This window comes from Accumulibacter sp. (genome assembly GCF_023806565.1).
Lineage (GTDB): Bacteria > Pseudomonadota > Gammaproteobacteria > Burkholderiales > Rhodocyclaceae > Accumulibacter.
This window is the reverse complement of record NZ_JAMTDV010000117.1, coordinates 1-56878: the sequence shown is the minus strand read 5'-3', so window position 1 is coordinate 56878 and position 56878 is coordinate 1. Positions and strand designations below refer to the sequence as shown.

Here is a 56878-nt window from a genome sequence, read left to right as displayed (position 1 = left end):
GCTTTCCGATGGTGCCGGGGATCGATTTTGCCGGCAGCGTGATCGCCAGCAGTAACCCGGCGTGGCCGATCGGCGAGCGCGTCGTGCTCAATGGCTGGGGCGTTGGCGAGACGCGCTGCGGCGGTCTGGCCGAGCTGGCACGCGTCCGGGGCGAGTGGCTGGTGCCGCTTCCCCACGCCTTCACGGCGCGCCAGGCGATGGCCCTCGGCACCGCCGGCTACACCGCGATGCTCTGCGTGCTGGCGCTCGAGAAACACGGCATCCGGCCAGAGGACGGTGAAATCCTCGTCACCGGCGCGAACGGTGGCGTCGGCAGCGTGGCCATCGCGCTGCTCGCAAAACTCGGTTACCGGATCGTCGCGGCGACCGGCCGCACCGCCGAAGCGGCGCACCTGCAGGCGCTCGGTGCGGCAGCGGTGATCGATCGCAGCGAACTTGCCGCTCCCGGCAAACCGATCGGCAAGGAACGCTGGGCCGGGGTGATCGATACGGTCGGCAGCCATACCCTGGCCAATGCCTGCGCCACGACCCGCTATCGCGGCGCCGTCGCCGCCTGCGGCCTGGCCGGCGGCATGGACTTTCCGGCGACGGTGGCCCCGTTCATCCTGCGCGGAGTCACGCTCTACGGCATCGACAGCGTGATGGCGCCGCTGGCGGTCCGTCAGGAAGCCTGGCAACGCCTCGGCCAGGATCTCGAAATCGCCAGGCTCGATGCAATCACGAGCGAAATCGGCCTTGCCGAGGCGATCGAAGTGGCGCATGAACTGCTCGCCGGCAAGGTGCGCGGGCGCGTCGTCGTCGATGTCAGACGCTGAAATCCGCTGACGGCTGCGAGAGAACGATGGCGACCGCTGCCAAACCGCGATTCTGCTGGGAAGACCCGCTGCTGCTGACGGCGCAGTTGAGCGAGGACGAACGTCTGCTGCGCGACGCCGCGCGAGACTTTTGCCAGCGTCGGCTGCTGCCGCGCGTGCGCGACGCGTTCCGCCACGAGCGCAGCGACCCGGCGATCTTCCGGGAAATGGGTGAAATGGGTCTGCTCGGACCGACGATTCCGCCCGAATACGGCGGTGGCGGGCTCAACTACGTGAGTTACGGTCTCGTGGCACGCGAAGTGGAGCGCGTCGATTCCGGCTATCGCTCGATGATGAGCGTGCAGTCTTCGCTGGTGATGCTGCCGATTTACCAGTTCGGCAGCGAAGCGCAGCGCCGCCGCTATCTGCCGAAACTGGCAAGCGGCGAGTGGATCGGCTGCTTCGGGCTGACCGAACCGAATCACGGTTCCGACCCTGGCAGCATGGAGTGCCGGGCACGCGCGGTCGATGGCGGATTTCTCGTTTCCGGCAACAAGACGTGGATCACCAACTCGCCGATCGCCGACGTATTCATCGTCTGGGCCAAGGACGACGCCGGTGCCATCCGCGGCTTCGTGCTCGAAAAGGGAATGGCCGGCCTTTCGGCGCCGGTGATCCACGGCAAGGTCGGCCTGCGCTGTTCGATCACCGGCGAGATCGTGATGGACGAGGTCTTCGTTCCGCTGGAGAATGCCTTCGCCGAGGTCCGGGGTCTCAAGGGACCGTTCACCTGCCTCGATTCGGCGCGCTACGGCATCGCCTGGGGAGCGCTCGGCGCCGCCGAATTCTGCTGGCACACGGCGCGTCAATACACTCTGGATCGCCGCCAGTTCGGCCGCCCGCTGGCCGCCAACCAGTTGATCCAGAAGAAGCTCGCCGACATGCAGAGCGAAATCACCCTCGGCCTGCAGGGCTGTCTGCGCCTCGGGCGGATGAAGGACGAGGGCAGCGCGACTGTGGAGATCACCTCGCTGATGAAGCGCAACTCCTGCGGCAAGGCGCTCGAAATCGCCCGCACCGCGCGCGACATGCTCGGCGGCAACGGCATTTCGGACGAATTCGGCGTCATCCGCCACCTGGTGAACCTGGAGGTGGTCAACACCTACGAAGGAACACACGACGTGCATGCGCTGATTCTCGGTCGCGCGCAAACCGGGATCGCAGCGTTCTAGATTGGCGTGCGTGCGTTGCGTGGCCAGTCGGTTCTTCGATCTGCTCAACCGGAAGCCGCGCCGCCGCGGTTGCTTCCCGCCACCATGCGGAATTCGTACAGGCGGCATTCGAGCGGGCCGTTGAATAGCGGGGTCTTTCTGCTCGGGGTCAGGCGGACCATTTTCGGCAGTCTGCTGTCAGCGCTGATCAGGTAGCAGTTCCAGCCGGCGAACTTGCGCTTGAGGGCACTGCCCAGCAAGGGATAAAACGCTGCCAGTTGGTCCCGATCGGAAACCCGTTCGCCGTATGGCGGGTTGCTGACGAGAATGCCACGCTCGGCAGGCGCTTCGATTTCGAGCAGGTCGCCGGTTTTGAGGGTGACCGCGGGTAACAGACCGGCACGATCGAGGTTGGCGAGCGCGGCGCGGACGGCGACTGGCGACAGGTCGCTGCCGAAGATTCCCGCGTCGGTGACCGTCGCTTCGCCGGCGCGGGCCGCGTCGAGCAGGGGCTGCCACGCGACCGGATCGAAGTTACGCAGCCGCTGGAAAGCGAACTCGCGGCCGACACCAGGGGCGATGCGCAGCGCGACCTGCGCCGCCTCGAGCAGGAAGGTGCCGCTGCCGCACATCGGGTCGAGCAGCGCCACGCCGGGCTGCCAGCCGCTCAAGCGCAAAATGCCGGCAGCAAGATTTTCCTTGAGCGGCGCGTCCACCGTCTTCTGACGAAAGCCTCGCTGGTAGAGCGGTGCTCCCGAGGTGTCGAGATAAAGCGTGCACTCGTCCTCACCGACGAAACCTTGCACCCGCACATCCGGCTGCCGCGTATCGACGCTCGGCCTAATTCCCGCGTCACGGCGAAAGCGGTCGCAAACGGCGTCCTTGATGCGCAGCGTGACGAAGTCGAGACTCTTCAGCGGGCTCTTGACGGCATTGACGTCGACGCGAATCGTCTGCTCGGCGACGAACCACCTGGGCCACGGGGTGTCGAGTGCCAGGCGGTAAATGTCCTCCTCGCTGCGATAGCGCGTGTGGGCCACGCGCCACAGGATGCGTGTGGCGATGCGCGAGTGGAGATTGGCGCGATAGCAGACAGGCCAGTCGCCGGCAAAGTGCACGCCGCCCGAGATCTGCCTGAGATTGCAGGCGCCCGCTGCAGCGAGGTCTTCGCGCAGCAAATGCTCGAGGCCGCGCGGGCAGCTGGCAAAATACGTTTCCACGACGCTTTGTCTCCCGACAGATGGACTAGAACGGCTTGACGACGGCCAGATAGATCACCGCCAGCAGCGCCAGCACCGGCATTTCGTTGAACCAGCGGTACCAGACATGGCTGTGGACGTTGCGGCCGTTCCGGAAATCGCGCAGCAGCCGCCCGCAATACGCGTGATAGAGCAGCAGCAGCAAGACCAGGGCGGTCTTGAGGTGCAGCCAGCCGCCCGCGAAACCGAAACCGAACCACAGCCAGAAGCCGAAGGCAACGGCGAGAATGCCGATCGGGGTGACGAAGCGGTACAGCTTGCCGGCCATCAGCAGCAGACGCTCGCGCTCGGCGACGCTGGCCGGGTCGATCATCGCCAGGTTCACGAAGATGCGCGGCAGATAGAAGAGACCGGCGAACCAGCTCACGACCATCCAGAGATGCAGGACCTTGACGATCAGCACGGTTTCATCCTTTCCCTGCCGCGGCGGCAACGCCGTCGGCTACGTGCGGATAGCGTAGCCGCGCCCGCAACTCCTTTTTCGCTCGCCCGTTCCGCAGGCGACGCGACTCCGTCATGAAAGACAACTGCAGCGGCGACAGGCGCTGCTCGGCCTCGTGGCGCGAGAGGCGGGGCGACCTGGGCAGGCCGAAATGGTCGGCAACGAGATCGAAATACTCGCCCATCTTGATTTCCGAATCGTCCGCGGCATTGTAGGCGCGGTTGCAGCGACCACGGCGAAGGGCGGCACAGGTGAGCATTGCCAGGTCTTCGGCGTGAATGTGGTTGGTGTATACGTCGTCCGCATCACAAAGCGCCGGAGTCCCCTTCTGCAGACGTTCGATCGGCAGCCGATCGGCCGCATAAATCCCTGGGACACGCAGGATGCTGACGACAACGCCGCGGCGGCCGAAGGCACGCAGTTGGCGCTCGGCGTCGACGCGACGACGGGCGCGGGCGGTCGCCGGCCGCAGGCGTCGCGTCTCGTCTATGCGTTCGCCCTTGCAGTCGCCGTATACGCCACTGGTACTTATATACACGATTCGCTGTGGTAGACTCCTGCCGCGAGCAAGTGCTGCGAGCAGGCCACGGGTGCGGGCGTCACCTCGATCGCCGGCGACAGTGGGGGGCGGCGCCAGGTGCACAACGATTTCGGCCAGGCCGGCGATGCGCCGCAGGCTGCGCGGCTGATCGAGATCGGCGACGACTGGCCGCGCGCCCTTGTCGCGCCAGAAGGCACACTGGCCGGCATCACGCAGCAGTGCAAAGACATGGTAGTGGCCAAGCAGATGGGGCAGCAGGCGGCGGGCGATGTCACCGCAACCGACGATCAATAGTTTCTTCACCGCGCGATTTTACCGGATCAGGACAGCAGCGGAGAGTCGATGGGTTTTCAGATAAGCGTTCAGCCGAGCCAGTGCGCGTTTCAGGCCGAGCCTGACGAAACGATCCTCGAAGCTGCGCTCCGCCAGGGACTGAGCCTCCCCTATGGTTGCCGTGATGGAGCCTGCGGATCCTGCCGGGGAAGGGTGCTGAGCGGAGAAGTGGCACACGGCAAGGCATCGTTCGAGGTACTCGGCGAGGCCGATCGGCGGGCCGGCTACGCGCTCTTCTGTTGTGCGCTGGCAAAGAGCGATCTTTGCATCGAAAGCCGGGAAGCGCGCGCGCTCGGCGACATTCCGGTCCGTACCCTGCCGGCGCGCGTGCACCGGCTGACCCGTGCCGCGCCCGACGTGATGATCGTCGAACTCAAGCTGCCGGCCAACGAGCGCTTGCAGTTTCTCGCCGGGCAATACGTCGACATTCTGCTGAAGGAGGGCCGGCGGCGCTCGTTTTCGCTGGCCAACGCGCCGCACGCGGACGAGGTTCTTGAGTTGCACGTCCGGCAGGTGCCCGGCGGACAATTCACCGGTCATGTTTTCGCGAGCATGAAGGAGCGCGACATTCTCCGCCTGCGCGGGCCCCTGGGCAGCTTTTTCCTGCGCGAGGAGTCGACCAGGCCGATGCTGCTGGTGGCGGGAGGAACCGGCTTCGCACCAATCAAGGCGATCGTCGAGCACGCCATCGCCGAAGGCAACACGCGGCCGATGCACATCTACTGGGGAGGCCGACGTCTTGCCGATCTCTACCTCTTGCCCCTTGCCGAACGGTGGTCGGCGCAACATGCCCACATCACGTTTACGGCAGCCCTCTCCGACTCGCCAAGCGAGGAAGGCTGGGATGGCCGCATCGGCCTGGTGCACGAAGTCGCGATGAGCGATCACCCCGACCTTTCTGGCTACCAGGCATACGTTTGTGGCTCGCCGGCGATGGTGAGCGCAGCCCGACGGGACTTTCTGGCCCGTTGTCAGTTGCCGCAGGACGAGTTCTTCGCGGATTCGTTCGACTACGCTGCGGACTCGCTGCAGGCAATCGCCGCGAAGGGTTCCACCGACGTCGGGGATGAAATGGCATGACCAAAGTCTTCATGTCCCGCCAGCCGCTGGTCAATCGGCAAAGTCGGGTCATCGCCACTCGCCTGACGCTGCATCTCGGACAGCAGGGCGGCATGCAGGATGCGGTGGACGCGCTCAATGGACTGGAAAGTGTCTGGCCGCCCGGCGCAAGGCCAGTCTTCATCGATTGCGGTGATGGTTGCGATGCCACACTGCTCGACTGGTCGGCTCCGCAGAATGCAACCATCGAGTTGCCGGCAACCGCGCTTCTGGGTCCGCAGGGAGCAGAGCTGATCGCCGCGCTGCAGATCTGGCAACCGACCGTCTGCCTGCATTTCGATCCGCATGCGGCAACGGCACTGAACTGCGGCGTGCCTTGCCGCTTCATCGGCTTCGACGCGCAGCGCTTCACGCTGGCGCAACTCAAGCTGCTCTCGGCGCGCACCCGTGCACAGGGAATGGGGATCGCATTCAACGTGGAAACGCCCGAGGATTTTCGCGCTTGTCTGGATGCGGGCATGACCGCTGCTGCCGGCTGGTTCTTTGTCGCGCCAAGTGGCGTGCCGGCAAAAAAGCTGACCGCGGGTCAGGCGAACATCGTGCGCGTGCTCAACCTGGTCCGTACGAACGCCGAGATACACGAAATCGAAGACGCACTCAAACTTGACGTCGCGATTTCCTACAAACTGTTGCGTTACATCAATTCCGCCGGCTTCGGCCTGTTCTGCGAGATTCATTCCTTCCGACACGCCGTCAGCATGCTCGGCTACGACAAGCTGAATCGCTGGTTGTCGCTGCTGCTGGCGACGGCCAGCAGGGACCCGATGGCACCGGCATTGATGTACACGGCGCTGCTTCGGGCACGCCTGATGGAATTGCTCGCCAACGGTCTGGTAGACAAGTCCGAGTACGACAATCTATTCATCACCGGGGCATTCTCGCTGCTCGACGCGCTGCTCGGCGTCGGCATGGAACAGGTACTGGAGGCAATGCGCCTGCCCGAGACAATCTGCGATGCCCTGCTCGGCAATGGCGGTCGCTATCAACCCCTCCTTGACCTGGCCCGGGGCAGCGAAAGAGGCGACCCGACCGTGATCGCCGAGCAGGCCGGCATGCTCGGCCTGACGGCGACGCAGTTCAACCGGGCGCAGATGCAGGCGATGGCATTCGCCGACGGGATGGAGTTGTAAGCCCCGGCAAGCCCTATTCGCCGAGATAGGCGGCGCGCACCTTGGGGTCGGCAAGCAGATGCGTCGACTCGTTGGTCACCGTGATCTCGCCGCTTTCCATGACATAGCCACGTTGGCTGACTTCCAGCGCGAGTTTGGCATTCTGCTCGACGAGCAGGATGGTCATGCCGTCGCTGGCGACCGTGCGAATGACCTCGAAGATTTTTTGCACCATGATCGGCGCCAGTCCCATCGATGGCTCATCGAGCAGCATCAGGCGGGGCCTGCTCATCAACGCTCGTCCGATTGCCAGCATTTGCTGTTCGCCCCCCGAGAGCGTCCCGGCCAGTTGCTGTCCCCTTTCCTTGAGGCGCGGAAAATGGCCGAGAACCTGTTCGAGGTCCTGTTCGATCGCCGCCTTGTCGCTACGCGCGTAGGCTCCCATGCGCAGGTTCTCGAGGCTGGTCATGCGAGGAAAGACTCCTCTGCCTTCAGGCACCAGCGCAATCCCTTCCGCGACCAATGCGTGCGGCGGCAGGGGCAGGAGTTCCTTGCCGCGATAGCGGACACTGCCCCCGGCGGGATCGAGCAGGCGTGCCAGCGCCCGCAAGGTGCTGCTCTTTCCGGCGCCGTTGGCGCCGATCAGCGCGACCATCTCGCCTTCGTTGACGTGGAAGCTGATGCCGCGAACGGCCTGAATGCCGCCGTAGGATACGCGCAGTCCGTTAACTTCGAGCATGGTTCATCGTTCCCTTACCGGCTTCAGGCCACCGACCCACCGAGGTAGGCCTCGATCACACGCGGGTCCTTCTGCACGACGGCGGGAACGTCTTCGCAGATCTTTTCGCCGTAGTCGAAAACTGCCACGCGGCGACACAGGCCCATCACCAGTTTGACGTCGTGTTCGATCAGCAGGACGGTCACGCCGTCCCGGCAGATGCCTTCGACGAGCACGCGCAGGGCCTCGGTCTCCGTACCGTTCATTCCCGCCGCTGGCTCGTCGAGCGCCAGCAGCTTCGGTTCGGTGGCCAACGCACGGGCGATTTCGAGGCGTCGCTGGTCCCCGTACGAAAGGTGCTTGGCGTAGTCGTGCGCCCGTTCGTGAATGCCCACGTAATGCAGGAGTTCCTCGGCGCGACGAGTGATCGCCGCCTCCTCGGCCCGGGTCGCCGCGTTGCGGGTAATCGCCCCGAGCACGCCGGCGCGTGTGCGCAGGTGGCGGCCGACCATGACGTTCTCGATCGCCGTCATGTTGCCGAACAGGCGAATGTTCTGAAAGGTGCGGGCAATCCCTACGGCAGCGGCCTTGTGCGGTGCGTCGGCCTCGAGCCTGACCCCGTCAAAGACGAAATGGCCGCTTTCGTTCTTGTAGAGACCAGTCAGGCAGTTGAAAAACGTCGTCTTGCCGGCACCATTCGGTCCGATCAGGCCGTAAATCTCGCCGCGGCGAATGGTCAGCGAAACATCCTGCAAGGCCTTGACGCCGCCGAAATGCTTGGCGACTTCATGCGCTTCGAGAAGCAGTGGCTGTTCGCTCATGCTCAATCCGCCGTCTCGGCAAGTTCACGGAGGCGCTGCGACGAAGGCCACAGCCCGGCCGGTCGAAAACGCATGACGAGCACCAGTGCGAGACCGAAAACGAGCATCCGCAAGCTCTCCGGATCGACGATCATGCGGCCGAATACGGCCCGCTGCAAAGGTTCGATGCCGTAGCGGAGCACCTCGGGCAGACCGGTCAACAGGACGGCACCGAGAATTACGCCGGGGATGTGGCCCATGCCGCCAAGAACGACCATCGACAGAATGGTGATCGACTCCATCAACGAGAAGCTTTCCGGGCTGACGAAGCCCTGCATCGCGGCGAAGACGCCGCCGGCGATTCCCCCGAAGGAAGCTCCCATGGCAAAGGCCAGCAGCTTGATGTTGCGGGTATTGATGCCGCAGGCCTTGGCCGCGACTTCATCCTCGCGGATCGCCTGCCAGGAGCGCCCGATGCGCGAATTCTGCAGGCGGACGTTGACGACGATCACCAGCAGCGCCAGAACGACCAGCAGGAAATAGTATTTCTGCGGCCCTGAAAGCGTGATGCCGAAGATCGTCCCGCTTTGCGAAAATGAAAAGTCGCCGATCCGGATCGGATCGATCAGCGTGATTCCCTGCGCGCCGTTCGTGATATTGACCGGTGCATTCAGATTGTTCATGAAGATGCGAACGATTTCCCCGAAACCCAGCGTGACGATCGCCAGATAATCACCGCGCAGCTTCAGTGTTGGCGCCCCGAGCAGCACGCCGAACATGCACGCGAGACCAGCACCTAGTGGCAGAATCACCCAGAAGGGCAAATGGATTCCGAAATGCGGCGAGGCGAGGAGCGCATAGGTATAGGCTCCAACCGCGTAGAAGGCAACGTAACCGAGGTCGAGCAGGCCGGCGTAGCCGACGACGATATTCAGGCCCAGCGCCAGGAAAACGTACAGGATCGCGAAGTTCGCAATCCGCACCCAGGCCTGACCACCGAGACCGGCAACGAAGGGCACCAACAAGAGGACGGCGGTGAGCAGCAGCACGCCCAGCCAAGGCCGTTGTCCTGCAACCGATCTCCTGAATTGGCCTTTCATGCGCGATCTCCAGTACGTTCGCCAAACAGCCCCGAAGGACGGAACATCAGAACGATGATCAGCACGATGAAGGCAAAGATGTCCTGGTAGTGGCTGCCAAGGAAATCACCGGTCAGGTCGCCGATGTAGCCAGCGCCCAGCGCCTCGATTACACCCAGCAGCAGGCCGCCGGCCATGGCGCCGGCGAGATTGCCGATTCCGCCGAGAACGGCAGCGGTAAACGCCTTCAGGCCGAGCATGAAACCCATCTGATAATGCGCGATCTCGTAGTAGGAGCCGACCATGCAGCCGGCCACGGCGCCGAGTGCAGAACCGATGATGAACGCCATGGCAATGACGCGATCGATATCAACCCCCATCAATGCGGCGACGTGCTGATTCTGCGCGGTCGCCCGCATGGCCATGCCGATGCGCGTGCGGTGTACCAAGTAGATCAGCCCCAGCATCATCAAGGCTGCCAGCGTAACGATGGCAATCTGCACGTTGGTGAAGCTGGCACCGCCAAATTCGTAGATGTGCTTGCCGATCATCGGTGGGAAGGTGATGTAGTTCCTGCCCCAGATGATCATCGCCACGTTCTGCAACACGATGGACATGCCGATCGCCGTGATCAACGGTGTCAATCTCGGCGCATGGCGCAGCGGGCGATAGGCGACCCGTTCGAGCGCCCAGCCCAGCACCATGCAAACGACCACCGATACCGCGACGCCGATACCGAGAATCATCAGGGGTGCCATGGCCGAGCCGGCGAGCGAGACAATGACCGTGAAAGCAACCATCGTGCCGATCATCACGACCTCGCCGTGGGCGAAATTGATCAGGCCGATGATGCCATAGACCATCGTGTAGCCGAGAGCGACGAGAGCGTACACAGCACCGAGAGTGATGCCGTTGATCAGTTGCTGGAGGAGAGTGTCCATGGGCAGGCTTTCCGCAACGTGGTACTTGTGGCGAACCCTGGGTTCCCACTCATGCCGACGTAGCCGCACCCGAACCCCCTCCCCGGTCGACGCCGGGCGGCTGCGGCTGCGGGATGGACGGGGACATGGCCAACGCCATGTCCCCGGTAGCGGACTCTTTCTTTATTTGGCCGAGGCAGTGCCGCCTTCGGTCTTCAGAGTCGCCAGCTTGCCATCCTTGATTTCGAAAACGGTAATCGCGCCGTTCTTGATGTCGCCCTTTTCGTCGAACTCGATCTTGCCGGTGACACCGTCGTAGGAGGTCTTGCCGACTTCCGGCAGATACTTGACCGGGTCGGTGGAGTTGGCGCGCTTCATCGAGTCGACCAGGACCATCACGGCATCGTAGCTGTACGGCGAGTAGATCTGAATCTGGCCGTACTTCTTGGTGAAGTCTTCGACGAATTTCTGGCCATTCGGCAGCTTGTCGACCGGCAGGCCTGCTTGCGTGCAGATCACACCCTCGGACGCCGCACCAGCCAGCTTGACCAGCTCGGGCGTGCAACCGCCGTCACCCGTGGTGAACTTGGCCTTGATACCCAGTTCGCGCATCTGCTTGAGCATCGGACCACCCACCGCGTCCATTCCACCGAGGAAGATCACGTCGGGATTCTTGGCCTTGATCTTGGTCAGAATGGCCTTGAAGTCGGTGGCCTTGTCGTTGGTGAACTCGCGCGCGACAACCGTTGCACCGGCCGCCTTGGCAGCCTTTTCGACCTCATCGGCCAAGCCTTGACCATAGGCGGTGCGATCGTCGATGATCGCGACCTTCTTCGCCCCCATGTCCTTGACCGCATAGGTGCCGACCACCGAGCCCTGCTGAATGTCGTTGGCCATCACCCGGAACGTCGTGTTGAAACCCTGCTGGGTGTATTTTGGATTGGTCGCCGAAGGCGAAATCTGCGGCACACCGGCCTGATTGTAGATGGCCGAAGCCGGGATGGTCGTACCGGAGTTCAGGTGTCCAACCACACCGGCCACCTTCGCATCAACCAGTTTCTGTGCGACGACGGTGCCGGTCTTCGGGTCAGCCTGGTCATCTTCGCCGAGCAGTTCGAACTTGATGACCTTGCCGTCGATTTCGACCTTCTTCGCGTTGGCATCATCGACCGCCAGCCGGGCGCCATTTTCGTTGTCCTTGCCGAGATGCGCGATCGGGCCGGTCAATGGCGCGACATGGCCGATCTTCACCACGACTTCCGGCTTCGCGGCCGGGGCAGCGGCAGCCGGTGCCGGAGCAGGTGCGGCGGCCTTGGGCTCTTCCTTCTTGCCACAGCCGACGATTGCCAGGGAAGCGGCGAGAACGACGACTACACCAGGCATACGTACATGGTTCATAGTTTTGATCTCCAAAAATTGTGTTTGTAATGGGTCAGCGAACGGGCGATTGTCCAAGCACATCAGGACCTTGTCAACATGCATGTCATTTCGCGACCTGCCCGCCAGCCATCTCAACATGGAAAAACCGGCACTTGGCCGGTTTTTTTCTGTGCAATTCAGCGATTACTTCAGGCTGAGGATCCATTTCACGAGTTTATTCGCCTCCTCAGGCGTGACCGAGGGATTCGGCGGCATCGGCACCTCGCCCCAGGAGCCCTTGCCGCCCTTGATGACCTTCGCCGCCAACATCGGCTCGTCCTTCGCCGTGTATTTCTTCGCGACATCCTTGTAAGCGGGACCAACGACCTTCTTGTCGATGGAATGGCACGCGAAACAGTTCTTCGACTTGGCCAGTGCTTCCGCATCCTGCGCCTGGACGGCACCGGCGGACATCACGCCGGCAGCAGCCAGCAGACTCACGTAGATCGCTTTCATGCTCTTACACTCCGTTCAGATGAGGGGTTACAACATTCCGATAGTATTTCAGTTTGGCCGGCTTGCAAAGCCTCTTCGCCCGCTTGGCCGGAATCCTGAAACGCACCAGCATAACGCATCGCCCGCATCGATCGTTGACCCCGCCCCGGTCACCTGCGGGCGCACGGGGCATGCTGCGCGCGGCAACGATCGATCCTGGCCGACGGTGATCACTTCCTCCGCACCTGCCTGAGGTCACGCACCGCACCGGTCGCCGCCGACGTAGCCATCAGCGCATACGCCTGGAGTGCCTGGGAAACGACCCGCCGACGCCGTGTCGCCGGTTGCCAGGCACCAGCGGCGGCGTCCATGGCCGTCCGGCGTCGGGCCAGTTCGGCATCGGGAACGGCCAGGTGGATACGACGTGCGGGAATGTCGATTTCGATCCGATCTCCCTCCTGCACCAGACCGATCGCGCCGCCTTCGGCGGCTTCGGGTGAAACGTGCCCGATCGACAGCCCGGAAGTGCCGCCGGAAAAACGTCCATCGGTGAGCAGTGCACAGAGCTTGCCCAGACCCTTGGACTTCAGGTAGGACGTGGGATAGAGCATTTCCTGCATGCCCGGCCCACCTTTCGGGCCTTCGTAACGAATGACGACCACTTCGCCCGCTGCCACCTGATCACCGAGAATTGCCTGCACCGCGTCGTCCTGGCTTTCGAAAACCCGCGCCTTGCCGGCAAACACCCAGATGCTCTCGTCGACTCCGGCGGTCTTCACGATGCAGCCGTCGCTGGCGATATTGCCGTAGAGAACGGCAAGACCGCCGTCCTGCGAGTAGGCATTCGCCCGCTCGCGAACGCAGCCGCCCACACGATCCAGGTCGAGATCCGGATAGCGCCGGCTCTGCGAAAAAGCTGTCTGCGTCGGAACGCCGCCTGGCGCCGCGCGGTAGAAGTCCAACACCTGCGGGTCCGAAGTACGGATCACGTCCCAACGATCGATCGCCTCGCCGAGCGTTCTCGCATGCACGGTGGGCACCTCACGATGCAGCAGGGCGGCGCGATCGAGTTCGCCGAGAATGGCAAAAATACCGCCGGCCCGATGCACGTCCTCCATGTGGTAATCCGGTGTCGCCGGTGCCACCTTGGCCAGACAGGGAACCCTGCGCGAAATGCGGTCGATGTCGTCCATCGTGAAATCCACGCCGCCCTCCTGCGCTGCCGCCAGGATGTGCAGAACGGTATTGGTCGAGCCGCCCATCGCCACATCGAGCGTCATCGCGTTCTCGAAGGCGGCGCGGCTGCCGATCGCGCGCGGCAGCACCGAGTTGTCATCCTGTTCGTAATAACGACGACAGAGATCGACGATGCGTCGGCCAGCCTCGAGAAACAGGTCACGCCGATCGGCATGGGTGGCGAGCAGGCTGCCATTTCCCGGCAGGGAAAAACCCAGCGCCTCGGTCAGGCAGTTCATCGAGTTGGCAGTAAACATCCCGGAACACGAACCGCAGGTCGGGCATGCCGATCGCTCGAAGCGGTCGACCTCCTCGTCGGAACAACTGCTGTCACCACCCTTGACCATTGCATCGACGAGATCCACGGCGATCACCTTGCCGCTCCACGTCACCTTGCCGGCTTCCATCGGACCACCGGAGACGAAGATCGTCGGGATGTTCACGCGCATCGCCGCCATCAGCATGCCGGGCGTGATCTTGTCGCAATTGGATATGCAGACCATTGCGTCGGCGCAGTGCGCGTTGACCATGTACTCGACCGAGTCGGCAATCAGGTCGCGCGAAGGCAGCGAATAGAGCATGCCATCATGCCCCATGGCGATCCCGTCGTCGATGGCGATGGTGTTGAATTCCTTGGCGACCCCGCCCGCCGCCTCGATCTCGCGCGCCACCAGTTGCCCCAGATCCTGAAGATGCACATGCCCGGGAACGAACTGGGTGAAGGAATTGACGACGGCAACGATCGGCTTGCCGAAGTCGCCATCCTGCATGCCCGTAGCACGCCAGAGGGCGCGCGCGCCGGCCATGTTGCGACCGTGGGTCGAGGTGCGGGAACGATAGCTGGGCATTGCCGATCTCCAATTGGGAACACGCCGGAGGGTGGCGAGATATAATGCCAATTCTATCCGAAAGCCCCCGGAGTGTTGGTTCCGTGTTGATCCATCCGCAGTTCGACCCTGTCGCGCTCAGGCTCGGCCCGCTCAGCGTGCACTGGTATGGACTGATGTACTTGGTCGCCTTTCTGCAGTTCTGGTGGCTGGGCCGGCGGCGCATCGCGACGCAGCCGCAGCTTGCGCGCGCAGGCTGGACGCTGCGACAACTCGACGACCTGCTTTTCTACGGAGTGATCGGGGTGGTCGTCGGTGGCCGCCTCGGGCAGGTGCTGTTCTATGAGCCGGACTATTACCTCGATCACCCGCTGCAGGTTCTCGCCGTCTGGCGGGGAGGCATGTCGTTTCACGGTGGCCTCCTCGGCGTGCTGCTCGCGATGTGGCTGTACGCCAGGAAAGCCGGCCGGACCTGGATCGAAATCACCGATTTCATCGCACCGCTGGTACCCCTGGGCCTGGCCGCGGGACGCGTCGGCAACTTCATCAACGGCGAGTTGTGGGGGCGCGTCGCCGATCCCGCACTGCCCTGGGCAATGGTCTTCCCTTGGGTGGATGGTTTGCCGCGCCACCCCTCGCAGCTCTATCAGGCGGCGCTCGAGGGTCTGACGCTGTTCGTCGTGCTGTGGCTGTATTCGGACAGCGAGCGACCCCGTGGTGCCGTTTCCGGAGCCTTCCTCATCGGCTACGGAGCGCTGCGCTGGTTCGCGGAGTATTTTCGCTCGCCGGACACAGGCATTTTCGGCTTTTCATATAGTGTGAGCATGGGGCAGTGGTTGTCGCTGCCGATGGCTCTCTTCGGAATCGTTTTGCTCGTCTCCGCCTATCGCCGACACAGTTGATTCAACGCGTCGCCGGTCGCGGAACGGAGGAGGAACCAATGGCTGAAGGCATCGTCGTGCGGGGATTGCGCCGGGTGCGCACGCTGCTCGCCGAGGGCAGAGGACAGCGCAACTTTGATCCACGGCTGGCGGTACGCGTCCGCGGGCTGCTCCGGGAGTGTGCCAGCGGCGCCGGTGGCGAAGTGTCGGCAAGGTTGCGCGCCGGCCGTCTGGCAGAGACGTATCTGCGTCTGAACGATGAAGGGCGCGCCGGCTTTCTGCGCCTGATCGCCACCGAGTTCGGCCCGGACCCGGAGGTCGTGGCCAAGGCACATGCCGATTATCAGGACGCCATCGGCAGCGACGGGCAGTGGGCGGCCGAATCGGCGCTGCGCCGCGCCCTGCGCTCGGATCGCCTGCGCATTCTGACGCAATTCAACACCTTGCCGCAGGGGGTCAAGTTTCTGGTGGACCTGCGTGCCGACCTGCTACGCCATGTCGAACGAGATGCCGCGCTGCTTTCGCTCGACCGCGAACTCGAATCTCGCCTGGGAGCATGGTTCGACGTCGGTTTCCTGGAGTTGCGAACGATCAACTGGAGTTCGCCGGCAGCGCTGCTCGAAAAGCTGATCAAGTATGAAGCGGTGCATGAGATCCGTTCGTGGAGTGATCTGAAGAACCGTCTCGACTCGGACCGCCGTTGCTACGCCTTCTTCCATCCGCGCATGCCGATGGAGCCGTTGATCTTTGTCGAAGTCGCGCTGATCGATCATCTCGCCGACAATGTGCAGTCGCTGCTCGACGAACACGCGCCGGTGTTTGATGCACAGCGGGCGAGCACCGCGATTTTCTACTCGATTTCCAATACACAGGTCGGTTTGCGGGGAGTGTCTTTCGGCAACTTCCTGCTCAAGCGTGTGGTCGACGACCTGAAGCGCGACCACCCTCGGCTGGTCAACTTTGCCACGCTTTCTCCGCTGCCCACCTTCCGCCGCTGGGCCGAAAAGAATCCCGCGGCCTGGCAGCAGGCCTTCGGCGATGCCGACCTCGAACGCATCAGACGTCATCTGCCAGCGGAAGCGCCGCTGCTCACGGACGCAGGCGAACTCCCGAAGCTGCTCGCGGACGGCAACTGGAGCACCGACGCACGGCTGGCGCGCGCGCTGCAGCACGGCCTGACACGACTGGCAGCCCGTTACCTGCTGACCACCGGCAAGGGCGGACGACCCTACGACCCGGTCGCGCGCTTTCATCTGGGCAACGGGGCACGCATCGAGCGCCTGAACTATCTGGCAGACACGTCGGCACGTGGCCAACAGCAGTCCTACGCGCTGATGGTGAATTATCTCTACGACCCTGATACTATCGAAGCCAACGTCGAAGCATTTTCGCGCAGCGGCGAGATTGCTGCCGCTGCTGCCATACGTCGTTCTGTGCGCGACTGAGATTGCGCAACCAGAACAGCCCTTCCCGATCCTGCTATGAGAAAGAACCAGCCATGACCACGCGTCCCTTCAAAGTCCTTGGTATCCAGCAAATCGCCATCGGCGGCCCCGACAAGCTCAAGCTGCGCCAACTCTGGGTCGACATGCTCGGTCTCGAAATTACCGGCAATTTCGTCAGCGAACGCGAAAACGTCGACGAAGACATCGTCGCCATGGGCAAGGGCCCGTTCAAGGTGGAAGTCGACCTGATGCAGCCGGTCGATCCCGACAAGAAGCCGGCGGTGCACGCCACGCCACTCAATCATGTCGGCCTATGGATCGATGACCTCCCGAAAGCGGTCGAGTGGCTAGGGGCGAACGGCGTTCGCTTCGCCCCCGGCGGCATCCGCAAGGGCGCTGCCGGTTTCGACATCACCTTCCTCCACCCGAAGGCCAGCGCTGAATTCCCGATTGCCGGCGAAGGTGTGCTGATCGAATTGGTACAAGCGCCACCGGAAGTGGTCGAAGCCTTCGCCAAACTTGGCTGAGGACTGTTGAGGAGTTCGGCGCAAGCCGGCCTCCCGCTTCGAGCGCGCCGAGGAAGCAGGCGGTGCTTGCTTCCGGTCTTGGCGCCAACGACCCCAATCGAAACGCTGGGCAAGGGCGAAAGCAGGGTTTCGCGGTCTCCTGCACACCGCCGAAACTGGCCGGCGGAGGAAGGCCAGCCCTGGGGAAGCGAGTGAGCCACGGATTCGTTCACAAGCTCCCTGCGCGAACTGCCCGCGCGCATTCATTCGGCATTGGTTTCTGGCCGCCTTATCGTGGTCTGGCTTTCGCTTTCCCTGGACGATTCGTCACGGGGCCCGGCCCATTTGCACGTTTCGTGCACCATTTAATTCATTTCTGCAGAAAAAAGGACGATAATTGCCGGCCCGGGGAAGCAATGCGCAATGAGGAGGAGAACCATGCCAAGGATTCGAGCTCTCGTGGATCAGTCCGCCGCACGGGGCGGCTCCGACTCCCTGCCTTCCGCAGCGCGTGCGATGCGGTCCGAAATCCCGCGCGGAGACGCTTGCAGCCCCTACCAGTGTTCAGCCACGCAAAGGAGGCACCAATGAGTGATGAAAAACCCGTACAAGAGGCAGTCGTGTCGGCAGACGATCCAGCCAAGAACGTGACCGAAGAAGGTACCGCGCCGCCCGCCACCGGCAAGACCGCCGCCAGTACGTCGACCAAGGCCAGCGGCAAGGGGGATACGAAGGCCGAAAAGTCCAGGGAGCAGAAACCGGCAAAGGGCAAACCCGCCGTGGCGAAGGCCGAAAAGCCAGCCGATGCGGCCCCAGCCAAAGTCAACGTCAATGAGACCGCACACCCCATTCGCAAACCGAAGCTCAAGACCCAGGACTACGAGAAGATCCTGGCAAAGCTGCAGATCGAACTCGTCAAGCTGCAGGAGTGGATCAAGTTCAAGAAACTGAAAGTGGTCGTCCTCTTCGAAGGGCGCGACGCGGCGGGCAAGGGCGGCACGATCAAACGCATCACCGAGAGCCTCAGTCCGCGCGTCACGCGCGTGGCCGCTCTGCCGGCACCGACCGACCGCGAGAAAACGGAGTGGTATTTCCAGCGCTACGTGCAGCACCTTCCCGCCGGCGGCGAAATGGTCCTGTTCGACCGCAGCTGGTACAACCGCGCTGGTGTCGAGCGGGTGATGGGCTTCTGTACCGAAGACGAATACCGCGAATTTCTGCGCTCCTGCCCGGAGTTCGAGCGAATGCTGGTGCGCAGCGGCATCATCCTGATCAAGTACTGGTTTTCGGTCAGCAACGAAGAACAGGAGCGCCGCTTCCAGGAGCGCATCTTCACTCCGTCCAAGCACTGGAAACTCAGCCCGATGGATCTCGAATCACGGGCGCGCTGGGTCGAGTATTCCAAGGCCAAGGATGCCATGTTCGCCCACACCGACATCAAGCAGGCGCCCTGGTATGTGGTCGATGGGGATGACAAGAAGCGCGCCAGGTTGAACGTGATCACCCACTTGCTGAACATGATCGACTACGAGGACCTGACACCACAGCCGATGGTGCTGCCGCCGCGTCAGGAAGAGGGTGGCTACGTGCGTCCGCCGCTTTCCGACCAGACCTTCATTCCGGAAGTGTACTGAGTCGCTGGCGTACTGTGTCGAGGCAGGAAGACCCCGCGACAGCGGGGTTTTTTTCGGCGTCCTCGGGCAACGCGCGGCAACCTTTCCGACAAGTTTCCCGGTCCGGCTGTACCACTCACTCACCAGACGTGCTCCAGTCACGAAGACGACGTGCCGGCAAGATAGTGGCTGTTGCGGAACAGGAAGCGCTTTTCGACCAGGTGCCACATCGCGACCGCGCCAAGAACCGTCAGCAGAATCACCGTTGTCAGAAAGAGTCCCGGACTTTCCCGGCAGTATCCGGCCTGCACGAGAAGCTGTATCACCGGGAAATGAATGATGTAGACACCGTACGAGAAGTCGCCGTACTTCGCAAAGTTGCCAACATAGAAGAAGAGGGCGAAAAGCACCACCACCGCGGCCAAAGCCATGGGTTCGAGAAACGGCAAGGGGTAAATCGTGTCGACGACAAGAATCAATGCCGCGGCCATGACAAAGCTCGCAGTCCGCCGCTCGAACAAGGGCAGGAAATAATAGAAGAAGGCGCCAGCCATGAAATACGAAAGCTGCCCGGGCAATTGGCGAGCGAGTTCCAGATAGAGCGCGGAACCGGTGCGCCGGGCGACAGCGGTCAGCAGCACAGCGTACGCCACCGACAGGCAATAGACCACCAGCAATACCGGCAAGCGCGAAAATCGCCGGAAGAGCAGCACGAACAGCGGCACCGCCAGGTAGAACATCACCTCGATCTTGAGCGTCCATAGCGCGCCGTTCACCGCAGACAAGGCGTTGGTCTCGAAGACGCCGGGCAGAGATGGCTGCAGAAAATTCAGGAAGACCAGATTGGCAACAAGGTACCTGCCGAACGCCATCGAAAAGTAGTCAGCGAGGCTCTTCGTGCTCACGGCAGCAAGTCCGAAGGCACAGAGCACAACCACCGTGAAATACGCCGGGTAGATTCGCCGCACCCGCTTGGCCGCGTAGGCTGCAAGCGAAGACGATCTTTCGAAGCTCATGAAGATGAGAAAACCGCTGACCACGAAAAACGCCTTCACCGCCACCGCCGGTGACAACAGGCGTGCCAGCCATGCGAGCTGCTGAATACCGGAAAGATCGTACGAGTGCACCAGACAGACCGTTCCCGCCAGCAACAGGCGCAACAGGTCGAAATTGTTCCGGCGCAAGCGAAGACTGTCGTATTGAGCAGGCACCATCAAAGCTGCTGCCACCCGGTGCCCACTATCCCGGCCAGACCAGAGTGCCGACCAGCATTGCTGCAAAGAACCCGGCCAGCACGTCGAGCGTCCAGTGTGCGCGCAGGACGATCACCAGAAGCATCTGCAGTGCCGCGAGCAACACCGCGAACACCGTCAGCACCGGCATGCCGAGCGTGGCGAGCTGAATCCCGCCATAGACGGCCAGGGCAGTGTGACCAGAAAAAAAGAAATCATTGCCAACGGCATAGGTGACAAAGAGCGACGGAAAACCTGGATCACGCCAGATGATCCCCGGGGGTGGTGGCAGGGCGACCAGCGCCTGGCAGAGCTGACGCAGGACGAACAGGCTGCAGAGTCCCCAGAACGGCCGGAAGCTCTGCCCGAATATTGCGTAAACAAGGACGAACAGGGTCACCGCATCGACTGCCAACGAGCTCAGGATCAGTGCCGCCCTGGCGGCCCGCGGATGTTCGTGCAACCAGCCGTTGGCGCCGGCAGAGAGCCGGTGCAGGTGATCATAGATGCCGCTGCCGTCAAGCTGGCGTGCGCCAATCAGGCGCTGGCTGCCAAACCAGGCCAGCAACGCGGCGGCGATGACCAGCAGCCGCCAGGCGATGGTTGTCAGGGAAGGCAGATCGATCATCGTTCGGTCGCAGTGCTCGACTTGCCGGCGTCGTCGCGATCGAGTTCCACCCGCCGGGCAGGGATTCCGGCCCAGGTTTCGCCAGAGGGAATTCGGGTGTTGGGCAGGACGAAGGAGCCCGCCAGCACCTTGGCCCCGGCTCCCACCTCGACGCCGCCCATGACGATCGCCCGCAAACCGATGGTCGCGCCGGCACCCAGGCGGACCGGCGCAATGACCAGGTACCCGCCCTGCGCATAATGCGCCATGACGCTGGCCGTGCCGCCGATGGTCACACCATCGGCCAGCTCGATCAGCGACGGGTCGGCAATGGCGGTCGAATTGATGGTCACGTTGCGCCCGATCTTCATTCCCATCAGCCGGTAGTAGAGCTGGGCAAACGGAGACGGTGTCACGAACTCGAGAAAGGAATAGCGAACCAGCAGAGTCAAGGTGCAATGGACGTACCAGCGCAGCGCGGTGAGGGAAACGGCCGACCCGCGATACGGCTGCAGCCGCCCGCCGAGCAGACCGTTCAACAGCGGTGCGACCAACAGCAGAGTCAGGCCGTAGGCGAAGTAGCTTCCTGCCAGCGCCAGTCCGGTCAGCGGATAGCGCCAGGCGGGCGAGAGCGCGGCGAGTGGCGGCGAGAACACCTCGCAGTACAACCAGACAGCGGCGCCGAGGGAAATGCCGGCGGCGACGATGGCCAGGACTAGGAACGGCAGCGGACCGAAAAGGGCGAGAAGTCTTTGCATCACAGCCAGTCAAGGAATTGCCGTGAAGATCGCCTGGGCAACTTTCACGGCAGTCTACGGAAAGCGTTCGGCGCCGCTTTCCGGGCAGGGGAACGCGTCACTCCCTCTGCAGATTGGCTTCGGCCTCGGCCTCCGTTTCGAAACTGCGCGGAGCGATCTTCCGCTTCTCCAGCGCCTCTCCCAGCTTGGCACGCAGGAAGGTATTGGAGGTGAAGCGCGTGACGTTTCGATAGCGGGACTCCATCAGCGCCTTGACCATTTCGATGTAGTCGTCGACCAGTTCCGGCAGGATCGAAAAACGGTCGTAATTGACGATCGCGTCGACCCGGTGCCCGATCGGATCGAGTTTGGTGACGACCGCCTGGCGAACCCGCTCGATGTCGCCCTGGCTTCGGATGCTGAGCCCTTCGAAGTTGAGGAAGAGGATTTTTTTTGCCGGGTCGTACCACAAGCGATCGGCCAGCGGAATTTCCAGCATCTCGGCGCGCAGCTTCATCGGCTCCTCCCGGAAGATGCGGCTGTCCATCAGCACCGGTGGGGAATGCATGACCGGGACGAAATCCATCTTGTCGAGAATGTCCTTCTGCAGATCGACACCCGGAGCGATCTCGATCAACTCGAGCCCTTCGGCACACAAGCGGAAGACACAGCGTTCGGTGATGTAGAGCACGGTCTTGCCCCGCCTCTGCGCTTCCGGGCCGCTGAACGTCCGATGCTCGACCTCGTCGACGAATTTTCTCGCATGGCCATCCTCGACGATGCGCAGTTTGCCGTCGTTCAGGGCAATGACCAGATTGCCAGCCGTAAACGTGCCGACAAAGACCACCTTCTTGGCATTCTGTGAAATGTTGATGAAACCGCCGGCGCCGGCCAGGCGAGGACCAAACTTCGAGACATTCAGGTTGCCCTGCCTGTCGGCCTGCGCCAAGCCGAGGAAGGCGAGGTCGAGGCCACCGCCATCGTAAAAGTCGAACTGGCTTGGCTGATCGATGATCGCCTGCGCATTTATTGCCGCGCCGAAGCTCAGACCACCGGCGGGGATGCCGCCGATTACGCCGGGTTCGGCAGTCATCGTCATCAGGTCGGAAATTTTTTCTTCGGCAGTGATGCTGGCCACACCTTCCGGCATGCCGATGCCGAGATTGACCACTGCGTTCGCCCTCAGCTCGAGCGCCGCGCGGCGTACGATGATCTTTCGTTCGCTCATCGGCATCGACGGTATCGCCGACATCGGCGCCCTGATCTCGCCGGCGTACGCCGCACTGTACTGCTCGCCAAAGGTCTGCATGTGGTATTCCGGCTTTTCTGCCACCACCACACAATCGACGAGAACCCCGGGCACCTTCACCTGGCGTGGATTGAGCGTCCCACGTTCGGCGAGCCGCTCGACCTGAACGATGACTATGCCACCGGAGTTCCTCGCCGCCATCGCGATGGCCTGCGCTTCCAGCGTCAGCGCCTCCCTCTCCATCGTCACATTGCCATCCGCATCGGCCGTGCTGCCGCGGATGATGCCTACATTGATCGGGAAAGCCTTGTAGAACAGGTACTCTTCTCCGTCGATTGCCATCACGCGCACCATATCCTCGGTGGTCATGGCGTTGAGCTTGCCGCCGCCGAAGCGGGGATCGACAAAGGTGCCCAATCCGACCCGGGTAATCGTACCGGGTTTGGCCGCGGCAATATCGCGAAACAGGTGGGCGATGACTCCTTGCGGCAGGTTGTAGGCCTGGATTCGGTTGGCCACTGCCAATTGCTGCAGCGTCGGAACCAACCCCCAGTGGCCGCCGATGACCCGGCGGACCAGACCGTCGTGGCCAAGGTGGTTGAGTCCGCGACTCTTGCCATCGCCCTGTCCTGCCGCATAGACGAGCGTCAGGTCGCGCGGGTGACCGAGTCCCTGTGGATCCTCACGCTCCCTTTCGAGAAAAAGCTCCTCCAAAGCGATCGCGATGTTCTCCGCGAAACCGATCCCGACGAAGCCGCCGGTCGCCACGGTATCGCCGTCCTGAATCAGTCGCACGGCCTCGCGCGCGGAAACCACTTTTCCGGTATCCGAAGCGCGCAGCAAAGGGGTAATCGGATGACTGGCAAATGACATGACTCGTCTCCTCCGTGCTTGCTTTTTCCTGTCGCCTCAGACGATGCCAGTGGCGTAGTAGACGGCGATCACCACGAACACTGCGGCAGTCTTGATGCAGGTGATCGCAAAAATGTCCTTGTACGATTGCTTGTGCGTCAACCCGGTCACCGCCAGCAAGGTGATCACCGCGCCGTTGTGCGGCAAGGTGTCCATACCGCCGGATGCCATCGACGCAACCCGGTGGAAGACCTCGAGCGGAATGCCGGCGGCTTGCGCGTTGGCGATGAAGGTTTCCGCCATCGCGGCCAGAGCAATGCTCATGCCGCCCGAAGCCGAACCGGTGATGCCGGCCAGCGAAGTCACGGTGATCGCTTCGTTGATCAGCGGATTCGGAATCGCACCCAGGGCATTGGCAATGAACAGGAAACCCGGCAGCGCAGCGATCACGGCGCCGAAGCCATATTCGGACGCGGTGTTGATCGATGCCAGCAAGGCTCCGGCGACGGCCGCCTTCGATCCTTCGGCAAACTTGCTGATCACCGTCTTGCCGGCGAAGACGAAGACGGTCAGGATTCCGACGAGCAAGGCCCCTTCCACGGCCCAGATGGCGGCGATACTCGAGACACTCTGCACCACCGGCTTGACTGTGCCGATCACCGCCGGAATGAAGGACACCTCCTTGCCGTAGAGATCCGGAATGAGCTGTGTGAACACCTTGTTCATCACTCCGACCATCACCAGCGGCAGAATCGCGATCCACGGATTCGCCAGTTTCTCGTGCTCGAAGGCGGCCGGCTCATTGACCAGATTGGTGCCGTAGCCTTCGTTCGCCGCCAGCGCCTTGCGCCGCATCCATTCGAGATAGCCCATGCCGCAAATCAGGATGAACACGCCGCCGATCACGCCGAGCCAGGGTGCCGCCCAGGTCGTCGTCTTGAAGAAGGTTGTCGGGATGATGTTCTGGATTTGCGGGGTCCCGGGCAGCGAGTCCATGGTGAAAGTGAAGGCGCCGAGCGCGATGGTTCCCGGAATCAGGCGCTTGGGAATGCCGCTGGCGCGGAACATTTCGGCCGCAAAGGGATAGACGGCGAAAACCACGACGAACAGCGAAACGCCACCATAGGTGAGGATGCTGCAGACCACGACGATCGCCAGCATCGCCCGCTTGGCGCCGAGCAGATTGATCACCGAAGCGACGATCGACTTGGAGAATCCGGAGAGTTCGATGACCTTGCCGAATACCGCACCGAGCAGGAAGACCGGAAAGTAGTTCTTTACGAATCCGACCATCTTGTCCATGAACAGACCGGTAAACATCGGCGCCACCATGCCCGGGTCGGTAAACAACACTGCCCCGAGCGCCGCGACCGGCGCAAACAGAATCACACTGTAGCCGCGATAAGCGACGAACATCAGGAAGCACAAGGCTGCCAGAACGATCACAAAATCCATGCTAATGTCCCCTCATTGCTCAGAGATGTCTGGCAGCACGATGTCAGAACAACCGCTTGCCGACGTTTTTATTGATTGCCACGGATCCCGTCCACGCAGCGCACGGGCCATGCAGTCTGCACCGACCTGCCCTTATTGCGCAACCTTGATAGGAGAATGGTCTTTTTGCCGTCGCCGGGCGTGCCGCTCGCACGGCGATATACGCCCGGCAATCAAGTCTCGCGGGGAAGCCGGCGAAGCGCGAGACGGATTTCGTCCGCGCTCGTCGGCCGAACGAGACGCTCCAGCTCCTGTCCAGCCGAGAAGAAAATCAGCGTGGGCCAAAGTTTGACGCGGAAGGAACGCCCGAGGCGACGTCCGGGTCCGTCCTCGATCCTGATGTGCCGCACTTCGGGAAAATCGGCGAGGACAGACTCCAGCAAGGGCTGAGCCGCCAGGCAGTAGCCGCACCATGGCGCGCCGAATTCGATCAGCGTCGCCGCCGACAGGGAGTCGATTTCCGCCCGTGACGGCTCGGCAGCTTCGAAGACCGGATTCATCCTTGCACTGCTCCTCATGCGCTGCGGAAAAGGGATTCAAACACTGCCGGCGTCGCGCAGGGCGCTGATCTCGGCCGCCGAGTAGCCGAGTCGCTGCAGCGTCTCGTCGGTGTGCTCCCCAAGTTTCGGTCCCAGCCATTCGGTACTGCCCGGCGTCTCGGACAATTTGGGAACGATGCCCGGAATCCGGAACTGCCGGCCGTCGGGCAAGGTTGCGGATTCGAGCATCTGTCTGGCCAGATACTGCGGGTCGGCGAACATGTCGGCGACCGAGTAGATGCGCGATGCCGGAACCTCGGCGGCGGTGAGAACAGCGAGCACTTCGGCTTCGTCGTGCACCCTCGTCCAGGCCTCGATGGCCGCGTACAGTTCGCTCCGGCGCGCATCGCGACCGGCGTTATCGGCCAGTTGGGGGTCGTCGGCCAAATCTTCGCGGCCCAGCGCCAGCATCAGGCGCCGGAAGATCGCGTCGCCATTGGCACCGATCGCCACGTGCTTGCCGTCCCTGGTAGTGTGCGTGTTCGACGGCGTGATTCCCGGCATGATGTTGCCGGTACGCTCGCGCACGAAACCGAAAACGTCGAACTCGGGAACCAACGATTCCATCATCGCGAATACCGCCTCGTACAGGGCGACATCGACCACCTGCCCGGTGCCGCCGTTGCGTTCCCGGTGACGCAGCGCCATCAGTGCGCCGATCACCCCCCACAGCGCGGCAATCGAATCGCCGATCGAAATTCCCGTCTTGACCGGCGGGCGATCCGGAAAGCCGGTCACGTAGCGCAAGCCGCCCATCGACTCGCCGATCGCGCCGAAACCGGGTTGCTGCGCCATCGGGCCGCTCTGGCCGAAACCCGAGAGACGCAACATCACCAAACCAGGATTGATCGCCGACAGCGCTTCCCAGCCAAGCCCAAGCTTTTCGAGCACGCCGGGACGAAAATTCTCGACCAGGATGTCGGCCTCGGCGACGAGTTTATGGACGATCTCGCGCCCGGCCGGGTGCTTGAGATTCACCGTCACCGACTTCTTGTTGCGCGATTGCACGTACCACCACAGCGACGTGCCTTCATAGACCTTGCGCCATTTGCGCAGGGGGTCGCCACCGTCGGGCGACTCGATCTTGATCACCTCGGCACCGAACTCGGCAAGGATGCGCGCCGCGAACGGGCCGGCGATCAGGCTGCCGAATTCGATGACCGTCAGTCCGCTCAGCGGTTTGGACGACTTGCTCATGCCGATGACGATCCTTCCTGACGCGCCGCCCGGTACGCCAATGGCGCAAGCGCCGGTGCACGCGCAATGATTGCCGATTCCGTGACGACCCGCACAAGCCCGTACCCACTGTCCGTGTGGGCCGGCGACCGTCCTGCTTCGCTGAACGACGAGGCCCCCTTGCGGGGGCCTCGTCGTCAACGCAGATGCAGCAGCCTACATGCGCGCGATCATCGCGTCGCCGAATGCGGAGCAGGAAACCTCGGTCGCCCCTTCCATCAGGCGAGCGAAGTCATAGGTGACGACCTTGTCGCCGATCGCCGCTTCCATCGAGGCGATGATCAGGTCGGCGGCTTCGATCCAGCCGAGATGGCGCAGCATCATTTCTGCAGACAGAATCAGCGAGCCCGGGTTGACCTTGTCGAGACCGGCGTATTTGGGCGCCGTGCCATGCGTTGCCTCGAAACAGGCGTAGAGATCCGAGATGTTGGCTCCCGGGGCGATGCCGATGCCACCGACCTGTGCGGCGAGCGCGTCCGAAATGTAATCGCCGTTCAGATTGGTCGTACAGATCACGTCGTATTCGGCCGGACGGAGCAGAATCTGCTGCAGGAACGCGTCGGCGATCGAATCCTTGATGACGATCCCGTTCGGCAGCTTCAGCCACGGCCCACCGTCGATCTCGACGCCGCCGAACTCCCTCTTCGCCAACCCGTAGGACCAGTCGCGGAACGCGCCCTCGGTGAACTTCATGATGTTGCCCTTGTGCACGATGGTCACCGATCGCCGTTTGTTGGCGATGGCGTACTTGATCGCGGCACGCACGAGGCGCTCGGTACCCTCCTTCGAAATCGGCTTGATGCCGATGCCGGAAGTGCCCGGGAAGCGAATCTTCTTGACCCCCATTTCTTCCTGCAGGAACTTGATCACCTTGTTGCAACCGTCGGACCCCGCTTCCCATTCGATGCCTGCGTAGATGTCTTCGGTGTTCTCGCGGAAGATCACCATATTGGTCTTCGCCGGATCCTTGAGCGGCGAGGGAACGCCGCGGAAGTACTGGATCGGGCGGACGCATTGGTACAGGTCGAGTTCCTGGCGCAGCGCCACGTTCAACGAACGGATGCCGCCGCCGACCGGAGTGGTCATCGGGCCCTTGATCGAAACCGAATATTCCTTGAGCGCGTCCAGCGTCTCGGTCGACAGCCACACGTCGGAACCGTACATCTGGGTCGATTTTTCACCAGCATACACTTCCATCCAGAAAATCTTCCTGGCTCCACCGTAGGCCTTGGCAACGGCCGCGTCGACAACCTTGATCATGACGGGCGTAATGTCGATGCCAATGCCGTCGCCTTCGATGAACGGAATGATCGGGTTGTCCGGGACCGTCTCGCCCGGAATGATTTTCTGGCCGCCCTGGGGGACTTTGATCAGACTTGCGCTCATGCCAACTCCATATAGTGTGGTTTGCCGGTAGCCAATGCGCGGGCGCCAGCAGCGGTGCTGGGCAGGTCGCTGCAGCGGCTCAGGACCCGCAGATCGGACGATGCTGCGTACGTGGTGGGCACGCGGGATATGTCTGAAGCAAATTCACCTGCGGCACCAACGGCGATTATCGCGTAAAAGCAGACGCTTTGCCAGAATATATCCATCCACTCGCGACCGCCCCCGCGCATAGGCTACCGCCATTCAGCCGGGGCCATCCGCCGCTTGGTGCGACGCAGCACGCGCGATGCTACAATCGGGCCGACTCCGACTGACAGACTCTCCCATGGACATATCAACCGTTGCCGATCCGTTCACCCAACGCATCGCCGAGGCAATGATCGATGGTTTCAACCGGCACTACCGTCTGATTCGTCGCTATGGCCAGCAGGCCAAGCTGCTGTTCGAGGCTGCCGACTGGAAAGGCGTCCATGACGCCGTTCGCGAACGCATCCGTTCCTACGACGACCGGGTCAGCGAAACCGCCGAACTGTTGTGCGCCAATTTCGGCGCCGCCTCGCTCGACGATGCCAGCTGGCAGCAGCTCAAGCTGCTGTATATCGGGCAACTGATCAACCACAAGCAGCCCGAACTCGCCGAGACGTTTTTCAACTCGGTGTGTTCGAAGATTCTCCACCGGACCTATTTCAACAACGACTACATCTTCGCCCGTCCGGCCGTGTCGACCGAGTACATCCAGTCCTACCCGCCAACCTATCGGAGCTATTACCCGGAGCAGCGCGGACTGCGCAATACGATCCGGCAGATCGTCGTCGACTTCGACTGGCAACGTCCATTCGAGGACCTCGACCGCGACGTGGACTACGTCCTGCGTACCGCGCTGAAACGCCTCGGCACGTGGCCGCCAGCGGAAGCCAACGCGCAGATTCAGGTACTGCACTCGGCTTTCTACCGCAACAAGGGTGCCTACATCTTTGGCAAGGCGATCAACGGCCACGCCGAGGTTCCCTTCGCAGTCGCCGTCCTGCACACGCCGGAAGGCAAGCTGGTACTCGACACCATCCTGCTCGACCGCTGGCTGATCAGCGTCTTGTTCTCGCTGTCGCGAGCGTATTTCATGGTCGACATGGAGGTTCCGTCGGGCTACGTCGATTTTCTGCGCAGCATCATGCCGAACAAGCCACGTTCGGAGCTCTACACCATGCTGGGTCTCGGCAAGCAGGGCAAGACACTCTTCTTCCGGGATCTGAAGCAGCACCTGCGCCATTCCGAGGACCAGTTCATCATCGCTCCGGGCATTGCCGGCCTGGTCATGCTGGTGTTCACGCTGCCGTCGTATCCCTACGTCTTCAAACTCATCAAGGACGTCTTCGGTTCCTCGAAGGAAATGGATCGGGCGACCGTCAAGCGCAAATACCTCCTGGTGAAACAGGTGGATCGGGTCGGTCGCATGGCCGATACGCTCGAGTTTTCGCAGGTGGCATTGCCGAAGAAACGTTTCTCGGCCGAACTCCTCGAAGCCCTGCACAAGCTGGCGCCATCCCTGCTCGAGGAAGAAGGCGAAGACCTGGTGATCAAGCATCTCTACATCGAACGTCGCCTGACACCACTCAATATCTATCTCGACACGGCGACGCCGGAACAGATCGATCACGCCGTGCTCGAATACGGCAACGCGATCAAGGAACTGGCCATCGCCAATATCTTTCCTGGCGACATGCTCTGGAAAAACTTCGGCGTCACCCGCTACAACCGCGTCGTCTTCTACGACTACGACGAAATCGAATACATGACCGACATCCACTTCCGCGTCATTCCCGAAGCACCGTACCCGGAGATGGAGATGTCGGGTGAGCCCTGGTACTCGGTCGGGCGGCTCGACGTTTTCCCCGAGGAGTTCGCCAGCTTCCTGCTCGGCTCGCCCAAGGTACGCTCTGCATTCCTGAAATATCACCGGGCGCTGCTCGACGTGAAGTTCTGGCAGACCACGCAGGAACGAATCCGCGCCGGTCACGTCGAGGATTTCTTCCCCTACGCAGAAGAACTGCGCTTCTGCAACGCCTTTCGCAGCACCTGACCCCGAAACTCGGTCGCATGGGGAGATCAACCGCGATCCACGGCGGCGTCCGATCTCCGAAGGTTCGCCGATTCGCCGGTTCTTGATCGAGGTCAAGAAGCTGCGCGACAGGCAGTGTACGCTCGACTGATCGAGGCCAGCGGCTCCCGGGGGAAAGCTGATGAGTGCAACGGATTTGATCGAGTGGTCCGACGAGTTCAGCGTCGGCATCCAGGAAATCGACGAGCAGCACAAAGTGCTGGTGGGCCTGCTCAACCAGTTGCACAAGGCAATTCGCGAACATCACGGCAGGGCAACCTCACGCGAAATTCTCGGCCGTCTCGCGGAATATACGCGCACCCACTTCCTGCTCGAAGAGAGTCTGATGCGCCTGACCCACTACCCGGGCCTCGAAATTCACAAGCAGCAACACCAGGACCTCATGCACCAGGTCGAAGCCCTCCAGCACAAGGTCGACACGGAAAACGTGGCGATCAGCTTCGAGTTGCTGCACTTCCTGCGAAACTGGCTGGTCCAGCACATCAACGATAGCGACAAACGTTTTGGCGCGCACTTCCGCAAGGCGGGCCTGGCGCCCTACGCCAACTGGTCGAAGGACGTCGAAAAAACGATGAAGAAGAAAAAGTGGTGGTGGAAGTTCTGGTAGGGCGAACCTCTTCTCGGCACTCCGCGCGCCCGACTGCCTGGACGAAGGATCGCGGACACAGCTGCCCCCACCGGAGCATCGAACGGGGAATCGAACGGGGGATGGCCGGGTAGCCGCATCGCTTCGGCTATAATCGCATTTACTTCCTCGACCAGGGAATCGAACGTGGGCAATCGTCTCTCAAAAATCGTTACACGCACCGGCGACGCCGGCACCACCGGGCTGGGCGACGGTACCCGGGTAGCCAAGGACAGCCTGCGGATCGAAATGATTGGGCAGGTCGACGAACTCAACTCGACGATCGGTCTGTTGCTGACCGAGGAAATGCCCGAAGACATCCGGCACGCGATGATCGGCGTCCAGCATGACCTGTTCGACCTCGGGGGCGAACTCTGCATTCCGGGAATGGACGTGATCAGCGCGGCGCAAGTCGGACGGATCGAGGATTTGGTCGAGCGGTTCAACGCCGACCTCAGTCCACTCAAGGATTTCATTCTGCCCGGGGGCACCCGTGCTGCAGCCCTCGCCCATCTGGCACGTACCGTTTGTCGCCGTGCCGAGCGCTGCATGGTGCACCTGGCGAACAGCGAAGCGGTTTCCGACTTCGCACGCAAGTACCTGAATCGCCTTTCCGATCTCCTGTTTGTCCTGGGCCGTGCGTTGAACCAGGCGGGCGGAACGGGAGACGTGCTGTGGGTGCAGGGCAGGAATCGCGGCAGCGAGTGAGCCAGCACCGGCAGGCAGTCTGACGCCACCCAGAGCTTGAACCATTTGCGGAGTTTCCCCATGTCGATCGAGCTCACGGTCATCACCACGGCCCCCCGGACACGGCGTTTTCTGCTCAGCGACCCGGCCGCTGTCGCGCAAGTCTGCGAAAGCCTCAGGAACGGTGGCAGGCTCTTTTCCGGAAAGCCATTGATCATCGGATCGGCAGGCCGGACCGAAGTTTTCGCGGCGACGTCGATCGCCTGCCTGGAGCTGGCGACGGACATCGAACTCGACGGGTACCTGCCGAAGCCGACCAACCTGACACTGACGGCGCTGCCCCCCGGGCAGTGCACCGAACCTTTCGTGGGCAGGTTCGAAGGCGAGCGGTTTACCGTCCGCGTCGAATTTCGCTTCACCGGCGGCCACAAGCTTGTCACCCGTGTCGACGGCGTCCGCAAGCCGGTCCTTGCCGAACGCGTGATGAACCTGACCAGCCTCTTCGAACGTCCGCTGCTCGACTATCGGCTGACGCAGCGCGGTGTCGGCCTGATGAATCCGCATGCCGTGACGCAATTCGTGATCACGCCCGGCGTGCCCGACCTGCCGAAGGATGCCTGGCTAGCCGACGTCACCTGACGGCTGCCTGTGAAGCGGCCGAGGCGGTGGCGACATTCGGGATTCCGTCGTATCGCCACCCGCACTCCGCTCGCCACCCGCCTGTCTGCGTGCCGCGCCAACGCGGCGAAATCGCCAGCAGTTGGCGGGAGGGGCGATCATGTACTGTTACGATGACGCTCCGATGCTTGCGCTATACTCCGGCGCAGATGTCCTCGTTATGCCACAGGAAAACCAGGGAGCATGAGCGAACGCGAAATTGACCAGTTGCTGGTCGAACGCGCACAAGCCGGCGACAAACACGCATTCGAGCTGCTGGTAGAAAAATATCAGCGCAAAGTCGCGCGCCTCTTGTCGCGCCTCATCCGCGACCAGTCGGAGATCGAGGACGTCGCGCAGGAGGCGTTCATCAAGGCGTATCGGGCGCTGCCAGCGTTTCGTGGAGACAGCGCGTTCTACACCTGGCTGTACCGGATTGCGATCAATACCGCCAAGAACCATCTCGTGGCCCAGGGACGCCGAGCGCCAACCACAACCGAATTCGACGCCGAGGAAGCGGAAGGCTTCGAGGATGCGGGCCAGTTGCGCGACATCAACACGCCGGAAAGCCTGCTGCAGTCCAAGCAGACTGGCGATACGATCAACGCGGCAATGGAAGCCTTGCCAGAGGAACTGCGCAACGCCATCGTGCTGCGCGAAATCGAGGGCCTGAGCTACGAGGAAATCGCCGTGGCGATGAGCTGTCCGATTGGCACGGTACGTTCGCGCATCTTCCGCGCCCGCGAGGCCGTTGCCGAGAAGTTGCGGCCATTGCTCGACACCTCGGTCGACCGCAGGTGGTAGCCATGGGCGAACCGTCGTCGGTGCTGATCGACGGCGAGCTGGGAGAATCGATGAGCGAAGTCTGGGGAACGGTGACCGCGGTCGATGGCGAGCACGCGCACGTACACATCGACGAGAGCGGTTGTGGGCGCTGCCACGAGCCGGGAGGTTGTGGCGGTCACAACCTGGGCAAGTTGTTTTGCCCGGGTCCGCGTACCTTCCGGGTGCTGAATCCCGAACATTGCGGGGTCGGCAGGCGGGTGCGCGTGCGCATCGGCGACGGCGCCGTCGGTCGCAGCGCGTTGCATGCCTACGCCTTGCCCGTGCTGGCGCTTCTCGCCGGGGCGATGGCAGGATCGGCCTGGGGCAGCGAGGCGGGCGCGATCGGCGGCGCACTGGCCGGTTTGCTGCTCGGCTGGCTGGGCTTGTGGCGCGCGCAAAGGCGCAGACGGCACGACGCCCGTTGGCAGGCATCGATTCGGCCTTGATTCCGCGCCGCCGGCCCGCATATCTTGTGCCCATGTGATGACATGCTGGAGGGACCTGGTGCCATGAAGAAATTCCTGCTCGCTTTCTGTCTGACGCTGTTCTCGGTGCTGGTGCAGGCCGATACGCGTGGCTTGCCGGATTTCACCGAACTGGTGGAAAAACAGGGGCCGGCAGTGGTCAATATCAGCACCAGCCAGTCGGTGCGCGGCGGCGGGCGTGGCAGTCAGCCGTTTCCGTTCGATGAGAACGACCCGATGAACGAGTTCTTCCGTCGCTTCATGCCGCGCCAGCCGGGAGCTCCCGGACTTCCGGGCGCACCGCGTGATTTCGAGAGCCGGTCGCTCGGTTCCGGCTTCGTGATCAGTTCGGACGGCTATCTGCTCACCAACGCACACGTCGTCGATGCGGCCGACGAAATCGTCGTGCGCCTGACCGACAAGCGCGAGTTCAAGGCGCGGGTCATTGGCAGCGACAAGCGCACCGATGTGGCGTTGATCAAGATCGACGCCACCGGCCTGCCGACCGTCCGTCTCGGCGATCCCGGGATCCTCAAGGTCGGCGAATGGGTCATCGCGATTGGCTCGCCTTTCGGCTTCGAGAACAGCGTCACCGCCGGCATCGTCAGTGCCAAGGGGCGATCGCTGCCACAGGAGAACTACGTCCCCTTCATCCAGACCGATGCGGCGGTCAACCCCGGCAATTCGGGCGGTCCGTTGTTCAACATGAAAGGCGAGGTGGTGGGCATCAACTCGCAAATTTACAGCCGCTCGGGTGGCTTCATGGGGATATCTTTCGCCATTCCGATCGATGTCGCGATGGAGGTGCAGGCACAACTGCGTGCGAATGGCAGGGTCAGTCGTGGCCGTATCGGCGTCGTCATCCAGGAGGTGACGAAGGATCTGGCCGACTCCTTTGGCATGAGCAAGGTGCAGGGAGCCATAGTCAACTCGGTGGAAAAGGGGGGGCCAGCGGAGAAGGCGGGGATCGAACCGGGCGACGTGATTCTCAAGTTCGATGGCAGGACGATTGCCAATTCCAGCGATCTGCCCCGCATCGTCGGCGGCACCAAGCCGGGCAGTCGGGTGACGATCCAGGTATGGCGCAAGGGGGCGTCGCGCGACGTTCCGGTGGTGGTCGGGGAAATGGCCGAAGAGAGACCCGCAGCGCATGGAAGCAAGAGTGCCAGGCCGCCGGAGCGCACCCCCAACCGCCTCGGACTGGTGGTGTCCGAGCTGACCGCGGAGCAGAAGCGGGAACTCAAGGTGGGCGGCGGTCTGCTGATCGAGGACGTGCGCAACAACGCGGCGCGTGTCGACCTGCGGCCCGGCGACGTCATCCTGGCGCTGATCGCACGTGGCGAGAGCATCGAAATCAAGACCTTGGAGCAGTTCAATCGCTTGCTCGCGCAACTCGACAAGGCCGCCAACGTCACCCTGCTGGTGCGCCGCGGCGAGTTGCAGACCTTCGTCACCATCAAGGGTCTCGCCGACAAGTGACCCGATTGAGCCAGGCAACGAACCTGACGCTGATTTCGCGTCGCTACTGTCATCTGTGCGCGGAAATGGAAGCGGCACTGGCACCACTGCTGGCCGACTTCGGCGTTGCCCTCGATGTCCTCGACGTCGACGCAGACCCGGCGCTCGAGGCACTCTACGACGAACTGGTTCCGGTCCTCCTGCACGAGCGCAGAGAGCTTTGTCATTACTTCCTCGACGAAAGCAAAGTCCGTGATTATCTGAGCAAGATCGGCTAGAATCCCCGCTTTCCGCTGGTTCGACCAAGGGTGCACGCTGGCACCCTTTTTTCTTCCGGGACGGCTCGGTCGCGACAGAGCGCACACCATGTCCATGCAACGCATCCGCAATTTTTCCATCATCGCGCATATCGATCACGGCAAGTCGACGCTCGCCGATCGCATCATTCACCTTTGCGGTGGTCTTTCGGATCGCGAGATGGAGGCTCAGGTGCTGGACTCGATGGACATCGAGCGCGAGCGCGGGATCACCATCAAGGCGCAGACCGCTGCCCTGCAGTACCGGGCGCGTGACGGCGAGACGTACAACCTCAACCTGATCGACACCCCGGGCCACGTCGATTTCTCGTACGAGGTGTCGCGCTCGCTGTCCGCCTGCGAAGGAGCGCTGCTGGTGGTCGACGCCTCGCAGGGCGTCGAAGCGCAGACGGTTGCCAATTGTTATACGGCGATCGAGCTCGCGGTGGACGTCATACCGGTGCTGAACAAGATCGACCTGCCGTCGGCGATGCCCGACAACGCTCGCCAGGAGATCGAAGACGTGATCGGCATCGACGCCTCGCACGCCATACTCGCTTCGGCGAAGACCGGCCTTGGCGTCGAGGACATCCTGGAGGCGATCATCGAGCGGATTCCGCCGCCCATGGGCGACCCCGATGCACCGCTCAAGGCCTTGTTGGTGGACGCCTGGTTCGATAACTATGTCGGCGTGGTCATGCTCGTACGCGTCTTCGATGGCACGCTCCGGCCGAAAGACAGAATTCGCCTGATGGCGGCCGGTTCGACGCATCTCTGCGAGCAGATCGGCGTGTTCACGCCGAAGGCGTTGCAGCGCGATGCTCTGCGCGCCGGTGAGGTCGGTTACGTCGTCTCGGGAATCAAGGAACTGCAGGCGGCCAAGGTCGGCGACACTCTGACGCTGCAGGACCGGCCTGCGAGCGATCCCCTGCCCGGGTTCAAGGAAATCAAGTCACAGGTTTTCGCCGGACTGTACCCGGTCGAATCCAACCAGTACGACTCGCTGCGCGAGTCGCTCGAGAAGCTGAAGCTCAATGATGCTTCGCTGCGCTACGAACCCGAGGTCTCACAGGCACTCGGCTTCGGTTTCCGCTGTGGCTTTCTCGGACTGCTGCACATGGAGATCGTCCAGGAGCGCCTCGAACGCGAGTTCGATCAGGACCTGATTACCACGGCGCCGACCGTGGTTTACGAGGTTCTGTTGCGCGACGGCAGCCTGATCAGCGTGGAAAACCCGGCGAAGCTCCCCGAATTGTCGAAAATCGAGGAGATTCGCGAGCCGATCATCACCACCACGATTTTCGTTCCGCAGGAGTATCTGGGCAGCGTCATTACCTTGTGCAATCAGAAGCGCGGCAACCAGATCGACATGACTTATCATGGACGGCAAGTCCAGCTGGTCTATGAAATGCCGATGGCCGAAGTAGTGATGGATTTCTTCGACCGCCTGAAGTCGGTGTCGCGCGGTTACGCCTCGCTCGATTACGAGTTCAAGGAATATCGGGCCTCCGACGTCGTCAAGCTCGACGTCCTGATCAATGGTGAGCGCGTCGACGCGCTTTCGGTGATCCTGCACCGCGCGAACTCGGTCTACCGGGGCCGCGAACTGGCAGCCAAGATGCGCGAACTGATTCCCCGCCAGATGTACGATGTCGCCATCCAGGCGGCGATCGGCGCCAACATCATCGCCCGCGAGAACATCAAGGCGATGCGCAAGGATGTGCTGGCCAAGTGTTACGGTGGCGACATCACGCGCAAGAAGAAACTGCTCGAAAAACAGAAGGCTGGGAAGAAGCGCATGAAGCAGGTCGGCTCCGTCGAGATTCCGCAGGAGGCTTTCCTTGCCGTCTTGCGCGTCGGCAAGTAAAGGAGTGAGCGAGTGAATTTTGCCTTGATCCTGTTGATCCTGCTGCTGCTCAGCGGCGCCATCTGGGTAGCCGACGCGTTTTTCCTGCGCAAGCGGCGGCCCGCGGATGCCAGGGATCCCTGGTGGGTGGAGTACGGAGCGAGCTTCTTCCCGGTCATTCTGGTTGTCTTCCTGCTCCGCTCGTTCCTCGTCGAGCCGTTCAAGATCCCCTCGGGCTCGATGATCCCGACGCTGCAGGTGGGCGACTTCATTCTCGTCAACAAATACGCCTATGGCATTCGCCTGCCGGTGCTCAACCGGAAAATCATCGACATCGGCAGTCCGCAACGCGGCGACGTGATGGTTTTCCGCTACCCGGAGGATCCTTCGCTCGACTACATCAAGCGGGTGGTCGGGCTTCCCGGCGACACGATCGTATACCAGAACAAGAAGCTGACGATCAACGGCCAGACGGTACCGAGCGAGAGGATCGACGATTACCAACACCCGGAACGTCTGTACTATTCGCAGCAGTTCATCGAGAAGATCGGAGAAACGGAACACCGCGCGCTCAATGACGTGGATGCGCCGCCCTACATCCCCGGCCCGGTACAGTTCCCCAATCGCCAGGATTGTTCCTACAATGCGCTGGGCGTGATCTGTACCGTCCCGCCGGGGCACTACTTCGTGATGGGCGACAACCGCGACAACAGCAGGGATAGCCGCTACTGGGGCTTCGTTCCGGAAGAAAACATCGTCGGGAAAGCATTCTTCATCTGGTTGAACTTCGGCGATCTGAAACGGATTGGCTCGTTCAGGTAGGGAGCGAAGACAATGAATCGTCAGCGTGGCGTAGCCCTTTCCGGCTTGATCGTATGGGGCACGGTGATCGCGGTGGCAGCAATTTTCGCGATCCGGGTGTTGCCCGAGTTCATGGATTATTACAAGATCAGGCAAGCGATCAAGGCCGTGGCCGCTGATGCCAACGGCAAGACGGTTCCCGAATTGCGGCAGGCTTTCGCCAAGTATGCCGAAGTCGAGCACATCAAGACGCTCACGCCGGCAGACCTGGACATCTTCAAGGAGGAGAACCAGGTGGTGATCGCCTTCGCCTACGAAAAGCGCATCCCGCTGGTCGCCAATATCAGCCTGCTGATCGATTTTCATGGCTCGTCGTCGGGGCGCAATTACGCACGATGACCCCATGACCGTTTCCCGCCTGGAACAGTCGCTAGCCTATACGTTCAACGACCGCACGCTTCTGCAGCTGGCGCTGACCCACCGCAGCTACAGCGCCTTGCACAACGAGCGGCTCGAGTTTCTCGGCGATGCGATTCTCAATGCCATCATGGCGCGCCGCCTGTACGAGCGTTTTCCCCGTCTCGCCGAGGGCGAACTATCAAGGCTGCGCGCCAGTCTGGTGCGGCAGGACAGCCTGCATCAGCTCGCCGTCGCGCTCTCGCTGGGCGACTTCCTTCGTCTCGGCGAGGGTGAACAGAAGAGTGGCGGACACCAACGTCCGTCGATCCTTGCCGATGCCCTCGAAGCACTGTTCGGCGCGCTCTGGCTCGACGCCGGCTTCGACGCTGCCGGCGAGGTGATCAGCCGCGTCTACGAAAACAAATTGAATCAGCTGACTTCCGGACAAGGAGTCAAGGACGCCAAGACACGTCTGCAGGAGCACCTCCAGGGCGCACGCATCGCCCTGCCGCAGTACCTGCTGGCCAGCACCGAGGGCGAGGCGCACGCGCAGCAGTTTACGGTAGCCTGCGTGATCGATTCACTGCAGATTCGCACCGAGGGCCGCGGCGGCAGTCGCCGGGCAGCCGAACAGGTGGCCGCCGAACGCGCGCTCAAGGCCCTGGACCGGTGATGAGCGCAATCCGCTCGGGTCAGATCGCCATCGTCGGCCGCCCCAACGTCGGCAAGTCGACGCTGCTCAACGCGCTGGTTGGCGAGAAGGTGAGCATCGTTTCGCAACGGGCACAGACGACTCGCCACCGCATCATGGGCATCCTCACCGGACCAGACGCGCAGTACGTTTTCGTCGATACGCCGGGTTTCCAGACCCGATTCGGCAATGCCTTGAACCGGACGATGAATCGCGGCGTCCGCCAGGCGCTGAGCGAAGTCGACGTGGTGCTATTGGTGGTCGAGGCCGGGCGTCTCGATGACCGCGACCGGGCGGTACGGCGGCTGGTGCCACGAGACCGGCCGCTGATCATCGTGGTAAACAAGATCGACCGCTTGTCCGACAAGGCCCGCCTGCTTCCCTACCTCGCCCGACTCGCCGGTGAAGGAGAGTTCGCCGCGATCGTCCCGGTCAGCGCGTTGCGTGACGAGCAGCTTGCTCCCCTGCTCGCCGAAACGCGCAAGCATCTGCCGAACACCGGGCTGCTGTACGCGGAGGACGAGATCACCGACCGCAGCGAGCGATTCCTGGCCGCCGAGTACATCCGCGAAAAGCTGTTTCGCCTGATCGGCGACGAACTGCCCTACACGACGACCGTCGACATCGAAAAGTTCGTAGTCGATGGCGCTTTGCGACGGATCAGCGCGGCCATTCTCGTCGATCGTCCGGGCCACAAGGCAATCATCATCGGCAGTGGTGGCGAAGTCGTCAAGCGGATTGCCTCGGAAGCGCGTCAGGACATGGAACGGATGTTCGCAGGCCAGGTCTTTCTCGAGGTGTTCGTCAAGGTCAAGTCGGGTTGGGCTGACGATGAGCGGATGCTCAAGACGCTCGGCTACGAATAGGGCACGGGCCCTGCGATGGCTGATCAACGGGTCAGAGAGTGAACCAGCAGCACAAGGTCGACGGTCAGCCTGCGTTCGTCCTGCATGCTTACCCATACAGCGAAACCAGCCTGATCGTCGATGTCTTCTCTCGCGACCATGGTCGTGTCGCGCTGCTGGCACGTGGCGCGCGGCGGCCGCGCTCGCTGCTGCGCGGCGTACTGCTGGCTTTTCAACCGCTCGAGATAGGCTGGGCCGGGCGCGGTGAAGTGCAAACGCTGATCAAGGCCGAGTGGCAGGGCGGGCAGCCGTTGCTGACGGGCAAAGCGCTGTTTTGCGGCTATTATCTGAACGAGTTGCTGATGCACCTGCTGCCACGCGAGGACGCGCACGCCGGCCTGTTCGCAGTCTATGCCGAGACCTTGCGGCGTTTCGCCGAGGGCGCACAGGAATCGGACCTGCGCCGCTTCGAAGGCACCTTGCTGCGCGAGCTCGGTTACGGTCTGACACTCGAAACCGACGCCGCCGGCCTCGCGGTCGACATGGATGCGCATTACGCCTACGAGATCGAGCGCGGCCCGGTACGGCTGCCCGGGCCTGGCAGCTCGGCGCTGGCGGTCAGCGGCAGAACGCTGCTCGATCTGGCGCGCGAGGACTTCTCGCACCCGCGTTCGCTGGCCGAGGCGAAGCAATTGATGCGCACGCTGATCGGCCACTACACGGCTGGCAAGAGTCTCGCGAGCCGCCGGATCTTCAGGGAGCTACAGGAATTATGATCGAACTTGGCGTCAACATCGACCATGTGGCAACGATCCGGCAAGCACGCTGCACCTACGAGCCGGACCCCGTCTGGGCGGCGGTCGAAGCACATCTCGGTGGCGCGGACGGGATCACCATCCACCTGCGCGAAGACCGGCGACACATCCAGGACGCCGACGTCGAGAGGCTGCGCGACCTGGCGCAGATCAAGCTCAACCTCGAAATGGCGGCGACCGACGAAATGATCGGCATCGCCTGCCGGATCAAGCCGCAAATGGCGATGCTGGTGCCCGAAGGCCGGCATGAAGTGACCACCGAAGGTGGACTCGACATCGTTTCCCAGGAAGCCAGGCTGGCCGCGTCGGTGGCCCGCCTCGGCGACGCCGGAATCGTCACCAGCGTCTTCATCGACGCCGAACCGGCGCAGGTCGAGGCCGCCGCGCGCATCGGCGCGCGCGTCTGCGAGATCCATACCGGTCCCTACGCACATGCTTTCTACACGCAGGGGCGCGACGCCGAAAGCGGCGCCGTACTTGCCGAGCTCGAAAAGATTCGCGCCGCCGGCGAGGCAACCCGGCAGCTCGGCATGCGTTTCAACGCCGGACACGCGCTCAACTATTTCAACGTGCAGCCGGTTGCGCAACTGCCGGGAATCCGCGAGCTGCACATCGGGCACGCGATCATCAGCCGCGCCATCTTTGTCGGCCTGCGCGAAGCGGTACGCGAAATGAAACGTCTGCTGCGCGAAGCGCAGGCGCGATCGCTGGTGCGACTTTCCCGGTCATGATTGCCGGCATCGGCACCGACATCGTCGCCGTTGCACGCCTGGGCGAGCTCTACGAGCGGCACGGCCAGCGCGCGCTGAGCAAACTCCTGTCGCCCGCAGAGTGTGCCGAGTTCGTCGGCATCCGCGATCCGGCACGTTATCTCGCCAAGCGCTTTGCCGCCAAGGAAGCCTTTGGCAAGGCTCTCGGCATCGGCCTGGTCGCCCCGGCCACGATGCCAAGCATCGGCATTGCGCACGATTCGCTCGGCAAACCATACTTCGAATACGCCGCGGCACTGGCCGCCCATCTCGAACAGCAACGGCTGCTGGCGCACGTCTCGATCAGCGACGAGCGCGACTTCGCCATCGCCTTCGTAGTCATGGAATTGATGGAACCGAAATGAGCCACCAGCTTCCGCTCGGCCCGCTGATGATCGACGTCGCCGGCCTCACCCTGTCCGACGACGAACGCCAACGGCTCTGTCATCCGCTGGTCGGCGGCCTGATCCTCTTCTCGCGCAATTTCCAGTCGCCGCAGCAGCTCGCGCAGCTCACGTCGGAAGTGCATGCGCTGCGCTCGCCGGCGTTGCCGATCGCCATCGATCACGAGGGTGGCCGCGTGCAGCGCTGCCGCGCCGGCTTCACGCGCCTGCCGGCGATGCGGCGACTCGGCGAACTGTGGGACCGTGACCCGGCCGCAGCGCTGCGGACAGCACGGCAGGTGGCCTACGTGCTGGCGGCCGAACTGCGCGCGCACGGCGTCGACCTGTCTTTCACGCCGGTGCTCGACCTCGACTGGGGACGCAGCAGCGTCATCGGCGATCGTTCGCTGCATCACGATCCGGCCGTCGTCGCCGAGCTGGCCGAAGCATTGATCGCCGGCCTGCACGACGCAGGCATGGCCGCCTGCGGCAAGCATTTCCCCGGCCACGGCTGGGTCGAGGCCGACTCGCACGTCGCGCTGCCGGTCGATGAACGCCGGCTCGACGAACTGGCGTCCGATCTCGAACCCTACCGCCGGCTAAGACTCGACGCGGTGATGCCGGCGCACGTCATCTATCGGCAGGTGGACCCGCGCCCTGCGGGTTTCTCGAACTTCTGGATCCGCCTGCTGCGCGACGAAATCGGTTTCGCCGGGGTCATCTTCAGCGACGATCTGTCGATGGCCGGAGCCAGCTTCGCCGGCGGCATCGTCGAGCGCTGCACGGCGGCCTGGGACGCCGGCTGCGACCTGCTCCTGGTATGCAACTCGCCGCAGGCCGTTGGCGAACTGCTTGCCCACTGGCGACCACCGCACGATCCGCAACGGGCTCAGCGCGTCGAGCGTCTGACCCCGACCACCCCGGCGCTCGCCCGGAGCAGCCTGCAGCGGGACACTGGCTACCTGGCCGCAGTGACGGCGACCAACCGCCTCACGGCGTGAGGATGCGCAAACGCCGGCAGTGCGCGCACTGCTGCCCAAGCGGAATCAATTGTTCTTGGCGCCCTGGTCGATCCACTTCTTGATCGTTTCGATCTTGTCCTTCGGGATCGCTTCCTTGCCGTGCGGCATGCGGATCGACGGAGAGACGCGCCCCTCGATCATCATCACCAGGGCGCTGGTGAAGCTCTCCTTCGGCTTGACGGTCGGACCGAACTGCGTACCCTTCATCAGACCGTCGTAGCTGCTGAGATCCTGGCCACTCTTGAGGAAGCCTTCGCCGTCGGGCGGCGTGTGGCACTTCCCGCAATACTGGCTCAGGATGGGCGCGACATCCTCCTTGTAACTGATCTGTTTCTCGCCGCAGCCGACAAAGGCGAGGGTGGCGCACGCGGCAGCGCCGACCGACAGGAAATGGCTTACCTTCATTTTCGACTCCTCGTTCTGGCAACTCTCGTGGATCCCGATGCGGGCCGCCGCGGCAGCTTTTCCCGCGCCGACCTCCCTGTCCTCATTATAGGCGCGTTTACCTTCCCTTCGTCGTGTACTGCCGACGCTTGCAGGGTGAATGCTGCGCGAGTCCTCGCGTCAGGGATCTTCCGGCGCCGGCCGCTCGGGCCGAGCAGTCGGGCCCGGGGATGGCGACGGTCGGATCATCGATCGCAATGACCTGTTCGGTCCGACGCCACAGGTTGCTGATCGCGGTCGTGGTGCTGCCGGCCGACCCGGGCTGCCGATTCGGCTCTCAGCCACATTGCTCTACCTCAAGCACGCCTTCCACTCTAACGGAAGCCCTTGTAGTAGTGCCATGCGGGTCGAACAGGACGAGGCGCAATACCGCTGACGACCACAACCGCGCGTGCGGCTCCGCGTCCAGTCTCACAGACCGAGTTCCTCATCCGTTGCACTGTTTCGATACTTGTCCGCCGGCGGCCACGGTCGTTCCCGCCAGTGCGGCAGAAAAACGAAGGACGACCGGCTGCGTCCCGGCAGCAGGGCACCGTTGGCCACGCCCTTGGCGTAGTCGTAATAGAGCTTGACTACCTCTTCGCGGCTGACCTGTTGCGCAGCGGGATGCACCAGGCAGGCGTCGCGCCATCGGCGTACGCGGGAATACGCCGCATCGTCCGGAAGCGTGAAATTCTCGTAGTATTCGAGAAACCAGAAGCGCATGAAGAGAGGGGTGAAGACGACTTCCGCCCAGCCAAATTTCTCGAAAAGAAACGTGCCCGTCGGTGAGTATTCGGCAAGAAAATCATTCAGCATTCGGAACTGCCGCAACATCTGCTGCTGTTGTGTGGCACGTTGCGCGGTGTCCTGGTTCATCACGAAACGGTAGCCCTGGGCCGCGAAGTCGCGTTCCATCGTGGTGAGCATTCCTTCGACCGCACGCCGGAAGGGGTCCTGCTGCGCAACCCGATCGCCCGGGAAGATCCGATCGAGGTACTCGAGGATGACCAGGCTCTCCTTGAGCACGCGTCCGTCGGCCGTTTCCAGCACGGGCAGAGCCGTCGCCCCCCGTGTCCTGGCCAGCAACCAGGCGGGGCGCGGCATGGTGATGTCGATCACCTGAAAATCGATCGAGTCCCGGCACTCCTTGAGCGTCAGCAGGATTTTCAGGCGTTGGCTGAACGGACAGACCGGAATGTGATAGACGGTCAGCCGGCCATTCGCCGACATCGCAGGAGACCTTCCGATGGTATCGGTGCCAGCGGCGATCGGCTTCAGGGCGCGGCCGGCGGCTGATAGGCGGGCACCTGGTTGTACACTGGCGCTTGTGCCTTCAGATACGCGAAGATGGCCTTGAGGTCGGGCACCGGCAGTCGCGCCAGGCTCTGCCACGGCATCGGCGGCAGGATCGGCCGGGTCGCGCCGACGTGCTGTCCGCTCTGCAGGGCACGGATGAAATCGCGCTCCTTCCAGTTTCCGATCCCGGTTTCCTTGTCTGGCGTGAGATTGGCGGCGTAGCTCGTTCCCCAGGGACCGATGAAGGCGGTTCCGCTTGCCGAACCGGCCCAGTTCCAGTCGGCGTCGAGCTTCGGCGGCGGCCCCAGACGAACCGCTTGTGGGTGGCCGGAAAGGCCCCGCGTCGTGTCTTTCTCGGGACCGGTCGCCCCCATTTTGAACGGCATGTGACAGTCGGCGCAGCTGCCGACAGAAACCAGAAACTCGCCGCGCTTTACCGCCGCACTATCGGCTGCGAAAGCCGGCAACACCAGACCGGCGGAAAGGGTGAGGAAGGAAAGGATGCGACTGACACGAACGGCGCTGCGGACGAATTTCACAGGCTTCTCCTTCAGGGTTCTTGATGAAACGAAACGGCGGCGGATCCCAGCCGGGACCGGATCGAGAAACGCTTCGCGTGTTCAGGAGCAAAGCGATTTGGCCGCCGCAGCGATGTCGGCGATGCTTGGCGCATAGGCCTGCTCAAGCGGGTAGCTCGCAGCAGCAGGCGCATCCGGGCCCCCAAGGCGGAGCACCGGCCCCTTGAGAGCGGCAAAGGCGTTCTCCGCCACCAGGGCAGCGATCTCGGCGCCCAGACCGGCAAGCCGGGCAGCTTCGTGCACGACCACCAGGCGACCGGTCTTGCGCACCGAGGTCAGGATGGCTTCCTCGTCGAGCGGCTTCAGGCTGCGCAGATCGATCACTTCGGCCGCGACGCCGCTTTCGGCGAGCGCATCGGCCGCCGCCAGACAGACGGGAAGCGTCTTTCCGTAGGAAATCAGCGTGACGTCGCTACCCGGCCGTCGCACCGCCGCCCGTCCGAGGGGAACGACGTGGTCGCCCTCGGGAACTTCGCCCGGCTGGTGCAGCAGCGCCAGATCGATGAAGAAAAGTACCGGGTTGTCGTCGCGGATCGCCGCCTTGAGCAGGCCCTTGCAATCGGCGGCCGTCGACGGCATGACCACCTTGAGACCCGGGCTGTGAACGAACCAGGCCTCGATGTTCTGGTTGTGCTGGGCGCCGACTCCCCAGCCACCCCCGGTCATCGCCAGGGCCACCAGCGGGAAGGAGAACTGGCCGCCGGAGAGGTAACGCAGCTTGCCCGCACTATTGACCAGCGCGTCCATCGCGTAGCACAGGAATGGCGCGAAGAGCAGGTCGATCACCGGTCGCAGGCCGGTGGCAGCAGCGCCAGCGGCGGTGCCGGCGATGATTGCTTCGGCGAGCGGCGTGTTGCGTACCCGAGCTCCACCGAATTCGCTCACCAGGTCGTAACGTTTGGTCGCAACGCCTTCGCCGAACATCAGTACCGTCGCATCGCGACGCATTTCCTCGGCGATCGCGACGCCGATGGCTTCATATGGGGTCTGGGTCGGCACGGGCAGGTCCTCAGGCGTACACGTCGCTGGTCAACTCGGCGGCATCAGGATATGGCGAGGCTTCGGCAAACGCCAGCGCTGCGTCGATCCGCTCGCGTGCGTGCTGCGTCTGCGCGGCAGCGGCCTCGGGAGTCAGCCGGCCGCTGGCGAGCAGCCGCTGCCGGCAGAGTTCGATCGGATCGCGAGCGAGCCAGGCGGCCCGCTCGGCCGCATCGACGTAGGCCTGGTCGTCCGGTTCGAAATGGCCACGGCTGCGGTAGGTATAGGTTTCCAGCAGGAAGGGCCTGCCACTGCGCCGCACCCGCTCGGCTGCGTCGACGGCTGCTGCATGCACGGCCATCACGTCGTTGCCATCCACCGTCGCGCTATCGACGCCAAGAGGTGTCGCCCATTCGGCGATGTGGTCGCCCTGCATCGTTTCCCGACGGTGTACGAAGGCCTGCCACTGATTGTTCTCGCACACGTAGAGAACGGGCAGTTCCCACACCGAAGCGAGGTTCAGCGATTCATGAAAGATGCCTTCGCAGGCCGCGCCATCGCCAAAGAAACAGGCGACGATGCCTGGCCTGCCGAGCATCTTCTGCGACAGTGCAACACCGGTAGCCAGGGAGAGTTCGCCGCCGACGATCGTTGAAGTGAGCAGTACTCCAAGTTCGCGTACGGAGATGTGGAGCGAGCCGCTCTTGCCCTTGCAGTAGCCGGTCCGGCGTCCCATCACTTCCGCCAGCAGGCGCCCCGGATCGGCGCCACGAGCCAGCAAATGAGAAGCGCTGCGGTGGTTGGTGAGGATCAGGTCGTCGCCATCGAGGGCGCTGACCACGCCGACGCCGGCCGCCTCCTGGCCGACCGAGGTGCAAGTGCCGGGCAGCCTGCCCGCTGCACTGCTCTCGATGATCCTTTCTTCATAGGTGCGCGCCAGCAACATCTGCTCGAGTAGCGCAAGCTCGTCGATCGTCCGGTCCTTTGGCGTCATGGCGGTTCCCCTTGGTCTGATCGGTCGCAGTGTAGACCAGCGAAGAAAATTCGCAAGAGCGCCCTTCGCCGAGCGCCGCCTGCCGATTGTCCGGCTTTTCCGCACCGCCATGTCGAGAGCGCCAGAAATCTGCCCAAGCTCTTCCTTCCCTGAGCTCTTCAAAGGCCACAGGAAGAACTCGCTGTGCGGCTTGCGGTCAACCGGTCGCGCAAGCTTGCGCACGGGCAGAAGCAGTCGAAAGCCCCGGCACGGACCTGCCTGCAACGAAGGACGACGCGGACATTGCCGACCGGCTTCTCTGAGCCATGATGAGGAGATCAACGATGCCAGCGAACGCGACTATGACGACGCCTGCGGGTAGACGCCGTGGTTCCTGACGACCGCTATCTTCCGGGACTGCGGACAGTCGATCGCGTCTGCATCCTGCGATCCGAGAATGCGGAGTGGTTCAGGGATGGCGAAGGCTACCCTCTTTGCATCTACCCGGAAACTGCCTGAGCTCTGACAGTGGTCCGCTACCGACGACTCCTCGGGGTGCTCTTGTTCCTCGCCTTGCTGCTCGCCGTCGCCGAGTTGTCCGGCCTGCGGCAGCACTTCAGCCTCGCGTACCTGCACTCGAAGCTGGTCGAGAACCTGTGGACCGGTTTGGCTGTATTCGTCCTGCTTTTCACCATCGGCAACCTGATCCAGATCCCCGGGTGGATATTCCTCACCGCGGCGGTCCTCGCCCTCGGGCGCTTCTGGGGTGGCACGGCGACCTATCTGGCGGCGAATGTGGCCTGCGCTTTCACGTTCTTCACGATCCGCAGAATCGGCGGTGATGCCCTGCAGCGTCCCGATGGCCGCCTGGCGACGCGACTGCTCGGTCAGCTCGACGCGCAGCCGGTGCGCAGCATCGTGATCCTGCGCATCCTCTGCCAGACGCTGCCGGCGCTCAATTACGCCCTCGCCCTGTCGGGAGTCGGCTTTCGCAAGTACCTGCTGGGCACAGTCCTTGGCCTGCCTTTGCCAATCCTTGCCTACTGTCTGCTGTTCGATTTCCTCGGAAACCTTTTCATCGGTTCGCGCTGACCGCGCCGGTCGCTTCGGCAGACCGGCGGCAGACTGACAGAACGAGAGAAGGCAAGGCAGCGGCATCCCTTCGCGCCGCTGCCGAAAACAGGCGCCGGGGCGACCCCGCGCCGAATTTCGCTACTTGTGGATTGTCTCGCCCGGCGTGACGATTCCCAGGAAGCTGTCGGCCTTCAGCGCGGCGCCGCCGATCAGACCACCGTCGATGTCCTTCTGCGCCAGCAGACCGGCGGCGTTTTCCGGTTTCATCGAGCCGCCATACTGAATCGAGATCGACTGGGCGACGCTGTCGCCGTAGAGCTTGGCCAGTAGCCCCCGCACGAAGGCGTGCGCCTCCTGCGCCTCGTCGTCGCTGGCGGTGACGCCGGTACCGATCGCCCAGACCGGTTCGTAGGCGATCACCGTGCGCAGCGCCTCGTCACGGGAGAGGCCGGCGTACGCGCCATTGACCTGCGTCGTCAGCACTGCTTCGAGCCGGCCATCCTTGCGTTCGGCGAGCGTCTCGCCAATGCAGATGATCGGGGTCAAGCCAAGCGACTGCACCTTCCTGACTTTCTTGTTGACCGTTTCGTCGGTCTCGCCGAAGTAGGTTCGCTGCTCCGAGTGCCCGATGATGACGAAATCGACGCCGATTTCCTTGAGCATGTCGGCGCTCACCTTGCCGGTGTAGGCTCCCTGATTTTCCCAGTGCACATCCTGGGCGGCCAGTTTCACGTTGCTGCCCTTGACCACTTCGGCCACCTTGGCAAGCGCGAGGTAGGTCGGAGCGATGGCGACGACGACATTCTTGACATCCTTGGCGGCGGCGACCACCTCGGCGGCGAGCTTGACAGAATCGGCAACGGTCTTGTTCATCTTCCAGTTGCCGGCGATTACGATTTTGCGCATGGTATTCCTCAATGGATGGTGTCTTACTATGAAAGTCGTGTCAGCGACTCACGAATATCCCTTCCCCCGGGCCGCGTGAAAAGCCGGGAGCGAGGGAAGCAGTCATGACCTTCGCCATGGGAATTCCCCGGCAAGGCCATGACCGCTTGCATGCTTGGGCGAGCCGGCAGCCCCGGTCGGGGCCGTGCCCGGTCTACTTCTCCGAAAGGGCGGCAACGCCGGGCAGGATTTTGCCCTCCAGGTACTCGAGCGAAGCGCCACCACCAGTCGAGCTGTGGGTGACCTTCTTGTCGGCGCCGTATTTCTTCGCGGCCGTGGCCGTGTCACCACCGCCGATGACGGTCGTTGCGCCGGCGGCAGTCGCCTGGACGACGGCATCCGCCATCGCTCGCGTGCCGCTTTCGAATTTTTCGAATTCGAAGACGCCGGCTGGACCGTTCCAGATGATCGTCCTGGCTTTGAGAATCGCGGCGGTGAACAGTTTGGTCGATTCGGGACCGCAATCGAGCCCCATCCAGCCGTCTGGCACGCCGTCCACGTCGTCGGCGGTGCCGGTGTTGGCGCTGGCGTCGAACTTGTCGCCGATCACGAAATCGACCGGCAGGAGGATCTCCTTGCCTTTCTCCTTCGCCTTCTCCATCAGGCCGGGTACGAGCTTGGCACCCTCCTCGTCGAACAGCGAGTTGCCGATCGGCATCCCCGTAAGGACCTTCTTGAAGGTGAAGGCCATGCCGCCACCGATGATGATCTGGTCGGCCTTGTCGAGCAGGTTGTTGATCAACTGAATCTTGTCGGCGACCTTGGCGCCGCCGAGGATGGCCAACAGCGGCCGTTGTGGTGATTCGAGAACGGCCGAGAAAGCGGCCAGTTCCTTGTTCATCAGGTAGCCGGAGGCACGTTCGGGTAATTGCACGCCGGTCATCGACGAGTGGTCGCGATGCGCGGTGCCGAAGGCATCGTTGATATAGACGTCGGCGAGTCTGGTGAGTGACGCGCGGAAGGCTTTCACGTCTTCCGGGTTTGCCTTGATCTTGCTGACCGTACCGTCGGCAGCGGTGACGGTACCCTTGCCTTCTTCCTCGAGGTGGAAGCGGAGGTTTTCTAGCAGGATGACCTCCCCAGGCTTGATCTTGGCACAGGCAGCCTCGACTTCCGGGCCGACGCAATCGGGCAGGAACTTGACGGGTCGCCCAAGCAGACCTTCGAGCGCAGTGGCCACGCGTGCCAGGCTGTATTGCGGCATGACCTTGCCATCGGGACGACCGAGGTGAGACATCAGGATGACGGCCGCACCCTTATCCAAGGCATACTTGATTGTCGGCAAGGCCGCCTCGATGCGTTTGGTATTGGTGATTGCACCGGTGCTCTTGTCCTGCGGAACGTTGAAATCGACACGAATCAGGGCGCGCTTGCCTTCGAGGGCGAGATCTTCGATAAACAGTTTGGACATGACTTCCTCGATAGTGAGTTGGTGTTGAAAAAAGCTGGAATTAGAATCGCAAATGGCATGGCGTCTCCGTATTGGCGGCAAGGCGGCTCCTTCGCAGAGTTCCCCTGTCGCCACTGCGTTGAGAAAATGAAACTTGAGGGAAGGCGTTTCGACCACGCAGACGAAGTATCCTTGGCGGCGCTCGCCGAGTCAATCATCGGCTGCAGAGGGCACGCATGCGGCTCCCTGGCGACGGTCCGCGCCGGTGTAGACCTCAGTAATAGACTCGGAAAAGGCGCTGAATCTGCTCAAATTCGTGCAGATAGGCTTTTGCCACTTCACGGTTGGTCGCCAGCACCATCAGGTCATGCGAGAACACCGAAGTGTTGTACCAGTTGAAGCTTCCCTCGATGACCGTCGCCTCATCGATGATGCAATACTTGGAATGAATCGGCGAATAAGGTACCGGCAGATCGTCCTGTCCGTATACCAGTCCGACCGGGATGCCGGCTGACCTCAGGCCTTGCGCGGCGGGCAACAGCTGTCGATTGAGCTCGTCGCGCATCGACCGTTCGATCCCTACCCGGCCCTGGCGGGCCAGGTGTCCGTTCAGCAGGATGTGAATATGGACGCCACGGTGCTTCGCGTTGATCAGCGCATCGACAACGCTGTCGCCATGCTCACCGAGCAGGTTTCCGATCAGGAACAGGGTCAGCTTGATCGAGTGTTTCGCCCGGTGAATCTCCGCCAGAATGGCTTGGTGCGGACGGTAGTACTTGCCGTTGAGCAGAGTCTGCCGGCCGTAGGTGTAAAGCAGGTTGAAATGGCTGAGAGGATCGATGCCATATTTCTGATTGACGCCGCCGCGCTCACTTTGAAATACGTTGTCCAGCAGACGACAGACTCCCTTCGAGTGAAAGGTCATCCCTGATTCCCAGTTCGCCCACCAGCGGTCGAAGGTGATGTTGAACGAGCCTAGGATGCAGTCCTCATCGTTGAAGATGATGAACTTGGTATGCATGTCGGGTGCGACCTCGATGAGGTGATGCTGCGGCGTGCAGACCACGCCCAGCAGTTCGATTCCCCCGCGTTTCAGCCGCGCATAGTTCTCGCTGTTGGTCAGCGTCATCTTGCGCCAGTCGACGATGCACTGCACGTAAACGCCGTTTTCGCTCGCGTGCACCAGATGTCGGGTGAAGTCGTTGTCGTCGATGCAATCGACGCTGACCTTGATCGTGCAAAATCGGCTGGGGTGATCGTGCTTGCAGCGAATGACCTTGTCGATGTGGTCGTGAATGAATCGCTTGGGGTGATAGGGATGGTACTGCTGCCCCTTGGTGAACTTGGGGATCAGGTGCAGGGAGTCGAAGTGGTGGTTGTACCAATCGACGTCGCTCTGCAGGCGCCAGGCATCCACTTCATGCGTGCGATAGCCGTTGTCGGTCGCCCATTCCGCGGTGATCCTTCGATACTGCGGATGCTCGTCGCGCAACTGTGACCAATCCATGAAGATGTACTCGAGCTGCGAGGGGATCGAGCGCTCATCCTGGTGCACCACGAAGGCGAACTTGACGCAATTGACCTGCCCAAAGCTGCTGGAAAAAGGGTGGATGTAGAAATCCCGCGTGCGCCGACGATGATGATTCCAGTGGATTTCGTACGGATCGGTGTCGACGATGAAGGTTTCACAGATATTGTTGTCCCGATATACCTTCAGTACGACCTTCACGTTCACCTGAACGCCAAAATGCACGTCGAAAGTGATTTTTCCCCAACGCAGGTAAAACTTTTCGTTGAAATCGTTCGTTCTCAAGAAAGAGCCGCCGAGATTGCCATGCACCGGTACTGCGTATTGCTCTGCTGTTCTCATGTCGAAACTGAATCACCCTGTATCGTTTGCTATGCGCCCGGCTCGAAACTCATCAGGTAGCCAAAGTGGTCCGACACTCGGCCATAATCCTGATCGGTGAATACCGTCCGGCCGGAAGTGACGCGAAGCTTACTCCCCTTCCGGAGGAAGATATAATCGATCCGATGATCATCATCCAGCTCATGCTCCCAGGCAGCAGCCCCGAGTTCGAAGATCTGCTGAAAAACTTTCGGTGAGTTGGCGGAAAGGTACTGGTCCTGGTATTCCTTCGACTCGACGACGAGCTGATAACCCTTTGATCCGGCCTTGATGTTGAAGTCTCCGCAAAGCATGGTGGCTGCGCTCAACTCGTCGTGTTCCGCCGTTGCCCACCGCCGCAGGTTCCTGAACTGCTCGGCGAAGCCATCCTCCCACCAGCTCAGGTGCGACGAGAACACGTTCAGCAGACCAAAGTACGGCACCCGGATTCGTGCCATGACGACCTTGCGGGAATGGATGCAGTAGGGATCCTGACTGGACGAAACGTATTTCGCGCGGTGCTGCAGGATGGGATAGCGGCTCAGGACAGCCACCCCCTCCCGATAACGGTCGAAACCGAGATGCGACCAGTCGGTCACCAGATGATACGGGGAACCGAGGCGCTCGTTGATGATCCTCGCCGTATTCGTCTGCCAGTTGCCGTGACCGTTGTTCCAGAGCTCGGCCACTTCCTGCAGGCAGACGATGTCCACTTCCAGCGCCTCGATCGCCTTGGCAATCTGCGACAACTTGAAATCCTGATCCTCTTCCTGGCAACAGTGCAGGTTGAGGATGAGCACCTTCAGCGGCCAGCGCTGGATCGCATAACCGTTGCCATAGTTGTCGTCCCAAAGCACCTGCTGGCGTGTTTCGCACGAAATCCGGTATTGCACTCGCCAGGCATCATCGACCTTCAACGCCGTGGCCCAGATTTGGCAGCCATACTGGTTGGGATTCCTCGCGTTGCTGAGAAACTCGCTGTCCCAGTAGTTACGTCGGAAACGGCAGGACGTCCGGTGCGTCGTCTTCCAGCCGTCGACGCTCCAGTGAACCGTCACACTCCTCGCCTGCAGTTCCCTTCGTGCCGCGACCACGATGGGAAGGACGCTTTGTCCATCCGCCAGGCCGCGTTCGAAGCGGATGTGCAACAAGGGTCGTTCGTCGGCGACCACGATCCCGCTATCCGCCTGAATGGAATAATTCTGGCCATGGTCGTTGTCCCAGTATTCGTCGCCGCCGACTCGATAGCGTAAAGCGAACTCGACGTTTCCAGGCAATGTTTCGTCCGGGACAAGAGCACACGCCGTCCGGGCAATCCAGTATTCCTTGCTGCCGTCGATCGTGCTGTGGTAGGTCGCCGGCAGGGTGTGCCACACACCGTCTTCACCAGCCCATGCGACATCGATGATCTTGTCGAAAGCAACGTTCTCGACGAGCATCAGGAAAGACAAATCCTGCTGCCCGGTTTTTCTCGTGATCAGGTTTCTTGCATAGAGCAGCTTTATTTTTTCCATTTTCCCCACATCAATGCTTGGTTGCCGGAATTGGATTCTGGCTGGAAATTCGAGCGGCCGGCGATCACCGGCGGATATCGGTACCGGCATCTGGTGAAAACCGGTTTTCCGTACATTCGACGCGCAGTATCGCCCGACCGCCGGAGTGCCGTCAAATGGCCTCGCACGCTTCTTCCTTGACCACCAGCAGGTCTTCCATCACCAGATATTGCAGATCGCAGCCGAAGAACATGTCGAGGGCGTCGGCCGGTGAGCAGATCATCGCTTCGCCGCGACGATTCAGCGAAGTGTTGAGGACAACGCCATTGCCGGTCAGTTTTTCCAGTTCGACCATCAGGTCGTAGTAACGCGGGTGGAACTCGCGACGCAGGACCTGCGCCCGCGAGGTGCCGTCTTCGTGCACGACTTCCGGAACGCGCCCCTTCCAGCCCGGGGCAACCTCAAAAGTGAAGGTCATGAACGGTGCCGGGTGCTCACTCCCGAGCATTTGCGGGCCAACGGTATCCAGCATGCTCGGGCAGAAGGGGCGCCAGCGCTCACGGAACTTGATCTGCGCATTGATTCGATCGGCAACCCCGGGGACGCTCGGGCAACCGAGGATCGAGCGGCCACCGAGCGCCCGCGGACCGAACTCCATTCGTCCCTGAAACCAGGCCACCGGATTCCCGTCGGCGAGCAGCCGGGCAACACGTCGCGGCACATCGTCCAGCCGCCGCCAGCGCGGTCGCGCCGGGTGCCGGGCGCAGGCCGCGATGACCTCCTCGTTGCTGTATGCCGGTCCGAGATAGACGTGCTCCATTTTTTCCACCGGAACTCCGCGCTGCACCGAAACGTAGGCAGCAGCGCCGACGGCCGTGCCGGCGTCACCGGAAGCCGGCTGGACGAAGAGTTCGCGGACTTCCGGGCGAGCGATGATCTTCTGGTTGAGCTTGACGTTCAGCGCGCCGCCACCCGAAAAGGCGAGGCGACCGGTTTCCCGCAGCAGGTCGCCAAGATAATGGTCGATCATTTGCAGCGAGATGTCCTCGAACAGCTTCTGCATGCTCGCCGCGTAATGGATGTATGGGTCGTCAGCGACGTCTCCCGAACGCCGGGGCCCAAGCCAATCGACCAGCTTCGGCGAAAAATAGTATCCCTTGCCGTTCTCCTTGTAACGGCGAAACCCAATGACGTTAGCATATTCGGTATTGACGGTCAGTTCGCCGTTCTCGAATCTCGCCAGGCGCGAGAAATCGTAGCGCCGCGGATCGCCATAGGGCGCCATTCCCATCACCTTGTACTCGCCATCAAGCATTTCGAAGCCCAAGTATTCGGTCAGGGCGCCGTAGAGGCCACCGAGAGAATCGGGATCGTAAAACTCCTTGATCTTGTGAATCGTGCCTTTTTCGCCATAGCCGAAAAAGGTGGTGGCGTACTCGCCCTTCCCATCGATCCCCAGAATCGCCGTTTTTTCCTTGAATCCGGCGCAATGGTAGGCGCTCGCCGCATGTGCGAGATGGTGTTCTACGGCCACGATTTCGACTTTCTTAGGATCGAAACCGAGTTGCAAAAGACACCACTCGATGCGCCTGCGGTAGCGGAAGAATCGTCGATTGCCAGTCAGGAGCGCGTCCAGCGCTCGCTCCGGCGCATACCAGTAGCGCCTGGCGTAGTGCCAGCGCGCCGGCTCGGAAAGCGCGATCGGAGCAAAGGGAATCGCCACTGCATGCACGTCGCCGGGCCTGACGCCGGCAAAATCGAGGCAGAATTTTGCCGCCTCGTAGGGCATGCGGTTCTTGGCGTGCTTGTCGCGGACAAAACGTTCTTCCTCGGCAGCAGCGACGAGTTTGCCGTCGATGTAGAGCGCCGCCGAAGGGTCGTGGGTCAGCGCGCCGGACAATCCAAGTACGGTCAGTGCCAAGGTCGAGGTCTCACAAGATCACCTTACTGGGCGGCAAAGCGAAACGACTGCCGCCCGACGGAAAGTGAAAGTATATCTGCCGCGACCCGTCCCCGGTTCGCTGGACGGAGCGGGAAGCGACGGCTCAATAAGGACGTGCCTCGCCGGGCGGCCGCGTCTTGAAGCGACGATGTACCCAGTAGTACTGCTCCGGCATGCTGCGCACGGCATTCTCTATCCACTCATTCATCCGACGAGTATCGGCCTCGACATCGGCGGTCGGAAAATTCTGCCAAGGCTCGCCGACGCGGACCAAATAGCCTCGGCCACCAGGCAGGACGCGGGTAACGCAGGGGACGACGCTGGCTCCCGCCAGCCGCGCCAGACGAGACAGGCCCGGAACAGTGGCCGCCGGCACGCCGAAAAAGGGGACAAAGATCGAATCCCGTCTCCCGAAGTCCATGTCCGGCAGGTAGTACAGGGGCCGACCGGATTTCATCGCGCGCACGCTGGCACGCACGCTCTCCTGGCGCGAAAGCAGCAACTGATCGCCGAAACGGCGGCGACCACGCAATAGCAGGCGGTCAAAAACCGGGTTCGACTGTACTGCGTAAATGCTCGCGCTGTCGAAGCGCATGGCTATCCCAACGCCGCCGGCATCCAGCCCGACGAAATGCGGAGCGAGCATCAGCACCGGGCGGCCGGCAGCAAGCAACGCTCGCAGGCAATCGTCTCCGTCGACCCGGATCAGTCGGTTCAGTCGCTCCCGGCTCGACCACCAGAGAAGGGTTCGCTCGAGCACGCTGCGCGTCAGCACCTTGAAATGGGCGAGCGCAAGGCTCCGAATGCGCGCCTGATCGAGTTCGGGGAAGCAGAGGCCAAGGTTGACAATAGCGATGTGCCGACGCCGACGGGCAAGACCGTAGATCACGACACCCACCGCATTGCCGAGGAGTGCGAGGACGGGCAGCGGCAGCAGATGCAGGAGCCATGCTGCGGCAATCGACAAGCGACTCAGCATCGGCGGGGACTTCCGAAGTCGGCTACGGCGATGATGGGAGTCGGCCTTGTCGAAATTGTTCATGCGGGAACGTCCCGGCCTCGTGGCGCCGGGCCGAAGCCCAGGGAGCGTCGGAGCGGTATTGTACTTTCCCCGGACGACGGTCACGCATTTTCCTCCACAAGGAAAAAGGCCGGCGCGAAGAAGTCGTGAGGAAACGCTGGACACATCACCGCTAG

At 62.4% G+C, this 56878-nt stretch carries 55 protein-coding genes (1 of these 55 cut by a window edge); 26 read left to right on the top strand and 29 right to left on the bottom strand.

Annotation, left to right across the window (positions count from 1 at the left end):
- A protein-coding gene (locus tag NFV80_RS13380) for an MDR family oxidoreductase (protein ID WP_295331070.1) crosses the window boundary here: on the top strand, window positions 1–815 show its 3' portion. It extends 169 nt beyond the left edge of the window; 815 of the gene's 984 nt are visible here — the last part of the coding sequence; the start codon falls outside the window, past its left edge; the stop codon is at window positions 813–815.
- 26 nt (window positions 816–841) lie between these two features.
- Window positions 842–2026 (top strand): acyl-CoA dehydrogenase, encoded by a 1185-nt coding sequence (locus NFV80_RS13375; RefSeq protein WP_295331067.1) that lies wholly within the window; start codon window positions 842–844, stop codon window positions 2024–2026.
- Window positions 2027–2070: 44 nt separating this feature from the next.
- On the opposite strand, the gene NFV80_RS13370 is transcribed toward NFV80_RS13375, so the two are convergent.
- The 3 genes from NFV80_RS13370 to NFV80_RS13360 are packed head-to-tail and all read right to left on the bottom strand — an operon-like array spanning window position 2071 to window position 4550.
- A complete protein-coding gene (locus NFV80_RS13370) occupies window positions 2071–3225 on the bottom strand; it encodes a THUMP domain-containing protein (protein WP_295331064.1) in 1155 nt (384 codons plus the stop codon).
- A 25-nt stretch (window positions 3226–3250) separates the two neighbouring features.
- Complete coding sequence (locus tag NFV80_RS13365; protein WP_295331062.1) at window positions 3251–3667, bottom strand: CopD family protein; 417 nt, start codon at window positions 3665–3667, stop codon at window positions 3251–3253.
- A 4-nt stretch (window positions 3668–3671) separates the two neighbouring features.
- Window positions 3672–4550, bottom strand: a complete 879-nt coding sequence (locus tag NFV80_RS13360; RefSeq protein WP_295331060.1) for an NAD-dependent epimerase/dehydratase family protein — start codon at window positions 4548–4550, stop codon at window positions 3672–3674.
- Window positions 4551–4589: 39 nt separating this feature from the next.
- Between NFV80_RS13360 and NFV80_RS13355 the strand changes: the two genes are divergently transcribed.
- Both NFV80_RS13355 and NFV80_RS13350 read left to right on the top strand, forming a co-directional pair.
- Window positions 4590–5660 (top strand): CDP-6-deoxy-delta-3,4-glucoseen reductase, encoded by a 1071-nt coding sequence (locus NFV80_RS13355; protein WP_295331057.1) that lies wholly within the window; start codon window positions 4590–4592, stop codon window positions 5658–5660.
- Window positions 5657–6829 carry an HDOD domain-containing protein gene (locus NFV80_RS13350; RefSeq protein WP_295331055.1) on the top strand — a complete coding sequence of 391 codons (1173 nt, stop codon included), beginning with the start codon at window positions 5657–5659 and terminating at the stop codon, window positions 6827–6829. Before NFV80_RS13355 ends, NFV80_RS13350 begins: the two co-directional genes overlap by 4 nt.
- 13 nt (window positions 6830–6842) lie before the next feature.
- Here the strand turns inward: NFV80_RS13350 and NFV80_RS13345 are convergent, their stop codons facing one another.
- The 7 genes from NFV80_RS13345 to ilvD all read right to left on the bottom strand — a co-directional run bounded on the left by NFV80_RS13345 (window position 6843) and on the right by ilvD (window position 14263).
- Window positions 6843–7547 (bottom strand): ABC transporter ATP-binding protein, encoded by a 705-nt coding sequence (locus NFV80_RS13345; protein WP_295331054.1) that lies wholly within the window; start codon window positions 7545–7547, stop codon window positions 6843–6845.
- 23 nt (window positions 7548–7570) lie between these two features.
- Complete coding sequence (locus NFV80_RS13340; protein WP_295331051.1) at window positions 7571–8347, bottom strand: ABC transporter ATP-binding protein; 777 nt, start codon at window positions 8345–8347, stop codon at window positions 7571–7573.
- A 2-nt stretch (window positions 8348–8349) separates the two neighbouring features.
- The gene (locus tag NFV80_RS13335; RefSeq protein WP_295331048.1) at window positions 8350–9426 is read right to left on the bottom strand and encodes an ABC transporter ATP-binding protein; all 1077 of its coding nucleotides are present in this window, start codon (window positions 9424–9426) and stop codon (window positions 8350–8352) included.
- The gene (locus NFV80_RS13330) at window positions 9423–10346 is read right to left on the bottom strand and encodes a branched-chain amino acid ABC transporter permease (RefSeq protein WP_295331045.1); all 924 of its coding nucleotides are present in this window, start codon (window positions 10344–10346) and stop codon (window positions 9423–9425) included. The genes NFV80_RS13335 and NFV80_RS13330 overlap by 4 nt, the downstream gene beginning before the upstream one ends.
- Before the next feature lie 162 nt (window positions 10347–10508).
- The gene (locus tag NFV80_RS13325) at window positions 10509–11723 is read right to left on the bottom strand and encodes a branched-chain amino acid ABC transporter substrate-binding protein (RefSeq protein WP_295331042.1); all 1215 of its coding nucleotides are present in this window, start codon (window positions 11721–11723) and stop codon (window positions 10509–10511) included.
- 165 nt (window positions 11724–11888) lie between these two features.
- Entirely contained in the window at window positions 11889–12200 is a 312-nt protein-coding gene (locus NFV80_RS13320; protein WP_295331040.1) for a c-type cytochrome, read from the bottom strand.
- A gap of 209 nt (window positions 12201–12409) precedes the next feature.
- Window positions 12410–14263, bottom strand: a complete 1854-nt coding sequence (gene ilvD / locus NFV80_RS13315; RefSeq protein ID WP_295331037.1) for a dihydroxy-acid dehydratase — start codon at window positions 14261–14263, stop codon at window positions 12410–12412.
- An 83-nt stretch (window positions 14264–14346) separates the two neighbouring features.
- Here ilvD and lgt point away from each other — a divergent pair, with 83 nt between their 5' ends.
- The 4 genes from lgt (at window position 14347) to ppk2 (ending at window position 18708) form a co-directional block, all read left to right on the top strand.
- Entirely contained in the window at window positions 14347–15144 is a 798-nt protein-coding gene (lgt, locus tag NFV80_RS13310) for a prolipoprotein diacylglyceryl transferase (protein ID WP_296758967.1), read from the top strand.
- 38 nt (window positions 15145–15182) lie between these two features.
- Window positions 15183–16568 (top strand): malonyl-CoA decarboxylase, encoded by a 1386-nt coding sequence (locus NFV80_RS13305; RefSeq protein ID WP_295331033.1) that lies wholly within the window; start codon window positions 15183–15185, stop codon window positions 16566–16568.
- Between the two features lie 53 nt (window positions 16569–16621).
- A complete protein-coding gene (locus tag NFV80_RS13300) occupies window positions 16622–17095 on the top strand; it encodes a VOC family protein (protein ID WP_295331031.1) in 474 nt (157 codons plus the stop codon).
- 827 nt (window positions 17096–17922) lie between these two features.
- Window positions 17923–18708, top strand: coding sequence for a polyphosphate kinase 2 (gene ppk2 / locus NFV80_RS13295; protein ID WP_295331085.1), 786 nt, complete (start codon window positions 17923–17925; stop codon window positions 18706–18708).
- A 137-nt stretch (window positions 18709–18845) separates the two neighbouring features.
- On the opposite strand, the gene NFV80_RS13290 is transcribed toward ppk2, so the two are convergent.
- The 8 genes from NFV80_RS13290 to icd form a co-directional block, all read right to left on the bottom strand.
- The gene (locus NFV80_RS13290) at window positions 18846–19901 is read right to left on the bottom strand and encodes an acyltransferase (protein ID WP_295331029.1); all 1056 of its coding nucleotides are present in this window, start codon (window positions 19899–19901) and stop codon (window positions 18846–18848) included.
- Between the two features lie 25 nt (window positions 19902–19926).
- Window positions 19927–20547 carry a phosphatase PAP2-related protein gene (locus NFV80_RS13285; protein WP_295331027.1) on the bottom strand — a complete coding sequence of 207 codons (621 nt, stop codon included), beginning with the start codon at window positions 20545–20547 and terminating at the stop codon, window positions 19927–19929.
- Window positions 20544–21284: a hypothetical protein gene (locus NFV80_RS13280; RefSeq protein ID WP_295331025.1), complete on the bottom strand. Its 741-nt coding sequence runs from the start codon at window positions 21282–21284 to the stop codon at window positions 20544–20546. Before NFV80_RS13280 ends, NFV80_RS13285 begins: the two co-directional genes overlap by 4 nt.
- Window positions 21285–21381: 97 nt before the next feature.
- A complete protein-coding gene (locus NFV80_RS13275) occupies window positions 21382–23385 on the bottom strand; it encodes an acyl CoA:acetate/3-ketoacid CoA transferase (protein WP_295331023.1) in 2004 nt (667 codons plus the stop codon).
- A gap of 36 nt (window positions 23386–23421) precedes the next feature.
- On the bottom strand, window positions 23422–24819 hold the full coding sequence (locus NFV80_RS13270) for a GntP family permease (RefSeq protein WP_295331020.1): 1398 nt from the start codon (window positions 24817–24819) through the stop codon (window positions 23422–23424).
- 212 nt (window positions 24820–25031) lie between these two features.
- On the bottom strand, window positions 25032–25358 hold the full coding sequence (locus NFV80_RS13265; protein WP_295331017.1) for a thioredoxin family protein: 327 nt from the start codon (window positions 25356–25358) through the stop codon (window positions 25032–25034).
- A 36-nt stretch (window positions 25359–25394) separates the two neighbouring features.
- Window positions 25395–26594 (bottom strand): CaiB/BaiF CoA-transferase family protein, encoded by a 1200-nt coding sequence (locus NFV80_RS13260; protein WP_295331014.1) that lies wholly within the window; start codon window positions 26592–26594, stop codon window positions 25395–25397.
- A gap of 195 nt (window positions 26595–26789) precedes the next feature.
- Window positions 26790–28019: an NADP-dependent isocitrate dehydrogenase gene (gene icd / locus NFV80_RS13255; protein ID WP_295331011.1), complete on the bottom strand. Its 1230-nt coding sequence runs from the start codon at window positions 28017–28019 to the stop codon at window positions 26790–26792.
- 325 nt (window positions 28020–28344) lie between these two features.
- On the opposite strand from icd, the gene aceK reads away from it, so the two are divergent.
- From aceK to nagZ, 17 genes are all read left to right on the top strand, one after another.
- On the top strand, window positions 28345–30096 hold the full coding sequence (gene aceK / locus NFV80_RS13250) for a bifunctional isocitrate dehydrogenase kinase/phosphatase (RefSeq protein WP_295331009.1): 1752 nt from the start codon (window positions 28345–28347) through the stop codon (window positions 30094–30096).
- Between the two features lie 160 nt (window positions 30097–30256).
- The gene (locus tag NFV80_RS13245) at window positions 30257–30742 is read left to right on the top strand and encodes a bacteriohemerythrin (RefSeq protein ID WP_295331007.1); all 486 of its coding nucleotides are present in this window, start codon (window positions 30257–30259) and stop codon (window positions 30740–30742) included.
- A 165-nt stretch (window positions 30743–30907) separates the two neighbouring features.
- Window positions 30908–31468, top strand: coding sequence for a cob(I)yrinic acid a,c-diamide adenosyltransferase (locus tag NFV80_RS13240; RefSeq protein ID WP_295331005.1), 561 nt, complete (start codon window positions 30908–30910; stop codon window positions 31466–31468).
- 60 nt (window positions 31469–31528) lie between these two features.
- A complete protein-coding gene (locus NFV80_RS13235; protein WP_295331003.1) occupies window positions 31529–32086 on the top strand; it encodes a hypothetical protein in 558 nt (185 codons plus the stop codon).
- Between the two features lie 222 nt (window positions 32087–32308).
- A complete protein-coding gene (gene rpoE, locus NFV80_RS13230; RefSeq protein ID WP_295331001.1) occupies window positions 32309–32908 on the top strand; it encodes an RNA polymerase sigma factor RpoE in 600 nt (199 codons plus the stop codon).
- Window positions 32909–32910: 2 nt separating this feature from the next.
- Window positions 32911–33375, top strand: a complete 465-nt coding sequence (locus NFV80_RS13225; RefSeq protein WP_295330999.1) for a SoxR reducing system RseC family protein — start codon at window positions 32911–32913, stop codon at window positions 33373–33375.
- Window positions 33376–33438: 63 nt separating this feature from the next.
- Complete coding sequence (locus NFV80_RS13220) at window positions 33439–34872, top strand: DegQ family serine endoprotease (protein WP_295330997.1); 1434 nt, start codon at window positions 33439–33441, stop codon at window positions 34870–34872.
- Window positions 34873–34877: 5 nt separating this feature from the next.
- Window positions 34878–35129: a glutaredoxin family protein gene (locus NFV80_RS13215; RefSeq protein WP_295330995.1), complete on the top strand. Its 252-nt coding sequence runs from the start codon at window positions 34878–34880 to the stop codon at window positions 35127–35129.
- A gap of 94 nt (window positions 35130–35223) precedes the next feature.
- A complete protein-coding gene (gene lepA, locus NFV80_RS13210; protein ID WP_295331083.1) occupies window positions 35224–37014 on the top strand; it encodes a translation elongation factor 4 in 1791 nt (596 codons plus the stop codon).
- A 12-nt stretch (window positions 37015–37026) separates the two neighbouring features.
- Window positions 37027–37815 carry a signal peptidase I gene (lepB, locus tag NFV80_RS13205; protein ID WP_295330993.1) on the top strand — a complete coding sequence of 263 codons (789 nt, stop codon included), beginning with the start codon at window positions 37027–37029 and terminating at the stop codon, window positions 37813–37815.
- A 12-nt stretch (window positions 37816–37827) separates the two neighbouring features.
- Window positions 37828–38193: a DUF4845 domain-containing protein gene (locus NFV80_RS13200; protein ID WP_295330991.1), complete on the top strand. Its 366-nt coding sequence runs from the start codon at window positions 37828–37830 to the stop codon at window positions 38191–38193.
- 4 nt (window positions 38194–38197) lie between these two features.
- Window positions 38198–38866: a ribonuclease III gene (rnc, locus tag NFV80_RS13195; RefSeq protein WP_295330989.1), complete on the top strand. Its 669-nt coding sequence runs from the start codon at window positions 38198–38200 to the stop codon at window positions 38864–38866.
- Window positions 38866–39750 (top strand): GTPase Era, encoded by an 885-nt coding sequence (gene era / locus NFV80_RS13190; RefSeq protein WP_295330987.1) that lies wholly within the window; start codon window positions 38866–38868, stop codon window positions 39748–39750. Before rnc ends, era begins: the two co-directional genes overlap by 1 nt.
- 38 nt (window positions 39751–39788) lie before the next feature.
- On the top strand, window positions 39789–40505 hold the full coding sequence (gene recO, locus NFV80_RS13185; RefSeq protein ID WP_295330984.1) for a DNA repair protein RecO: 717 nt from the start codon (window positions 39789–39791) through the stop codon (window positions 40503–40505).
- Window positions 40502–41275 (top strand): pyridoxine 5'-phosphate synthase, encoded by a 774-nt coding sequence (locus NFV80_RS13180; protein ID WP_295330981.1) that lies wholly within the window; start codon window positions 40502–40504, stop codon window positions 41273–41275. The genes recO and NFV80_RS13180 overlap by 4 nt, the downstream gene beginning before the upstream one ends.
- Complete coding sequence (acpS, locus tag NFV80_RS13175; RefSeq protein ID WP_295330980.1) at window positions 41272–41658, top strand: holo-ACP synthase; 387 nt, start codon at window positions 41272–41274, stop codon at window positions 41656–41658. The genes NFV80_RS13180 and acpS overlap by 4 nt, the downstream gene beginning before the upstream one ends.
- A complete protein-coding gene (gene nagZ, locus NFV80_RS13170) occupies window positions 41655–42677 on the top strand; it encodes a beta-N-acetylhexosaminidase (RefSeq protein ID WP_295330978.1) in 1023 nt (340 codons plus the stop codon). Before acpS ends, nagZ begins: the two co-directional genes overlap by 4 nt.
- A gap of 45 nt (window positions 42678–42722) precedes the next feature.
- On the opposite strand, the gene NFV80_RS13165 is transcribed toward nagZ, so the two are convergent.
- The 5 genes from NFV80_RS13165 to NFV80_RS13145 form a co-directional block, all read right to left on the bottom strand.
- On the bottom strand, window positions 42723–43103 hold the full coding sequence (locus tag NFV80_RS13165) for a c-type cytochrome domain-containing protein (RefSeq protein ID WP_295330976.1): 381 nt from the start codon (window positions 43101–43103) through the stop codon (window positions 42723–42725).
- 450 nt (window positions 43104–43553) lie between these two features.
- On the bottom strand, window positions 43554–44354 hold the full coding sequence (locus tag NFV80_RS13160; RefSeq protein WP_295330973.1) for a glutathione S-transferase family protein: 801 nt from the start codon (window positions 44352–44354) through the stop codon (window positions 43554–43556).
- 44 nt (window positions 44355–44398) lie between these two features.
- On the bottom strand, window positions 44399–44959 hold the full coding sequence (locus NFV80_RS13155) for a diheme cytochrome c-553 (protein WP_295330971.1): 561 nt from the start codon (window positions 44957–44959) through the stop codon (window positions 44399–44401).
- Between the two features lie 81 nt (window positions 44960–45040).
- Window positions 45041–45997 (bottom strand): transketolase C-terminal domain-containing protein, encoded by a 957-nt coding sequence (locus tag NFV80_RS13150; protein WP_295330969.1) that lies wholly within the window; start codon window positions 45995–45997, stop codon window positions 45041–45043.
- A 10-nt stretch (window positions 45998–46007) separates the two neighbouring features.
- A complete protein-coding gene (locus NFV80_RS13145; RefSeq protein WP_295330967.1) occupies window positions 46008–46970 on the bottom strand; it encodes a thiamine pyrophosphate-dependent dehydrogenase E1 component subunit alpha in 963 nt (320 codons plus the stop codon).
- A 534-nt stretch (window positions 46971–47504) separates the two neighbouring features.
- On the opposite strand from NFV80_RS13145, the gene NFV80_RS13140 reads away from it, so the two are divergent.
- On the top strand, window positions 47505–48041 hold the full coding sequence (locus NFV80_RS13140) for a VTT domain-containing protein (RefSeq protein ID WP_295330964.1): 537 nt from the start codon (window positions 47505–47507) through the stop codon (window positions 48039–48041).
- A gap of 120 nt (window positions 48042–48161) precedes the next feature.
- On the opposite strand, the gene tpiA is transcribed toward NFV80_RS13140, so the two are convergent.
- The 6 genes from tpiA to NFV80_RS13110 all read right to left on the bottom strand — a co-directional run bounded on the left by tpiA (window position 48162) and on the right by NFV80_RS13110 (window position 56660).
- A complete protein-coding gene (gene tpiA, locus NFV80_RS13135; protein WP_295330962.1) occupies window positions 48162–48929 on the bottom strand; it encodes a triose-phosphate isomerase in 768 nt (255 codons plus the stop codon).
- Between the two features lie 193 nt (window positions 48930–49122).
- Complete coding sequence (gene pgk / locus NFV80_RS13130) at window positions 49123–50379, bottom strand: phosphoglycerate kinase (protein ID WP_295330960.1); 1257 nt, start codon at window positions 50377–50379, stop codon at window positions 49123–49125.
- 253 nt (window positions 50380–50632) lie between these two features.
- Complete coding sequence (locus NFV80_RS13125) at window positions 50633–52228, bottom strand: phospholipase D-like domain-containing protein (protein WP_295330958.1); 1596 nt, start codon at window positions 52226–52228, stop codon at window positions 50633–50635.
- A gap of 29 nt (window positions 52229–52257) precedes the next feature.
- Window positions 52258–53760: an endonuclease/exonuclease/phosphatase family protein gene (locus NFV80_RS13120; RefSeq protein ID WP_295330957.1), complete on the bottom strand. Its 1503-nt coding sequence runs from the start codon at window positions 53758–53760 to the stop codon at window positions 52258–52260.
- A gap of 151 nt (window positions 53761–53911) precedes the next feature.
- Window positions 53912–55660, bottom strand: a complete 1749-nt coding sequence (locus NFV80_RS13115; RefSeq protein WP_295330955.1) for a carbamoyltransferase — start codon at window positions 55658–55660, stop codon at window positions 53912–53914.
- Window positions 55661–55784: 124 nt separating this feature from the next.
- The gene (locus NFV80_RS13110) at window positions 55785–56660 is read right to left on the bottom strand and encodes a lipid A biosynthesis acyltransferase (protein WP_295330953.1); all 876 of its coding nucleotides are present in this window, start codon (window positions 56658–56660) and stop codon (window positions 55785–55787) included.
- Window positions 56661–56878 lie beyond the last annotated feature (218 nt).

What these genes read in the sequence shown, in the direction of transcription:
- NFV80_RS13375 (WP_295331067.1), top strand. Translation starts at nt 842, where the DNA reads ATGGCGACCGCTGCCAAACCGCGATTCTGCTGGGAAGACCCGCTGCTG.
- NFV80_RS13355 (WP_295331057.1), top strand. Translation starts at nt 4,590, where the DNA reads ATGGGTTTTCAGATAAGCGTTCAGCCGAGCCAGTGCGCGTTTCAGGCC.
- NFV80_RS13350 (WP_295331055.1), top strand. Translation starts at nt 5,657, where the DNA reads ATGACCAAAGTCTTCATGTCCCGCCAGCCGCTGGTCAATCGGCAAAGT.
- NFV80_RS13345 (WP_295331054.1), bottom strand. Translation starts at nt 7,547, where the DNA reads ATGCTCGAAGTTAACGGACTGCGCGTATCCTACGGCGGCATTCAGGCC.
- NFV80_RS13340 (WP_295331051.1), bottom strand. Translation starts at nt 8,347, where the DNA reads ATGAGCGAACAGCCACTGCTTCTCGAAGCGCATGAAGTCGCCAAGCAT.
- NFV80_RS13335 (WP_295331048.1), bottom strand. Translation starts at nt 9,426, where the DNA reads ATGAAAGGCCAATTCAGGAGATCGGTTGCAGGACAACGGCCTTGGCTG.
- NFV80_RS13330 (WP_295331045.1), bottom strand. Translation starts at nt 10,346, where the DNA reads ATGGACACTCTCCTCCAGCAACTGATCAACGGCATCACTCTCGGTGCT.
- NFV80_RS13325 (WP_295331042.1), bottom strand. Translation starts at nt 11,723, where the DNA reads ATGAACCATGTACGTATGCCTGGTGTAGTCGTCGTTCTCGCCGCTTCC.
- NFV80_RS13320 (WP_295331040.1), bottom strand. Translation starts at nt 12,200, where the DNA reads ATGAAAGCGATCTACGTGAGTCTGCTGGCTGCTGCCGGCGTGATGTCC.
- ilvD (WP_295331037.1), bottom strand. Translation starts at nt 14,263, where the DNA reads ATGCCCAGCTATCGTTCCCGCACCTCGACCCACGGTCGCAACATGGCC.
- NFV80_RS13305 (WP_295331033.1), top strand. Translation starts at nt 15,183, where the DNA reads ATGGCTGAAGGCATCGTCGTGCGGGGATTGCGCCGGGTGCGCACGCTG.
- NFV80_RS13300 (WP_295331031.1), top strand. Translation starts at nt 16,622, where the DNA reads ATGACCACGCGTCCCTTCAAAGTCCTTGGTATCCAGCAAATCGCCATC.
- NFV80_RS13290 (WP_295331029.1), bottom strand. Translation starts at nt 19,901, where the DNA reads ATGGTGCCTGCTCAATACGACAGTCTTCGCTTGCGCCGGAACAATTTC.
- NFV80_RS13285 (WP_295331027.1), bottom strand. Translation starts at nt 20,547, where the DNA reads ATGATCGATCTGCCTTCCCTGACAACCATCGCCTGGCGGCTGCTGGTC.
- NFV80_RS13280 (WP_295331025.1), bottom strand. Translation starts at nt 21,284, where the DNA reads ATGCAAAGACTTCTCGCCCTTTTCGGTCCGCTGCCGTTCCTAGTCCTG.
- NFV80_RS13275 (WP_295331023.1), bottom strand. Translation starts at nt 23,385, where the DNA reads ATGTCATTTGCCAGTCATCCGATTACCCCTTTGCTGCGCGCTTCGGAT.
- NFV80_RS13270 (WP_295331020.1), bottom strand. Translation starts at nt 24,819, where the DNA reads ATGGATTTTGTGATCGTTCTGGCAGCCTTGTGCTTCCTGATGTTCGTC.
- NFV80_RS13265 (WP_295331017.1), bottom strand. Translation starts at nt 25,358, where the DNA reads ATGAATCCGGTCTTCGAAGCTGCCGAGCCGTCACGGGCGGAAATCGAC.
- NFV80_RS13260 (WP_295331014.1), bottom strand. Translation starts at nt 26,594, where the DNA reads ATGAGCAAGTCGTCCAAACCGCTGAGCGGACTGACGGTCATCGAATTC.
- icd (WP_295331011.1), bottom strand. Translation starts at nt 28,019, where the DNA reads ATGAGCGCAAGTCTGATCAAAGTCCCCCAGGGCGGCCAGAAAATCATT.
- aceK (WP_295331009.1), top strand. Translation starts at nt 28,345, where the DNA reads ATGGACATATCAACCGTTGCCGATCCGTTCACCCAACGCATCGCCGAG.
- NFV80_RS13245 (WP_295331007.1), top strand. Translation starts at nt 30,257, where the DNA reads ATGAGTGCAACGGATTTGATCGAGTGGTCCGACGAGTTCAGCGTCGGC.
- NFV80_RS13235 (WP_295331003.1), top strand. Translation starts at nt 31,529, where the DNA reads ATGTCGATCGAGCTCACGGTCATCACCACGGCCCCCCGGACACGGCGT.
- rpoE (WP_295331001.1), top strand. Translation starts at nt 32,309, where the DNA reads ATGAGCGAACGCGAAATTGACCAGTTGCTGGTCGAACGCGCACAAGCC.
- NFV80_RS13225 (WP_295330999.1), top strand. Translation starts at nt 32,911, where the DNA reads ATGGGCGAACCGTCGTCGGTGCTGATCGACGGCGAGCTGGGAGAATCG.
- NFV80_RS13220 (WP_295330997.1), top strand. Translation starts at nt 33,439, where the DNA reads ATGAAGAAATTCCTGCTCGCTTTCTGTCTGACGCTGTTCTCGGTGCTG.
- lepA (WP_295331083.1), top strand. Translation starts at nt 35,224, where the DNA reads ATGCAACGCATCCGCAATTTTTCCATCATCGCGCATATCGATCACGGC.
- NFV80_RS13200 (WP_295330991.1), top strand. Translation starts at nt 37,828, where the DNA reads ATGAATCGTCAGCGTGGCGTAGCCCTTTCCGGCTTGATCGTATGGGGC.
- rnc (WP_295330989.1), top strand. Translation starts at nt 38,198, where the DNA reads ATGACCGTTTCCCGCCTGGAACAGTCGCTAGCCTATACGTTCAACGAC.
- era (WP_295330987.1), top strand. Translation starts at nt 38,866, where the DNA reads ATGAGCGCAATCCGCTCGGGTCAGATCGCCATCGTCGGCCGCCCCAAC.
- NFV80_RS13180 (WP_295330981.1), top strand. Translation starts at nt 40,502, where the DNA reads ATGATCGAACTTGGCGTCAACATCGACCATGTGGCAACGATCCGGCAA.
- acpS (WP_295330980.1), top strand. Translation starts at nt 41,272, where the DNA reads ATGATTGCCGGCATCGGCACCGACATCGTCGCCGTTGCACGCCTGGGC.
- nagZ (WP_295330978.1), top strand. Translation starts at nt 41,655, where the DNA reads ATGAGCCACCAGCTTCCGCTCGGCCCGCTGATGATCGACGTCGCCGGC.
- NFV80_RS13165 (WP_295330976.1), bottom strand. Translation starts at nt 43,103, where the DNA reads ATGAAGGTAAGCCATTTCCTGTCGGTCGGCGCTGCCGCGTGCGCCACC.
- NFV80_RS13160 (WP_295330973.1), bottom strand. Translation starts at nt 44,354, where the DNA reads ATGTCGGCGAATGGCCGGCTGACCGTCTATCACATTCCGGTCTGTCCG.
- NFV80_RS13145 (WP_295330967.1), bottom strand. Translation starts at nt 46,970, where the DNA reads ATGACGCCAAAGGACCGGACGATCGACGAGCTTGCGCTACTCGAGCAG.
- tpiA (WP_295330962.1), bottom strand. Translation starts at nt 48,929, where the DNA reads ATGCGCAAAATCGTAATCGCCGGCAACTGGAAGATGAACAAGACCGTT.
- pgk (WP_295330960.1), bottom strand. Translation starts at nt 50,379, where the DNA reads ATGTCCAAACTGTTTATCGAAGATCTCGCCCTCGAAGGCAAGCGCGCC.
- NFV80_RS13125 (WP_295330958.1), bottom strand. Translation starts at nt 52,228, where the DNA reads ATGAGAACAGCAGAGCAATACGCAGTACCGGTGCATGGCAATCTCGGC.
- NFV80_RS13120 (WP_295330957.1), bottom strand. Translation starts at nt 53,760, where the DNA reads ATGGAAAAAATAAAGCTGCTCTATGCAAGAAACCTGATCACGAGAAAA.
- NFV80_RS13110 (WP_295330953.1), bottom strand. Translation starts at nt 56,660, where the DNA reads ATGCTGAGTCGCTTGTCGATTGCCGCAGCATGGCTCCTGCATCTGCTG.